Annotated in this window: 56 protein-coding genes (1 of these 56 only partly in view); 25 read left to right on the top strand and 31 right to left on the bottom strand. The window is 68.5% G+C overall.

The window, feature by feature from the left end; all coding sequences use genetic code 11:
- The 5 genes in view from MKK54_RS14935 to MKK54_RS14915 are tightly spaced (at most 13 nt apart) and all read left to right on the top strand, a layout consistent with a single transcriptional unit that may run on beyond the window.
- Positions 1-250, top strand: partial view of a hypothetical protein gene (locus MKK54_RS14935; RefSeq protein WP_055882999.1) — the 3' portion only. 134 nt of this gene lie to the left of the window's left edge; the window shows 250 of its 384 coding nt (coding positions 135-384); the start codon falls outside the window, past its left edge; its stop codon occupies positions 248-250.
- A gap of 13 nt (positions 251-263) precedes the next feature.
- A complete protein-coding gene (locus MKK54_RS14930; protein WP_244011984.1) occupies positions 264-773 on the top strand; it encodes an RNA polymerase sigma factor in 510 nt (169 codons plus the stop codon).
- Positions 770-1,579 (top strand): anti-sigma factor family protein, encoded by an 810-nt coding sequence (locus tag MKK54_RS14925; RefSeq protein ID WP_244011983.1) that lies wholly within the window; start codon positions 770-772, stop codon positions 1,577-1,579. Before MKK54_RS14930 ends, MKK54_RS14925 begins: the two co-directional genes overlap by 4 nt.
- Positions 1,576-2,466: a LysR family transcriptional regulator gene (locus MKK54_RS14920; RefSeq protein ID WP_244011982.1), complete on the top strand. Its 891-nt coding sequence runs from the start codon at positions 1,576-1,578 to the stop codon at positions 2,464-2,466. The genes MKK54_RS14925 and MKK54_RS14920 overlap by 4 nt, the downstream gene beginning before the upstream one ends.
- Positions 2,463-2,834 carry a YidH family protein gene (locus MKK54_RS14915; protein WP_055882989.1) on the top strand — a complete coding sequence of 124 codons (372 nt, stop codon included), beginning with the start codon at positions 2,463-2,465 and terminating at the stop codon, positions 2,832-2,834. The genes MKK54_RS14920 and MKK54_RS14915 overlap by 4 nt, the downstream gene beginning before the upstream one ends.
- A gap of 3 nt (positions 2,835-2,837) precedes the next feature.
- Here the strand turns inward: MKK54_RS14915 and MKK54_RS14910 are convergent, their stop codons facing one another.
- The 5 genes from MKK54_RS14910 to MKK54_RS14890 form a co-directional block, all read right to left on the bottom strand.
- On the bottom strand, positions 2,838-3,923 hold the full coding sequence (locus tag MKK54_RS14910; RefSeq protein WP_244011981.1) for a sulfite oxidase: 1,086 nt from the start codon (positions 3,921-3,923) through the stop codon (positions 2,838-2,840).
- Between the two features lie 78 nt (positions 3,924-4,001).
- A complete protein-coding gene (locus MKK54_RS14905; RefSeq protein WP_244011980.1) occupies positions 4,002-4,985 on the bottom strand; it encodes a beta-propeller fold lactonase family protein in 984 nt (327 codons plus the stop codon).
- Positions 4,986-5,170: 185 nt separating this feature from the next.
- The gene (locus MKK54_RS14900) at positions 5,171-5,509 is read right to left on the bottom strand and encodes a c-type cytochrome (RefSeq protein WP_244011979.1); all 339 of its coding nucleotides are present in this window, start codon (positions 5,507-5,509) and stop codon (positions 5,171-5,173) included.
- 11 nt (positions 5,510-5,520) lie between these two features.
- The gene (locus tag MKK54_RS14895) at positions 5,521-6,744 is read right to left on the bottom strand and encodes a molybdopterin-dependent oxidoreductase (protein ID WP_244011978.1); all 1,224 of its coding nucleotides are present in this window, start codon (positions 6,742-6,744) and stop codon (positions 5,521-5,523) included.
- A gap of 244 nt (positions 6,745-6,988) precedes the next feature.
- Positions 6,989-8,050 (bottom strand): YeiH family protein, encoded by a 1,062-nt coding sequence (locus tag MKK54_RS14890; protein WP_244011977.1) that lies wholly within the window; start codon positions 8,048-8,050, stop codon positions 6,989-6,991.
- A gap of 546 nt (positions 8,051-8,596) precedes the next feature.
- Between MKK54_RS14890 and MKK54_RS14885 the strand changes: the two genes are divergently transcribed.
- Positions 8,597-8,773 carry a phage antirepressor KilAC domain-containing protein gene (locus MKK54_RS14885; RefSeq protein WP_244011976.1) on the top strand — a complete coding sequence of 59 codons (177 nt, stop codon included), beginning with the start codon at positions 8,597-8,599 and terminating at the stop codon, positions 8,771-8,773.
- A gap of 419 nt (positions 8,774-9,192) precedes the next feature.
- Here the strand turns inward: MKK54_RS14885 and MKK54_RS14880 are convergent, their stop codons facing one another.
- The 5 genes from MKK54_RS14880 to MKK54_RS14860 all read right to left on the bottom strand — a co-directional run bounded on the left by MKK54_RS14880 (position 9,193) and on the right by MKK54_RS14860 (position 12,416).
- Complete coding sequence (locus tag MKK54_RS14880) at positions 9,193-9,615, bottom strand: hypothetical protein (protein WP_244011975.1); 423 nt, start codon at positions 9,613-9,615, stop codon at positions 9,193-9,195.
- Complete coding sequence (locus MKK54_RS14875) at positions 9,608-9,979, bottom strand: hypothetical protein (RefSeq protein WP_244011974.1); 372 nt, start codon at positions 9,977-9,979, stop codon at positions 9,608-9,610. Before MKK54_RS14875 ends, MKK54_RS14880 begins: the two co-directional genes overlap by 8 nt.
- Entirely contained in the window at positions 9,966-10,217 is a 252-nt protein-coding gene (locus MKK54_RS14870; protein WP_244011973.1) for a hypothetical protein, read from the bottom strand. The genes MKK54_RS14875 and MKK54_RS14870 overlap by 14 nt, the downstream gene beginning before the upstream one ends.
- A 14-nt stretch (positions 10,218-10,231) precedes the next feature.
- The gene (locus MKK54_RS14865; protein WP_244011972.1) at positions 10,232-11,806 is read right to left on the bottom strand and encodes an AAA family ATPase; all 1,575 of its coding nucleotides are present in this window, start codon (positions 11,804-11,806) and stop codon (positions 10,232-10,234) included.
- A gap of 88 nt (positions 11,807-11,894) precedes the next feature.
- Positions 11,895-12,416, bottom strand: a complete 522-nt coding sequence (locus tag MKK54_RS14860) for a hypothetical protein (protein WP_244011971.1) — start codon at positions 12,414-12,416, stop codon at positions 11,895-11,897.
- Between the two features lie 392 nt (positions 12,417-12,808).
- Between MKK54_RS14860 and MKK54_RS14855 the strand changes: the two genes are divergently transcribed.
- The 3 genes from MKK54_RS14855 to MKK54_RS14845 are packed head-to-tail and all read left to right on the top strand — an operon-like array spanning position 12,809 to position 13,807.
- Positions 12,809-13,282, top strand: coding sequence for a hypothetical protein (locus tag MKK54_RS14855; protein WP_244011970.1), 474 nt, complete (start codon positions 12,809-12,811; stop codon positions 13,280-13,282).
- 10 nt (positions 13,283-13,292) lie between these two features.
- On the top strand, positions 13,293-13,577 hold the full coding sequence (locus MKK54_RS14850) for a helix-turn-helix domain-containing protein (protein ID WP_244011969.1): 285 nt from the start codon (positions 13,293-13,295) through the stop codon (positions 13,575-13,577).
- Positions 13,574-13,807, top strand: coding sequence for a hypothetical protein (locus MKK54_RS14845; protein ID WP_244011968.1), 234 nt, complete (start codon positions 13,574-13,576; stop codon positions 13,805-13,807). Before MKK54_RS14850 ends, MKK54_RS14845 begins: the two co-directional genes overlap by 4 nt.
- Here the strand turns inward: MKK54_RS14845 and MKK54_RS14840 are convergent.
- Together MKK54_RS14840 and MKK54_RS24665 are read right to left on the bottom strand one after the other, a co-directional pair.
- Positions 13,804-14,919: a hypothetical protein gene (locus MKK54_RS14840; protein WP_244011967.1), complete on the bottom strand. Its 1,116-nt coding sequence runs from the start codon at positions 14,917-14,919 to the stop codon at positions 13,804-13,806. The two genes, MKK54_RS14845 and MKK54_RS14840, sit on opposite strands and share 4 nt — an antisense overlap.
- Positions 14,920-15,389: 470 nt before the next feature.
- Positions 15,390-18,788, bottom strand: coding sequence for a glycosyltransferase (locus MKK54_RS24665; protein WP_244011966.1), 3,399 nt, complete (start codon positions 18,786-18,788; stop codon positions 15,390-15,392).
- Positions 18,789-18,863: 75 nt separating this feature from the next.
- Between MKK54_RS24665 and MKK54_RS14830 the strand changes: the two genes are divergently transcribed.
- Positions 18,864-19,157 carry a hypothetical protein gene (locus MKK54_RS14830; RefSeq protein WP_244011965.1) on the top strand — a complete coding sequence of 98 codons (294 nt, stop codon included), beginning with the start codon at positions 18,864-18,866 and terminating at the stop codon, positions 19,155-19,157.
- Positions 19,158-19,608: 451 nt separating this feature from the next.
- On the opposite strand, the gene MKK54_RS14825 is transcribed toward MKK54_RS14830, so the two are convergent.
- Positions 19,609-19,875, bottom strand: a complete 267-nt coding sequence (locus MKK54_RS14825; RefSeq protein ID WP_244011964.1) for a DUF6894 family protein — start codon at positions 19,873-19,875, stop codon at positions 19,609-19,611.
- Positions 19,876-20,131: 256 nt separating this feature from the next.
- Between MKK54_RS14825 and MKK54_RS14820 the strand changes: the two genes are divergently transcribed.
- Positions 20,132-20,965 carry a YdcF family protein gene (locus MKK54_RS14820; protein WP_244011963.1) on the top strand — a complete coding sequence of 278 codons (834 nt, stop codon included), beginning with the start codon at positions 20,132-20,134 and terminating at the stop codon, positions 20,963-20,965.
- On the opposite strand, the gene MKK54_RS14815 is transcribed toward MKK54_RS14820, so the two are convergent.
- The 7 genes from MKK54_RS14815 to MKK54_RS14785 form a co-directional block, all read right to left on the bottom strand.
- A complete protein-coding gene (locus tag MKK54_RS14815) occupies positions 20,923-21,183 on the bottom strand; it encodes a DUF3253 domain-containing protein (protein ID WP_244012078.1) in 261 nt (86 codons plus the stop codon). The genes MKK54_RS14820 and MKK54_RS14815 overlap by 43 nt on opposite strands.
- Positions 21,184-21,332: 149 nt before the next feature.
- Positions 21,333-22,055: a DUF599 domain-containing protein gene (locus tag MKK54_RS14810; RefSeq protein WP_244011962.1), complete on the bottom strand. Its 723-nt coding sequence runs from the start codon at positions 22,053-22,055 to the stop codon at positions 21,333-21,335.
- Between the two features lie 95 nt (positions 22,056-22,150).
- Positions 22,151-22,432 (bottom strand): acylphosphatase, encoded by a 282-nt coding sequence (locus MKK54_RS14805; RefSeq protein WP_244011961.1) that lies wholly within the window; start codon positions 22,430-22,432, stop codon positions 22,151-22,153.
- 55 nt (positions 22,433-22,487) lie between these two features.
- Entirely contained in the window at positions 22,488-22,928 is a 441-nt protein-coding gene (locus MKK54_RS14800) for a gamma-glutamylcyclotransferase family protein (RefSeq protein WP_244011960.1), read from the bottom strand.
- A 58-nt stretch (positions 22,929-22,986) separates the two neighbouring features.
- A complete protein-coding gene (locus MKK54_RS14795; RefSeq protein WP_244011959.1) occupies positions 22,987-24,990 on the bottom strand; it encodes an acetyl/propionyl/methylcrotonyl-CoA carboxylase subunit alpha in 2,004 nt (667 codons plus the stop codon).
- A 224-nt stretch (positions 24,991-25,214) separates the two neighbouring features.
- Complete coding sequence (locus MKK54_RS14790) at positions 25,215-25,652, bottom strand: hypothetical protein (protein WP_244011958.1); 438 nt, start codon at positions 25,650-25,652, stop codon at positions 25,215-25,217.
- Between the two features lie 346 nt (positions 25,653-25,998).
- Complete coding sequence (locus MKK54_RS14785; RefSeq protein ID WP_244011957.1) at positions 25,999-26,442, bottom strand: Lrp/AsnC family transcriptional regulator; 444 nt, start codon at positions 26,440-26,442, stop codon at positions 25,999-26,001.
- 179 nt (positions 26,443-26,621) lie between these two features.
- Here MKK54_RS14785 and MKK54_RS14780 point away from each other — a divergent pair, with 179 nt between their 5' ends.
- Positions 26,622-27,632, top strand: a complete 1,011-nt coding sequence (locus tag MKK54_RS14780) for a 1-aminocyclopropane-1-carboxylate deaminase (RefSeq protein ID WP_244011956.1) — start codon at positions 26,622-26,624, stop codon at positions 27,630-27,632.
- 20 nt (positions 27,633-27,652) lie between these two features.
- Here the strand turns inward: MKK54_RS14780 and MKK54_RS14775 are convergent, their stop codons facing one another.
- On the bottom strand, positions 27,653-28,561 hold the full coding sequence (locus tag MKK54_RS14775) for a LysR family transcriptional regulator (protein ID WP_244011955.1): 909 nt from the start codon (positions 28,559-28,561) through the stop codon (positions 27,653-27,655).
- Positions 28,562-28,712: 151 nt separating this feature from the next.
- Here MKK54_RS14775 and MKK54_RS14770 point away from each other — a divergent pair, with 151 nt between their 5' ends.
- The 5 genes from MKK54_RS14770 (at position 28,713) to MKK54_RS14750 (ending at position 35,348) form a co-directional block, all read left to right on the top strand.
- Positions 28,713-30,239, top strand: a complete 1,527-nt coding sequence (locus tag MKK54_RS14770) for an ABC transporter substrate-binding protein (RefSeq protein WP_244011954.1) — start codon at positions 28,713-28,715, stop codon at positions 30,237-30,239.
- 69 nt (positions 30,240-30,308) lie between these two features.
- Positions 30,309-31,223 (top strand): ABC transporter permease, encoded by a 915-nt coding sequence (locus MKK54_RS14765; protein WP_244011953.1) that lies wholly within the window; start codon positions 30,309-30,311, stop codon positions 31,221-31,223.
- Positions 31,224-31,288: 65 nt separating this feature from the next.
- Positions 31,289-32,260 (top strand): ABC transporter permease, encoded by a 972-nt coding sequence (locus MKK54_RS14760; protein WP_244011952.1) that lies wholly within the window; start codon positions 31,289-31,291, stop codon positions 32,258-32,260.
- 53 nt (positions 32,261-32,313) lie between these two features.
- Positions 32,314-33,735, top strand: a complete 1,422-nt coding sequence (locus tag MKK54_RS14755; protein WP_244011951.1) for a M20 family metallopeptidase — start codon at positions 32,314-32,316, stop codon at positions 33,733-33,735.
- 2 nt (positions 33,736-33,737) lie between these two features.
- The gene (locus MKK54_RS14750) at positions 33,738-35,348 is read left to right on the top strand and encodes an ABC transporter ATP-binding protein (protein WP_244011950.1); all 1,611 of its coding nucleotides are present in this window, start codon (positions 33,738-33,740) and stop codon (positions 35,346-35,348) included.
- A 127-nt stretch (positions 35,349-35,475) separates the two neighbouring features.
- Here MKK54_RS14750 and MKK54_RS14745 read toward each other — a convergent pair whose 3' ends face one another.
- Positions 35,476-36,114, bottom strand: a complete 639-nt coding sequence (locus MKK54_RS14745; RefSeq protein WP_244011949.1) for a L,D-transpeptidase — start codon at positions 36,112-36,114, stop codon at positions 35,476-35,478.
- A gap of 215 nt (positions 36,115-36,329) precedes the next feature.
- Here MKK54_RS14745 and MKK54_RS14740 point away from each other — a divergent pair, with 215 nt between their 5' ends.
- From MKK54_RS14740 to MKK54_RS14730, 3 genes are all read left to right on the top strand, one after another.
- The gene (locus MKK54_RS14740; RefSeq protein WP_244011947.1) at positions 36,330-37,259 is read left to right on the top strand and encodes a histone deacetylase family protein; all 930 of its coding nucleotides are present in this window, start codon (positions 36,330-36,332) and stop codon (positions 37,257-37,259) included.
- Positions 37,260-37,340: 81 nt separating this feature from the next.
- Positions 37,341-38,093 carry a type I methionyl aminopeptidase gene (gene map / locus MKK54_RS14735; protein WP_244011944.1) on the top strand — a complete coding sequence of 251 codons (753 nt, stop codon included), beginning with the start codon at positions 37,341-37,343 and terminating at the stop codon, positions 38,091-38,093.
- Positions 38,094-38,391: 298 nt separating this feature from the next.
- On the top strand, positions 38,392-38,685 hold the full coding sequence (locus MKK54_RS14730; protein ID WP_244011943.1) for a DUF1330 domain-containing protein: 294 nt from the start codon (positions 38,392-38,394) through the stop codon (positions 38,683-38,685).
- Between the two features lie 250 nt (positions 38,686-38,935).
- Here the strand turns inward: MKK54_RS14730 and rpsD are convergent, their stop codons facing one another.
- Together rpsD and murI are read right to left on the bottom strand one after the other, a co-directional pair.
- A complete protein-coding gene (rpsD, locus tag MKK54_RS14725) occupies positions 38,936-39,553 on the bottom strand; it encodes a 30S ribosomal protein S4 (protein ID WP_056189104.1) in 618 nt (205 codons plus the stop codon).
- Between the two features lie 482 nt (positions 39,554-40,035).
- The gene (gene murI / locus MKK54_RS14720) at positions 40,036-40,911 is read right to left on the bottom strand and encodes a glutamate racemase (RefSeq protein ID WP_244011941.1); all 876 of its coding nucleotides are present in this window, start codon (positions 40,909-40,911) and stop codon (positions 40,036-40,038) included.
- Between the two features lie 196 nt (positions 40,912-41,107).
- Between murI and egtB the strand changes: the two genes are divergently transcribed.
- Positions 41,108-42,379 (top strand): ergothioneine biosynthesis protein EgtB, encoded by a 1,272-nt coding sequence (egtB, locus tag MKK54_RS14715; protein WP_244011939.1) that lies wholly within the window; start codon positions 41,108-41,110, stop codon positions 42,377-42,379.
- Positions 42,380-42,416: 37 nt separating this feature from the next.
- Positions 42,417-43,388, top strand: coding sequence for an L-histidine N(alpha)-methyltransferase (egtD, locus tag MKK54_RS14710; RefSeq protein WP_244011936.1), 972 nt, complete (start codon positions 42,417-42,419; stop codon positions 43,386-43,388).
- Positions 43,389-43,588: 200 nt separating this feature from the next.
- On the opposite strand, the gene MKK54_RS14705 is transcribed toward egtD, so the two are convergent.
- From MKK54_RS14705 to MKK54_RS14690, 4 genes are all read right to left on the bottom strand, one after another.
- Complete coding sequence (locus tag MKK54_RS14705; protein WP_244011934.1) at positions 43,589-43,852, bottom strand: hypothetical protein; 264 nt, start codon at positions 43,850-43,852, stop codon at positions 43,589-43,591.
- A gap of 203 nt (positions 43,853-44,055) precedes the next feature.
- Positions 44,056-46,530 carry an ATP-dependent Clp protease ATP-binding subunit ClpA gene (gene clpA, locus MKK54_RS14700; RefSeq protein WP_244011932.1) on the bottom strand — a complete coding sequence of 825 codons (2,475 nt, stop codon included), beginning with the start codon at positions 46,528-46,530 and terminating at the stop codon, positions 44,056-44,058.
- Between the two features lie 23 nt (positions 46,531-46,553).
- Positions 46,554-46,982 (bottom strand): ATP-dependent Clp protease adapter ClpS, encoded by a 429-nt coding sequence (gene clpS / locus MKK54_RS14695; protein WP_244011931.1) that lies wholly within the window; start codon positions 46,980-46,982, stop codon positions 46,554-46,556.
- Positions 46,983-47,280: 298 nt separating this feature from the next.
- The gene (locus MKK54_RS14690; protein ID WP_244011929.1) at positions 47,281-47,721 is read right to left on the bottom strand and encodes a phasin family protein; all 441 of its coding nucleotides are present in this window, start codon (positions 47,719-47,721) and stop codon (positions 47,281-47,283) included.
- 309 nt (positions 47,722-48,030) lie between these two features.
- Between MKK54_RS14690 and MKK54_RS14685 the strand changes: the two genes are divergently transcribed.
- On the top strand, positions 48,031-49,515 hold the full coding sequence (locus MKK54_RS14685; protein ID WP_244011927.1) for a serine hydrolase: 1,485 nt from the start codon (positions 48,031-48,033) through the stop codon (positions 49,513-49,515).
- A gap of 100 nt (positions 49,516-49,615) precedes the next feature.
- Here the strand turns inward: MKK54_RS14685 and MKK54_RS14680 are convergent, their stop codons facing one another.
- The 3 genes from MKK54_RS14680 to MKK54_RS24765 form a co-directional block, all read right to left on the bottom strand.
- Positions 49,616-50,293, bottom strand: a complete 678-nt coding sequence (locus tag MKK54_RS14680; protein ID WP_244011925.1) for a J domain-containing protein — start codon at positions 50,291-50,293, stop codon at positions 49,616-49,618.
- A complete protein-coding gene (locus MKK54_RS14675) occupies positions 50,290-50,544 on the bottom strand; it encodes a hypothetical protein (protein WP_244011923.1) in 255 nt (84 codons plus the stop codon). The genes MKK54_RS14680 and MKK54_RS14675 overlap by 4 nt, the downstream gene beginning before the upstream one ends.
- A gap of 664 nt (positions 50,545-51,208) precedes the next feature.
- Positions 51,209-51,556: a PilZ domain-containing protein gene (locus tag MKK54_RS24765; RefSeq protein WP_409564190.1), complete on the bottom strand. Its 348-nt coding sequence runs from the start codon at positions 51,554-51,556 to the stop codon at positions 51,209-51,211.
- A 246-nt stretch (positions 51,557-51,802) separates the two neighbouring features.
- Between MKK54_RS24765 and MKK54_RS14665 the strand changes: the two genes are divergently transcribed.
- Positions 51,803-54,220, top strand: coding sequence for an ATP-binding protein (locus tag MKK54_RS14665; RefSeq protein WP_244011921.1), 2,418 nt, complete (start codon positions 51,803-51,805; stop codon positions 54,218-54,220).
- Positions 54,221-54,236: 16 nt separating this feature from the next.
- The gene (locus tag MKK54_RS14660; protein ID WP_244011919.1) at positions 54,237-54,914 is read left to right on the top strand and encodes a LuxR C-terminal-related transcriptional regulator; all 678 of its coding nucleotides are present in this window, start codon (positions 54,237-54,239) and stop codon (positions 54,912-54,914) included.
- Positions 54,915-55,164 lie beyond the last annotated feature (250 nt).

Below are 55,164 nucleotides of genomic sequence, written 5' to 3'. Positions count from 1 at the left end.
CTACACCTTCGACAAGGACATGGGCGGCAAGTCGATGTGCAACGGCCCCTGCGCCGCCAACTGGCCGGCCCTGATGGCCGCCTCCGGCTCGGCTGCCAGTGGCGACTGGACGATGGTGACGCGGGACGACGGCACGATGCAGTGGGCCTACAAGGGCAAGCCGCTCTACACCTTCGCCAAGGATACGAAGCCCGGCGACATCACCGGCGACGGCTTCCTCAACGGCGCATGGCACATCGCCAAGCCCTGATCGGTAAAGCCTCGTGGACGAGATCGCCGCCCTCATCGAACCGCAGATCCCAGCGTTGCGGCGCTACGCCGTCGCGCTGTTGCGCGACCGCGAGTCGGCGGACGACCTCGTCCAGGACACCCTGGAGCGGGCGTTGTCCGCCTGGTCCGGACGTCGCCGCGACGGCGACCTGCGAGCCTGGCTGTTCACGATCGAGCGCAACCTGTTCCTCGGCACTGTTCGACGCCGGGGCCGGCGCGGCATCGATGTCGGCGCTGAGGCTTTGGAGCAGGTGCCCGATCCGGGTGCCGACCCCGAGGCCGCTCTGGGGGCACGCGACGTGCTCGCCGGGCTCGACGCCCTGCCCGAGGAGCAGCGCTCGGTGCTGCTGCTCGTCGCGGTCGAGGATCTGTCCTATGCCGAAGCGGCGCAGGTGCTTGGAGTACCGCTCGGCACGGTGATGTCGCGGTTAAGCCGAGCCCGGGAGCGGATGCGAAGTTTTCTGGACACGGGCCGAACCGGCCTCTTGAGGAGGGTGAAATGAGCGGGGATCCGCGCCCGGTCGGCGAGGACGACCTGCACGGCCTGATCGACGGTCGTCTCGAACCGGAGCGGCAGGCGCTGGTCGAGGCATGGCTCAGGGGAAACCCCGCGCGGGCGGCCGAGGTCTCGGCGGATCGCGCCTTGCGCGAGCGCTTGCGTGCCCGCCTCGCGCCGATCGCCGAGGAGGCGATCCCGGCGCGGCTCCGGGTGGCCAACATCCGCTCGCGACATCGCCCGATAACTGGGCGCTGGCTTCCGATCGCGGCTGCGGCCGTGCTCTGCCTCGCGGTCGGCGGTGCCGCCGGCTGGTTCGGCCATGCCGCGCGGCAGGTACCCACGGTCACGCTCGCGCGAACCGAGCCGGCGACCGACGACGCAGTGGCGGCCTTCCGCACCTTCGTGGTCGAGGCGGTGCATCCGGTGGAGGTGCGCGCCGACGAGAAGCCGCACCTCGTGACGTGGCTCTCGAAGCGCCTCGGCCGGGCGGTGACCACCCCCGACCTCACGGCCTACGGCTTCCGCCTGATGGGCGGCCGGCTTCTGCCGGCGGGTTCCGAAGCCGCCGCTATGCTGATGTACGATGACGATCACGGCACCCGGCTGACGCTCTACAGCCGCGTGGGCGATGCGGATGGCCGCACGGTGTTCCGCTTCGCCCGCGAGGGTGACGTCGCCGCCTTCTCCTGGGTCGATGGCGGCATGTCCTACGTCGTCACGGGTCGCACCGACGAGGCGCGGCTGTTGACCGTCGCGCAGGCGGTTGACGCGCAGGTCCGTGGATTGCCAGTTCCGCCGCGGCAACCATGACCCTCGACCAACTCCGCATCTTCGTGGCCGTGGCGGAGCGGCAGCACGTGACCCGGGCCGCCGAGGCGCTGAACCTCGTGCAGTCGGCGGTCAGCGCGGCGATTGCCAATATCGAGGGACGGCACGCGACCAAGCTGTTTCACCGGGTCGGCCGCGGGATCGAGCTGACCGAGGCGGGACGCATGTTCCTCGTCGAGGCCCGCGCCGTGCTCGCCCGGGCCGAGGCCGCCGAACTGGTGCTCGCCGACCTCAGCGGCATGCGGCGCGGGACGCTGGCCCTCTATGCCAGCCAGACCATTGCCAGCGACTGGCTGCCGCGCCACCTCGTCGCCTTCCGCCGGGCCTACCCTGAGATCGCCATCCGGTTGGCGGTGGGCAACACCACCGACGCCGCCGACGCGGTGCGCGCGGGGCAGGCCGAACTCGGCTTTGTCGAGGGGGCGCTGGACGACCCGACGCTCGCGAGCACGACCATCGCGCAGGACCAACTGGTCCTCGTGGTCGCCCCTGGCCATGCCTTCGCCGGGGCGACCGACCTCGAACCCGAAAACCTCGCCGGGGTCGATTGGGTGCTGCGCGAGGCTGGATCGGGAACCCGCTCGGCCTTCGAGGTGGCGCTCACGGAGGCCGGCCTTGCCCCGGCCCAACTCCGGGTCACGCTCGAACTGCCCTCGAACGAGGCGGTTCGGGCCGCCGTCGAGGCCGGGGGCGGGGCCGCCGTACTGTCCGAGACCGTGGTCGCCGCAGCACTTCGGGCCGGAACGCTGGTGCGGGCGGCGTTCGCCCTGCCGAGCCGGCCGTTCCGGGTGCTGCGCCACAAGGAGCGCTACCGCAGCCGGGCCGCTGACGCGCTTCTTGACCTGATCGCGACGGCGAACATCAGATGAGCGAGCCCGCGAAACCCGTGCCCCCCGACGATCCCCGGGTGAGGCTCGCCGAGGACCGGACCGTGCTGGCGGCCGAGCGCACCTTCGTGGCGTGGCTTCGCACCGGGCTCGCATTCCTCGGCGTCGGCCTCGCTGCGCAGCGCTTCCTGCGGGAGGTGCTCGCGGTTTGGCCGCTGAAGGTGCTGTCGCTGACCCTGATCGCCTGCGCACTCGCATCGTTCGCCGGCGCCGTGTGGCGTGACCGGGCGATCCGGGCACGACTCGCCCATGCCGAGATCCCGATGATGCCGCGCCTCCTCACCGTCGGGATTGCGGCCCTGCTGATCGCGATCTCCGGCCTCGCGGCCACCGCCCTGCTCTGGGCGTGAGGGTCAGGCCACCGTCACTCGCACCCGGTGCCAGGCGGCGCTGAGGTAGCCCTTGTAGTTCCAGGTGTCGTCGGGGGCGGCCGGCTGGGTCTGGCCGGCGGAATCCCAGGCCCGCACCGCGAGCTCGTGCTCGCCGGCGGTCAGCTCGCGCTCGATCTCCCAGAACGTCCAGGCGTGGGGCGCGTCGGCATCGCGCTCGATCCGGGCCTGCGCCCAGCTGCGGCCGCCATCCGTCGAAACGTCGACGCGGGCGACCGCGCGGTCGCTGGCGATGGCGTAGCCGCGGATCGCGTGCCGGCCGGCCTTCAACGCCGCGCCGCGGGCGGGCTCGCAGATCGCGCTGTTCAACGGCATCGCCTCGATGGTGATGCCGTGGGCCGGGTCGGCGGTCTCGGCCGTCACGTCGGGCGGAAACAGTTTGTAGTCGTCGGCCTGCATCGGGTTGTCGGAGGGCCGGTCCTGAACCGAGATGCGGGCGAGCCATTTCGGGCTGCGGATGCCGGCAAATCCCGGCACCACCACGCGCAACGGATGGCCGTGCTCGGGGGCGAGAGGCTCGCCGTTCATCGCGAAGGCAAGCAGCGTCTCGGGCGCCAGCGCCTTGGCGAGCGGGATCGAGGCGCCGAAGCGCGTGTCCGTGTCCGCGATCCGGTCGTGGCTCTCGAAGGCGACGTGGCGCGTAGCGCCCGCGTCGACTCCGGCGGCACGCAACACGTCCGCGAGCCGCACCCCGGTCCATTCCGCATTGCCGATGGCGCCGGACGCCCACGGGTCGCCGGAGACCGGGGCCACCGCCAGCATGTCGGCCCGGCGGTTGCCGGCGCATTGCATCACCGCCGTCACGGTGACGGGCGCGAAGCGTTCCTTGAGATCGGCGAGGGAGAGGTCGAGCGGCGCGGCGACCATCCCGTCGACCGTCAGGCGGTAGCTGTCGGCGTCGAGGTCCGGGATGTCGCCGTGGCTGCGGACGTAGAAGTCGGCCTGATCGGTGAGGAACGCCGCGCGCAGGCGATCGAGCGGCGGCTCGGCATTGTAGAGCGCCTCGCCGTGGACGATGAGGCGGTCCTTGCGCTGGAACAGGCCGAGCATGGGGTCTTTGTCCTGCGTTCGTGACGTGTCGACGACGAGAACGCGCCGAAGGCGATAAGGCCCCCGACGCGCGACGCTTCACGGCTTCATCGTCGAAACCACCGCGTTCTTCGCGCGGTCGACCACGGCCACGCTGAGATCGCGGTTGAGGACGTACGCGTGGGCGTTGTCACTGGAGAATGCGATCGCCTGGCGCGGCTCGTTCAGCCCGGTCACCGTGGCGACGACCTTGAGCGTGTCGGTGTCGATCACTGACAAGGAGTTGTCCTTGAGGTTGCCCGAATAGACGAAGCGCCCGTCCGGGGTCAGCGCGGCACCGTAGGGGTCCTTGCCCACCGCAACTTCTGACGTGACCTTGCGGGCGGCGACATCGACCACACTGACGGTGTTGCGGCCGCTGTTGGCGGCAAACAGCGTCTTGCCGTCCTTGGTGATCGAGATGGCGCGCAGCTTGTCGAACCCGGCGATCTCGCTAGTGATCTTGTTGGTGGCGGTGTCGACCAACGTGATCTTGTCGCCGAGGAAGTTCGTCACGAACACGGTCTTGCCGTCCGGCGACAGCTTCACGCCCTGGCGCGGCTGCGCAAAGCCGGGGATCACGGCGACTGCCAGCATGGTCTTGGTGTCGAACACGGTCAGCGTGCTCGCGGCCTCGTTGTTGACGTAGAGCTTTGTCCCGTCGGCCGAGAGCACCGTGCCGAACGCACCGGGGCCCGCGGCAAGAACGCCGGCTTCCTTACCGGTGCCGGTCTCGTAGACCGTGATCCGGCCCGTGCCGCTGTCGGAGACGTAGAAGCGGGCGCCGTCCGGCGCGAACACGATGTTGCGCGGCGTGACGAAGCCGTCGAGGCGGCGCAGCACCGTGCCCTTGGCGACGTCGTAGACGATGACGGCGCTCTCCTCGCTGTTCGACACCGCGGCGACCGTGCCGGCAGCGTTCAAGGCGAGCGCGTTGTTCTTGATTGCGCCGTCGAAGCCGGCGGCGAATCCAGGTTGGTTCTGGGTGAGAAGCAAGGCAGCTCCGGCGAGGAGGGCGCGGAGGCTGGCGCGGACGTCAGTCATGAAGCGTGTCTTTCGGGCATGCGCCCTCGTTCGGCGGCTAGAGGCCGGCCGTGAGTGCGGGGTTGAAATCAGATGACGTGATGCGAGACCGATCCGGCCAGGCATATCCCAGGGGAGATGCCAGAAGGCGCGGTCTATTCCCCGAGGCCGACGGAAAAAGCGCGGCGGCTTCGGGATCCGAGGGGTCAGGGCGTCGGCTTCAACGCCGTGAGGTAGTCGACGATGGTCTGCACATCGGGTTGATCGACCGGCGCTTTGTAGACGTGGACCATCTTGTTCACGGTCTCGGTCCACTGCGCCTTCGTGAGCTTGGGCTGGGTCAGCACCATCCCGGCCGAGTGGCAGGCGAGGCAATTGTTATTGACCGCTTCGGCTCCCGGCCCGTCCGGAAAGATCCGGTCGGACGTCGGAAATTCGATCGATTGCGAGCTGAAGCGCATCGGCTCGGGAGCAGGCGCCGCGAGCGCCACCAGGGGAGACAGGATGAGCGCGGTGATGAGGGCCGCAGGGCGGATCGTGTTCATGGCTGTTCTCCTCAAGCGGCCTGGAAGGACACGGTCTCGATGCCGTTCTGCATGAAGCCGTTGGCGTTCCAGACCCGGTCCATGCCTTGCGCGACGCCCTTGGTGTTTGTGCAGCGGACCTTGACCGTATGGGTCCCGGCGGCCAGCGCCGGCAGGCTGCCGTCGAAGCGGCGGAAGCTGTAGGGGCCCTCGTCCGCCCCGAGTTGCGCCGGGACCCACGTCGCTCCGCCGTCTCCAGAGACCTCGACCGTCTTCACCCCACAATCGCCGCCGAAGGCGATGCCGCGGATGGCCACCGGCGTTCCGGCCGCCACCCTGGCGCCGTCCTGCAGATTGGTGACGAACGAGCGCGGCACCATCCTGTTGATCGGCACTGTCTTGAAGCCGGTCTGCCCGGGCTTGATGTTGGCGCCCGGCACATCGGGGATGCGATAGGCGGTCTTCATCCAATATTGTTCGTCGGGCTTGTCCAGGACCTCGATGTCGGACAGCATCTTGACCCAATAAGTCGAGTACCAGCCCGGCACCACGAGCCGGAGCGGGAAGCCGTTAAGCAGCGGCAATTGCTCGCCATTCATCGCGTAGGCGATCATCACCTCGCCATTGCTTGCGTGATCGAGATCGAGCGATTTCTTGAAGTCGGGCGCGTCGTCGACCACCGGCGCGTCGAGGCCGTCGAAGCGCACCTGCACGGCACCGGCCTTCACCCCGGCCCGTTCGAGCACATCGTTGAGGCGTACGCCGGTCCATTTGGCGTTGCCCATCGAGCCGTTGGCCCATTGCGCGCCGGGCACCCGCGGCTCGAACAGGCCGCGCGAATTGCCCGAGCACTGGTTGACCGCGGCGATCTCGAAGCGCGGCAGGCCGGCGATGGCGTCGAGGGAGAGCGAGAGTTCCTTCTCCACATGGCCGTGGACCTTGAGCCGGAAGGTGCCGGCATCCACCTCGGTCGGGATCGAGGCCCAGTGCCAGCGCACGTAGAAGCGGTCGTTGGGGGTGAACACGCCCTCGTCGAACACCGAAAACGGCGTCTCCAGCAGCGGAGGATGAGTACGCTGCAGGATCATCTCGCCCTTGCCCGGAAAGGCGGTGGTCAGCGCCCGCTCGTCCGGGCCGCCCGGCAGAGGCAGCTTCACCGAGCCCGCGGCCCAGGCCGGCAGTGCGGCGCCGAGGCTGCCGAGCCCGAGTCCACCCAGGACGAGGCGGCGGTTCGTCGGTCTGTCCAATCCGTGCATGGTCTCTCCCCTTGAAGAATGTCGGCATCGATGCGTTCGAGGGCATCGAGCCCCGTGGCGATTCCTCGCGACAAGGGAGATGCTACGGAAAGCGATTTATTCCCTCCAACGGTCTTTCGCGATGCAAACGATCTCCCGGTGCGATGATTCGAGAATTTTCAATCTCCCGCTTGGTCCGGATTTCCTCGGGGCATCGCGCCGGATGAAAACCTGGATCGGTTGTGGAGCCGGATCCTCACCCGGATCAGACGAGGCCCAGCACGTGGATCAGGCCGAGGCTGACGGCGCCGAGCGCGAGGAGCGAGGCGACCACCGCCAGCGTCACCCGCGCCCCGGCCTTGGCGACGCTGCGCACGTCGACCCCGAGGCCGAGCGCCGCCATTGAGACCACGGTCAGCACATTGGCGGTCTCCGACATCGGCGCGAGCGCGACCTGCGGGATCAGCCCGGCCGAGCGAAGTCCGGCGAGCGCGAGGAATGCGAAGATGAACCACGGCACCAGGCGGTGGATCGCGAGGCCGCCGCGGGCCGGGCGGTCGCCGGCGGTGACGCCGGGGGCGGCCTCGTCGGTCTCCTCGCCCAGCCGGCTCGCGCCGAGCGAGAGCACCAGGACGACCGGGCCGAGCATCAGCACCCGGACGAGCTTCACCAGAGTTCCGACCTGGACGCTGAGTGCCGCGATCGGCGCGGTGGCGGCGAGAACCTGCGGCACGGCGTAGACGGTGAGGCCGGCGAGCACCCCGTACTGCATCGGCGACAGGTCGAGCAGCGGCACCAGCAGCGGCAGGCCGAGCACCACCAGCACGCCGAGCACCGCGGTAAAGGCGATGGAGGCAGCGACGTCCTCGCCGTCGGCACCGATCACCGGGGCCGTGGCGGCGATGGCGGAGTTCCCGCAGATCGAGTTGCCGCAGGCGACGAGGATCGCCATGCGCGGGTGCAGCCCGAGCGCCCGGCCGATGCCGTAGCTCGACAGGATCGCCACCGCGACGACGCCCGCGATGCCGAAGAGCAGACCCGGACCGGCGGCGAGGATCGTCGTGAGGCTGAGCGAGGCCCCGAGCAGAACGACCGCGATCTCCAGCACGGTCTTGGCCCCGAAGGCGATGCCCGGAAAGAACCGCTGCGACGGGGTCCAGGTGGTGCGGATCACACTCCCGAGCAGGATCGCCAGCACCAGGGCTTCGAGCCAGGCGCGACCGAACAGATGCGCCTCGACGGCCTCGAAGCCGACCGCTGCGGCGGTGACCGCCACGCAGAGGCCCAGTCCCGGAAGGATGGCTCTCGTGCCGGCCAAGGCACGCATCGACCGAGGGTGGGAGAAAAGTCTAGGCGTGGACATGGGCGGCTCCGATCTGATGCCGGAGAATCCCATGTCCCTTTCATTCGCTCCAACGGAATGATCAGATGCTTCCCATCAACGGAGCAGATGAAACGAGCGCGCCTTCGCAACTCGCGGAGCCCCATCGTGCGAGGCCGAAAGGTGGGTTCACGCGTCGATCCAGAGGGCCTTGATCGTCGTGTCCGCGGCGAGCTCATAGATCCTGACGGAGCCCGTCGCGAACTCAAGGTCCTCGACCTCCGCCGGGCTGAGTCTTGACCTCCGGTCAATGCGGTCGCGACGGGCCGTCTGAAACGGGGTCCTCGGTGCTTTCAATCCAGGCTTTCAGGCAGCCTAAGCTGTTTGAATTAGGAGGTGTTCCTCGACGGCATGTGACAGAAGCTCGGGTACAAAGAGGCGTCCGCCCCTACGTAAGAGTACTACACGGCTGTCCTGGAAGGTTTCCTCGGGCGCTACGCCGTCGTGATGGAACAGGAGCGCGAGGGGCAACTCGTCGCCGAGTCCGCGTTCGTGGCCGTCGCCCCCGCGGTCGCCTTCATCGATGCCTTGGCGGATTCGGACGGGCTCTGGGGCCTGTACGCGGCCGCCAAGGCCCTGCACCAGGAACCGGTCACGTTATCCGGTGGCTGCGCGCTCGTGGCGACCTCTACGACCTGGGCGGCGGACCGGTACCCAAGGAGCCCCTGATCAAAACGGGGCTCTTCAAGGTCTCCTCCGAGATGTACGGCGGCGAACCGCGTCCGACGACGAAGCTGACGGGCAAGGGCCTCGTTCACTTCGCCCGCGAGCTCGGCGTAAAGCCTCCGTCCCTGTCCCCCTAGGGCCTGCTGCCAGGTTTCTGAGGGGTGGAAACGTCGCGTAACTAATACGTAGTCAAGCTGCCGTTGCTATACTCGGGGCCTGTTTCCGCAACGGAGACAGGCCCTTAGCTTTTCAGGGACACCCGGTCGCCGGCATGGCCACCCCCGCCCGGGCCGCCTGGATGCCCCTCCGAGCGACCCCGAAAATAGTTTGGGGGAAACCGCGTTTTCCCGCGTTTTTGGGTTTGCGCCTTGCCCGTTGCGCACACCGTGGCACGCCGCATGCCGACGTCATGCCACCCCGGATCAGTCGCCCGAGGATAGCTGCCCGGTCCCGCTGCGGGGGCACTCGGGACCGGTCCACTCGGAATGCAAGTCGAGGGCATCGGGCCGCGACCTGTCCTGCAGGATGATGTAGGCGCCCTTCCGCCCGTCGCTGGTCTCGTACGATCCGCCGAACCATGGGGAGGCCCCCCGCGATCCCGTCCCGTGCCCGACGACCTCGACGAGGACGCGCCCGGTTGCCTTCAGGTGGACGCCGCACCGGACGGTGACCCGCCATGTAGCCGCCGTGCCAGGGACGGCATCGACGTAGCCGTACCGCTCGCGCCCCGGGCCCGCCGGCACCGTCAGGGCGAACGAGAACCCCTCGCTCTCCAGGGGATGCAGCACCTCGGCGGCCGCGGCGCCGGCGAGCAGGACGAGGACGATGGCGAGGACGCTACGCATGGGATGGCTCCTTGTTGTCGAGGACGGCCCAGCACGAGCCGTCGGGCTCGAAGCCGACGACGACCGCGCTGGTGACGATTTCGTTTGTGTCCCGGCGCCGGAATCCGGCCTCCGTCGGGCGGTAGCCGACCCGGATCGCGTTGGGCGGCCGCGGCGCGTCGACGAGGGTCCCCTCCACCCAGCTATGGACGTCTCTGATCTTCGTCCTCAAAACTCTCAAGCGCGCGGATTCGCCGGCGTGAAACCAGCAGCCCTCCATGACGAGGAAGGGCTGCCGGTCGACGACGAGACCTCTCTGGCGCAGACTCCACACGAGCTTCGAGCGGTTCCAGTAGCACTGGTGGACCTGATCAGAGGGAGACACCGCACCTCTCCATCCGTGGGAGGGGCGTGAACGTCGTGGCGACGGCCTCGGCCTGCAAAGCGAGGCTGAGGGCCTCCTCGTCACCGAGGCGGCCCTTGGCGTGAAGGGCGGCGATCCGGTCGATCCGGAAGCAGCAGGCGATGGCGATCAGGCCGCACACCGTCCTGGAGGCCCAGAGACCGCGGACGCAGGCCCGGATCGCCGGGATAGAGGTCTCGCGTTGAGCGAAGGAGTTCATGATCCCCTCCAACATCAATGCCGGGCCATGGCGGCCGGGCCGGCATCGCGGCTCCGGAGCACCATCTCGACCAGCTTGGTGAGTTGGCGGATCGAGCCGCCGCGCCATGCCGACAGGGCAGACATCTCCTCGGCCATGAGGACGCCCCATCTCTCGTCGAGGCTCTGCCGGCGGCAGATCTCACGGGCGATCTGCGGGGCCAGGGTCGCGAGGTGCTCCGGACCCGGCGCGGAAAACAGCGTCACGCTGTCCATGCGGTCCAGCAGGGGGGCCGGGATGCGCCCGAGCTCGTTGGCCGTCACCAGGTAGACGACGTTGGAGACGTCCACGGGCGCATTGACGAACACTTCGTGCCACGCGGAATTCGTTTCGACGCCCCACAGGCCATGGCAGACGTCCCAGGCGGTTCCCCCGTTCGACTCCCGCGTCCCGGAGGCCTTGTCGAACTCGTCGAGGGCGAGGACGCCGTTCGCCTTCCGGTACCGGTTCAGCAGCGCGAGCGGCGACGTCATCCCCGCCGACGTCCAGCGCGAGGGCGTTCCGCCCAGGGCCGACGAGTCCGCGGAGTTATCGAGGTTGACCCGCTCGAACGGCAGGCCGGAGACCTCGGCGACACGCCGCGAGTACCTGGTCTTCCCGACGCCTGCGGGCCCATGGAGCATGTGAACGCCGCCGCCCCAGAACTTGCGTCCGGACTGCTTCTCGCGGATCGCCCGGGTCGCCCCGCCCTCGGTCGGGAACTCCGCGAGAAGCTTCGCCTCCCAGACGTCCCAATTGGCCGGGACCGGGACGAGCGGGAGCGCCACGCCGAGGACGTCCTTGACGGCGGTCTTCATCTCCCGGACGTGGGCGGCGGACGTGTTGCCGCCGAGCGACCGCAGCACGTAGACGTGCCCGGGAGGGGCCTCATCCGCCCGGGCCGCCTCGATCCGCTCGGCGGCCGACGGCGCCGCAACGGGCAGCCGGGCGATGCCGGCGCGGTCGTCGTCCATCGCCTCGGCATGGGTCTCCCTCATACCGAGGGCGACCCTGGCCTGATCCACGGCGCGCTGGCGGGCGTAGGCCGGCTCGCCGCGACGGCGCAGGGCGAGATACGCCGGGTCCAGCAGCGTGAGGCCGTAGGCGAGCAGGTGCTCCGGAGCGCCGGGATTGGCGTCCCGGGCATACGTCTGGGCCACCTCCCGGGCCGGCTCCAGGTACTCGTGCCGCCCGAATTCGATGAGATACGCGAGCGTGCGATGAGCCGCCTCGTCCCACCAGGCGTCGATTGCATTCTGAGGATCGCCCGCAAGGCGAGCCGCGTCGAGATAGGCGGCCTGGATCTGCGTGCAGAGGACCTGCTCGCCGGCCGCCCCGGCGATCTTGCCGGTGTGGGCCCAGTAGGCCGACACGTTGAGGCCGCGCACCCATTGGATGCAGTCCTCGTCGGTGAAATATTCCCTCATCGCCGGCAGGAACGGGGTGCCGTGGACGAGGCCGCGCGACCAGACCAACAGGTCGTCTACGATGCTGTCGTTCAGAAGGGGGGCGTTGGCGTAGAGCGCGCGCGTAGAGGGCGCGAACGCCCCGCGGAGGGGGGTTCTGGGCATCGGACGGATCTCCAAGACGTTGACGGCCATCCGCCAGCGCACAGTGATGCCGAAAGTTTACGCTCGGAGATCCTAAGGAGAAGTAAAGCTAACCTTCGTCCACAGGGCGAATGGGCTTTCCCCGGCGGGCCTCCCTCAGGGCGACCGTCACGTTCGCGGCGGCCTGGACGGCGGTCTCGACGCGGTCGGGCCACGACGAGCCCTCGCCATAGGCGTCGGCGTACCAGGCCATGGCCGACATGATCCGCCCGAGGCCGTCCGCGTCGGGGCTGTCCGAGATCGAGCCGAGCACGCGCATCACCGCCGGGGGCAGCGCGACGGAGGAGAGGCGGTCCCGGGCAAGGGACCGCCGGTTGACCTTGAAGACATCGGCCACGGCATGCGTCCAGCCGTCGGGCCAGACCCGCAGCGCGGCCGCCTCGACCGCCTCCGCCAGCGCCGGGTTCACGTCAGCCGGTTCGAGGGGCGCGGGCACGCCGTCGACGACCGCGTGGGGCCATCTCGCCTCGTCATACGCCAGCACCACCGCGCCGCCGAGGAAGCCCACGGCGGTCCAGCCTGATGGGACGGGAAAGGTGTCTGGGTCGACGTACGCGAGGCGGATCGGCATGTATCCGGGGATAGCATGGCCCAGGTTTTCGGGAAGCCCGCCCCGGCAGGTCAAGCGGCCCCTTCCCCCGAATCGGCGCGATCACGCTACGATCTGGGGATGCGCATCGAGCGCCGGGGCCTGCGCGCGCGAGCCGAGATGAAGGGGGTCCCGGCCAGGTGCGGGGCCCCCTTCGGATTCCTGGAGGGGGGACCATGAGGGCGACCTACAAGCCCCTGCTCGGAGGGGTATACCTTCAGCCTGCCGGCGGGGGTGAGCCGATCAAGCTGAACCGAGGTGACATCAAGCTTCCCTCACGCAGGGAGCGCCCCCGCATCACCGTCTAGGACCTCAGCGGGACCTTCGAGGTGAAATGCACGATGGTCTCCGGGAACTGGGATGCCCTCATACGGATGGGCTTCGAGGCCCATCTCAAGCGCCTCGCCGAGATCGACGGGTTGCTCGTCGGTGACCTGAGCGGTCGCGTCGAGCAGGCGCGCGTGACCCTGCTGCTGGCTCAGTTCGCTGACTACGGGCTAGGAGACACGCTCCACATCCTTCCGGTGAGCCTCCCCGCTGCGCAGGCATTCGCCCGGCGTGTCATGCCCGGATGCCAGCTCGGCATGTGCAAGGGACCGCATTCCGTCCTGCTCGATCCCCCGCGGGACGAAACCAGGTTGCCCCTCCACGAGCGCGAGGCCCGATGGGTGGAGCCGGTCACCCCGGCCGAGGGAGCCGACCCGGAGGCGGTCGCCTTGCTCAAGGTAACCGCGCGGGTGCTCGCCGCCAGCGTGCGGGGTGAGCTTGCCAGCCTGCCGTCCAAGCCCCCGGCGCCGCGTCGCGCCCCGGACGCGTCACTCCCTGCCGTGGGGTCCTTCCATGGCTGAGGCGATGGCGATGGCCGAGAGGCCGCCCGGCAAGCCGTACCCGCGGGCGATCCGTGATCGGGCTGCCGCCATGCGGGCGGAGGGGGCCACCGCAGAGGTCGTCGGCGTCGCCATCGGCGTCCACATCGACACCATCCATCGTTGGAACGGCGCGACGCTCCGGGGCGACCTGGCGCGGAAGCGCGCGGAGGCCCTAGCCCATCTCGCGGAAGGCGTGTCGGTCCGGGAAACGGCACGGAAGGTCGGCTGCACGCCCCGAAGCGTCATGCGCTGGCGGGACGAGGGAGAGGCATGACCACGCCCTGGAAGGATCGCACCTTCACCAACGCGCCGCCCCTGTCCCTGAACGAGGACGCCGCGGCCCTGACCGCCGAGTGGCAGGCCGTCCAGGCGACGACGCTGACGCCCGATCAGGTGCGCGCCGTCAATCGATTGGCGCACATCGAGGCCTTCGGGACGGACCCCCCGGCCGGCGAGCCCATCGATTTCAGGAAGGCGCTCCCCGGCCGGGTGATCACGCTCTAGGGCAGCAAGGACGTCTGGGCGCCCGGGTCCGTGTCCTTGGCCGGGGCCGGGTACCAGCGCTCCGAGGCAACGTGCGCCCGGGGCACGTCCCAGCCTTCCCGGATCAGGGCGTCCCGGCGCCGGTTCATCGCCTCGATGACGGCGCGGGCCTCGTCATGGGCCTGCGCGGATTCCTTCAGGCCCCACAGCGTCTCATCCGAAATGCCGGTGACCTCGCCGTATAGATCCGCGAGCCGTTCCCGGCTGCAGGGAAGTCCCTCGGTGACGCTGCCCCACTCTCCCGCGCTGCATAGCCGGTCGGTGCGGAAGACCCCGAGGTCCTCCAGCAGCGCCCTCATTTGATCAGCGGTTGGCTTGCCCGTCGGTCCGGCGCTGGCGCTCATCCCGTGGTTGCCGAGGCTGTCGTGCCAGCCGGAAAGCTCCTTCCTCCGGCCATCCGCAAGGACCATCTGCCGGGCGAGATGTGCGCGCTCCTCCGTCGTCAGCGCCGCGAAGACGGAATCGCCGACCGGCCGGAGCGACGAGCGGTCGTCCAGCGAACGGCTGCCCTTCTTGTGGGGAGGCTTGCCCTTCGGCGGGAGCGTCATGCGGTCGAGGGCCGCCTTTAGCCGCTGCATCTCGGCGCCGCGGCGCTGGAGGTCCTCGGGGGTAGAGACCTCGACGCGGGCCGCCACGAGCAGCGCCTCCTTCTCGTCGTCGATGGGATGCCTCTCGTGACGGGACAGGGGATGGTACTGCAGGTCCTCCTCCAGGAGCGGCCGCGACAGGCGCTCCAGTGTCATCGGGGGCCTGCTCGGGCGATCCGAGGCGGGGGCCTGGGGGGCGGACTCCTCCCTGTCGTCACCGTATTTCCGGCACGCTTCGCAAGCGTCCTCGAAATCATCGAGCATCAGCGTGAAGGTCTTGGCCCGGAAATCCCCGCCACGGTGCACGTCGTACTGCGCATCGAGCCAGGGGATGCCCTTGATGACGGACAGGGCGTGGCCGAGGATGCTACGCTCCGCCGGGTCGCTCTCCGGCCAGACTCCATAGACCACGTCGGCATCAGCGAAAGCCTGCAGGATCACGCTCAGGAAATTCTGGCCTCCGAAGAGGGTATCAGTGGTCCTCACGCCCTTTTCGATGTGCTCCCGCATCTCGTCTTCGGACACCGTTTCCAGGTCGTATCTGATCATGCCTGCCCCCGTGATTGGGGGCACCATGCCGGAGACAGCTTCGGATTTGGCTAAAGCCGATCGCTCAAATGCGACCTTCCGATTCAGCAGGTGATAAGGGATGCCGGTTTGCTACGAGTGCGCTACGCGCCGGCTGGAAGCTGCTCTAGTGAAGGGCTTTTCCATAGACGGATCGGCGGTGCCCGGGGACGGCTGCCTGCCGCTTAGAAGGCGGCTGCTCTATCCAGCTGAGCTACGGAGTCTGAGGGTGCCGGCGCCCAGAAGCCACGGGGGCCGGCTGGGGTCAAGTCTGTGGGCGGGGCAAGCTTCCATGACGGCAAAGTCGGTCCGGATGCCATGGTCCGGGTCCCCTCGCAAACCCGCCGCCCGCCCGTCGAACGCCCGTCGCCGGGAAGACCGCAACGCGCTCAATGCGGCAGCGCCGGAGCCGCGATGTCCGCCTGGGCGACCGCGATCAAGGCATCGTACAAGCCGACGAGCTCTCGCGCCTGATCGGCGGCGGTACGAATTGCGCGCGACGACGCGGGCGGAGGCGTCAGGAATCGGGAGCTGTCCTCGTTCATCTCCTGGAGGACCCGCCTGAGGGCATCGGCCGTGGAGACGTCGATGCGATATCCGGTCACGCCGTGCTCGATGTCTTCGCCGATCGCGCCGTGGTCGCTCGCGACGACCCACAGACCGGCCGCGCTGGCTTCCCGCGTCACGAGACCGAAGCTTTCCGGCCAGAGGGAGGGGGCGAGAAGGACGTCGAGCCGCGCATAGAGCGATGCGATCTCCTCCTGCCTGACCGGGCCGATCAGTTCGACGGTGGTCGCCCCCCAGGTTTCGAAGGTCCGGTGGCCGGACGGGTAGGCGTAATCGATCATCGTGAGGGTGAGGTGCCCGAAGCGACTCGTTCTGAGAACATGCTCGATCAGCGTCGCGCCCTTGTGCGAGGCCCGGTTTCCCACATGGCCCAGCCGGACGCGCCCGAACTCATTTGGCGGGCGCGGCAGCGTCCGGATCTGTGAGAGCCCGTTGGGGATCGCGGCGACCTTGGAGATGCCGGCCCTTCGATGAATCGCCTTGAAGCTGTCGGAGACGGTCAGCACCGCGTTCGCCGAGGCGAGGAGGCGCGCCAGCATTCGCCGGCGGCCGATGGCCGTGATGGGCGATCGTCCCCGCCTCGCAGGAACTTCCAGTTCGTCGGCCGATGGAAGCTCCGAGAGCCCGTCCTCGTCCGCGAGGAACTGGTGGTCCGAGATCCACCAGGCATCGTGAAGGGTCACCGCGTAGGGAATGCGGCGTGCGAGGGCCACCTCCACGACGCTGCCGGTCAGGCGCTGGATGCAGTGGAAGTGAATCAGGTCCGGCTTCATGCGATCGACGATCTCGGCGAAGATCCTGGCCGTCTCCGGATTGTGGGGGCGCCAATCCATGTCCACTTCCTGCGGCGTCGACATCCGGAACACGGGAATGCCCCGGTAGCTGTCGACGCGCAGGTTGTAGGGGTCCGAGACCCCGTCGTCGGCACATACCGCGCAGAGTTCGAGCCGGTCGCCGTGATGGTCGATGAAGTCGTCGACATTGTCGCGCACCACGCGCGTCGCGCCCCCGTGGGTTTGAGGCGGGAAGAAGACGTTGACGATCATCAGGCGCGTCTTGCGTGGGACGGCACGCGACGTCCGCGGACCGGTGTCCTCGATGTCCGGGGCGGCGGGGCCGAGGAGCCTGCGATAGGCCTCTGCGCCCACTTCGAGAGCGTACGCGCCCAGGGCCTTCCGCCGCGCGTTCTCGCCGATCGTCCGACGCATCGCGGCATCGCCGACCAGGGTGTCGAGCTTCTCGTGCCAGGCCTCCTGGTCGTGGACGATCAGCGCATCGACGCCGTCGACGAGGACGTTCTCGTAGGTGGCGGTCGCGCTCACGATGGAGGGAACACCGCTCACGGCCGCTTCCAACCACTTGATCTCGCTCTTGCAATCCGCCGCGAGGCTGCGGTCCAGCACGGCGATGTTGATGTCGACGCCGGACAGCACCTCCCAGTAATTCTGGATGTCGGCCGTGAACCCGATCTGCATGACCTGGTTCGAAACCGATCGAAAGGCGTCGTCCAGTTTGAGGTAGCCCGCGATCAGCAGCCGGGCGTGAGGATGCTTTCGCAGGACGCGCACGATCGCGTCGGAGGCCAGCCTGTTGAAGTCCCGGTTGTGTGCCTTGGTCCCGCTGCCGTAATAGATCGTGATCTTGTCGGGCTCGAACGACGTCGACCGACGGTGCAGGAAGGGCGCGTTGCGCGAGTCCAGCCCATTGCGCACGACGTAACAGATGGTTTCGCGAACGCGCGGCGCGACGAGGTCGGCCAGGGCCTCCGTCGACGCGAGGCCCGCGTCGCACATCCCCATCGCGTGCGCGAACAGCGGAACGCCATATTGAAGCCCGGCATAGTCCTCGCGCGTAATCTGATCTTCGAAGACCGCGTAAGGATCGGGATAATGCCGTTCATCGAAGATGAGGTCGTCGATATCGTAGTACGTCCTCAGGCCGAGGCCGCCCGCATAGACGAGCGCCCTGACGATTTCCGGAAAGGCGGCAACGCGGTAGAAGATCACGGCGGATGCGCGATTCAAGGCATCGTAAACGCCGTCGAGGGCGTGCTGGTTGAAGATCTCGACCTCGTAACCGGCCGCGCGGAGCTGCTCCGCCTTCTGTGTGACGCGATAGTGGTCGCATTGCACGAGATCACGGTTCGCGACGAGGATCACGGGCCCGCTTCGCGAAAGGGGCAGCGCGGCGGGAGGCGGGACGATCAGCCGGATCACCTCCGTCATGCATTCCAGAAAGCGTCGGACGGTGGCGTGGGCCTCCACCCCGTCACCGGCGGCGAACATGCCCTTCGCGGCCTCGGCGTTCTTCGAGAAGCAGACCTTCACGGCCTCGAAGGCCGAGCGCCTCCAATCCGCCGCGTGCCCTTGGGTCTGGGCGGAGCGGATGATCTGGTCCAGGGCGCCCCCGATGTCGTTCCGAACCCGGATCAGGCCGTCGACCGCGTGGATGTGGCTCCAGATGTTGCCGCCCGGATTGTTCGCGGCGAACAGGAAGTCGTCGAGCGCCCCGGCGGCGTCGCCGAGCGACAGCCGGGCATCGCCCCGCTTGTGGTGGACGGACGAGACCCCCGGCCTGATGGCGAGGGAGAGATCGCACGCCGTCCGGGCGAGCGCCGGATTGTTGCGAACGAGATGGAAATTGGCGACCTGCTCCAGCAGGCGGTCGCTCCCCTCCCCCTGGATCAGGTCGAGCCGGTCCTCGCTCCCCTCCTGAAGGAAATGCTCCAGCAGGAGGCAGCGGGCGCTCGCGGCGTTCCAGGTTGGCGCCAGGGCGGCGGGAATCCGGGTCAGGTAGGCCGCGGCATCGAAGCACGCGGGGAAGGTATCCGCCCCGATCAGACCCTTGAGGAAACCGCCCTCGTTCGGCGCCTCTCCGCGCCGGTGGCCGGCCGTCAGCCATTCGACGTAGAGGTCCGCATCCGACACCTCCCGCCGCTCCGGCGGCACGATGTGTCTGTAGAACGCCGGATCGAAGCGACCGTCCATCGATAAGGGAGCGAGCCGTTCGACGCCTCGGTCGAGGAAGGCAGCCAGAGCCGCATCGCGCGTGCGGATCGCGGGATCGAGCCAGTCCGCATTGATCAACCGGAACTCATGGAGGACGAGCCGATCCTTCCAGGCGGCATCGTCGGCCAGGCGGGCCAGCCGAGCGGACCTCGCGTCGAACGGACCGGTGGTCTTCGAAACCGGAGCGGGGCCCCGATCCATCGGTTTGGACACGCGCGCATCGGACTCCGCGTGCGATGATGGATCATCGCGGTACGCGCGCCCCTCATGCTGCCCGTAGCGGAGGTAATGGCTCTGCAACTCCCAGTCCTGCGTCAGGGACGCGAGATCCGGATGGCGTCGACGATAGAGTGTCGCGTCGAAATCGACCGGAAGCTCGCCCTGCTCGAGCCGGACCTGTCTCAGCAATTCGCCGCTGCTGCCCGGTCGACCTTCGCGGGCTCCGTAATCGACGTAATGCCGATGGAGGTCCTGTGGATTCGTGAGATGCTTCAGATCGTGATGATGATGCCGATAGAATGCCGCGTCGAATGCCGTTTCGACAGCAGAAGTTTCACGCCTATCAGCTTCGGCAAGCACTGACCGCGCGGGTTCAGGTTTGACGCGATTGGCTATCTTTCCGATCTTCTCAAAGAAGCGCTGCGCCATCGCAATACAATGCCCTCGCGCGGTCGAAGGCCCGCAGCACTGTCTCGTTCCTATCAGTGTCAGTTTCGGATTTCAAATTGATGAAAAACGAAGACTGTATTTTCAGCGCATACAGGAATGGCGATGATGTCTTGATGCTCTGAAATCATGAATTATTTTGCAATAAACATTGCGCATGGGCAGTCGTTGCTTCTGCCGGCTATCAATCCGACGTAACTTCGGAAATGCCATTCCGGCTTACGGCACGAAAGATTCTCGCAACGGAACGCGCCAAGAACGGAGACCATCTCACCGATCCGGCGAACGATGCGGCCGGCACGGCATGCCCGCCTGGTGATATCGGCGCTCGCAGGTCCCATGCCGTGTCGGCGAGGGACCGTGGGACTCAGGACTCCTCGCGCGGATTCTCGATCGATGCATCGACCCGCTGCACGTCCAGGGACAGGTGGGCACGATAGAGCACCACCGCCGCCTCGTCGCGCACGATCGCGAGATAATCCTGGCGCTCGGTCTCGGCGCTGAATTCCTGCGCGATCTTGGCCATGATCCGCACGAGTTTCCCGCGCACGGCGGATTCGTCGGTGAGTTCGAAGCCGACCTCGTCCTTGACGAAGTGCGATCCGTCATGGAGATCGATGTAGTAGCGAGACATGAAACCAGATATCCGTGGGAATTTATCCCACCATTGTGGTTAACCTAAGCTGTTCGTTTCCGCAGCGCAATAACGCTTCGCCGTCCCGTCCGATCGCGAAACATTCTACCACCACGTGCATGGCGGTAGCGTTTCGCCTGAATCGGCTCGACGGCGCGCGCCAAGGCATAACCTCATATGGATCGCCGGTCATGCGGGACAGACCGTCGGCGCATGCGGTATCACGCCCTACCTTCCGCCAGCCCCGGCCGCCGCGATGTTCTTTCCGCTCTCGAAGCTGCTTTTCTTCCTGGTCACGCCGTCCAACGCTCTCGCGCTTTTGATCGTCGCTGGGCTCGGTCTCGCGGCGGCCGGGTGGCTGCGGCTCGGCCTCGGCCTCGGCCTGATCGGGGCCGTCCTGATGCTCGTGGCGGGCTTCTCACCGCTCGCCGGTCTCGTCGCCCTGCCGCTGGAGCAGCGCTTTCCCGAATATGCGGGAGGTGACGAGCCGGTGACCGGGATCATCGTGCTCGGGGGTGCCATCGAGACGCGTATCTCGGCGGCGCGGCGCCAGCTCGTCGTCAACGACGCCGCGGAGCGCCAGATCGCCATGGCGGACCTCGCCCGGCGCTACCCGCAGAGCCGCCTCGTCTTCAGCGGCGGCAGCGGCAGCCTCGGTGGCGGCGGCGTCTCGGAATCCGAGATCGTCGGCCGCTACGCCGACACGATGGGTCTGCCGCGCACGCGCCTGATCCTGGAGGACCGCTCCCGCAACACCCACGAGAACGCGGCCTTCACGGCGGAGATGGTCAGGCCACGGCCGGGCGAGCGCTGGCTCCTCGTCACCTCGGCCTGGCACATGCCCCGAGCCATCGGCTGCTTCCGCCGGGCGGGGTTCGACGTCACCGCCTATCCGGTCGATTACCGCACGGGCGGCGTCGACGACGGCGTGCGCTTCAACGGCTTCGCCTCGGAAGGATTGTCGCTCCTCGACCTGATGGCGAAGGAGTGGCTCGGCCTCGTCGCCTATCGGCTCGCCGGCTACACCGACGCCCTCCTGCCGGCGCCTCAGGCCTCGTCGATGGCGGCCGAGACGGCGCCGAGCCGGTAGATCCCGCGGAAATCGTCGGGATCCTCCACGGGCTTGCCCTTGCGCAGGATCGCGACCTCGCCCGCCTTGGTCATGCGCACGGCGACGCGGCGCACCGGCTGCATCAGCGGGCTCCAGGCCTCGGGCTGCGGCCCGCCGAGTTCCCGCGCCACCTCCGAGGGGCAGACGGTCTTGCCGGGATCGCGCGCCGCGACGAGGCGCAGGATCGTCTCGGCGATGGCCTCCTCGGAGGCGCCCTTGCGCTCGGGCTTGCCCGCCGCCCGCGCGGCCGGCTTCGGCGCGGCTTGCGGCGCGGGTTTCGCCGCCGGGCCGGGGGGCGGCTTCTTCGGGGAGGAGGTGCGCTGGCGCGTCGGCTTCTTGGGAATCGTCATGGTGTCCACCCCTGCCCTGTCCCGTCGTCTTCCGCCAGCAGGGCCGCGCGGATTTTCGAGGCGAATTGCCGGCGCCACATCACCAGAACCACCGCCGTGGTGGTCAGCATGAGCAGCCACGGGCTCACGAACCAGCCGAGATACGCGAGCGCGAAGAAGAAAGCCCGCTGTCCGCGCGCGAAGTGGCTACCGGCGGCGATGTTCATCGCCGCCGCCCGGCGTGCCGCCCGCTCCGCCTGCGCGGCCGTCGCGCCCGAACCCTTCGGCGGCACCGCGCCGAGCAGGATCGCCCCGTAATTGAACAGTCGGTAGGCCCAGGAGAACTTGAAGAAGGCGTAGACGAACACGACCGCGAGGCCCGCGACCTTGATCTCCCAGGTGACCCGCGTGGCGATGGCGCCGAAGGGCAGAGACCCGAACAGGGTGAGCACGTCGTCGCCCGAGCGCGACAGGGTGAGCACGCCGCCGAGCGCGATCAGCGAGGTGGAGGCGAAGAAGGCCGTGCCGTTCTGCAGCGAGGCGTTGATGGTGGTGTCGACCACGCGGTTGTCGCGTCCGATGAGCTGGCGGGTCCACTCGATGCGCTGCGCGTTCATGATCTGGCTGAGGCTCGTCCGCCGGCCGCGCATGCGCGCCACGGCGACGCCGTACCCGGCCCAGGCCGCGATGAAGTAGCAGAGCGCCGCGAGGTCGAGGGTGGAGAAGTCTGCGGTCAACATCGCGTCCGGTCTCGCCGCGGCCTGGCCGCCGCCCGTCCCGGGGGCGCTAGCGCGGATGCCGGCGCGCTGTCCAGCCACGCCGCCGGCGGGGCGGCTCAGCGGATCGCGAAACCGGCCGCCGGAACCGTGTCGCCGGGCCCGGTGATGGCGACGTCCGTTACCCGGGCGCCGGGTGGTCCGTGCCGGCAGGCCTCCAGCATCCGCGCCACGGCGTCGGGTGTGCCTGAGAACACCGCCTCCACCGTGCCGTCCGGCCGGTTGCGCACGTGCCCCGACAGACCGAGGCGACCGGCCTCGCCCTGCGCCCACATTCGATAGCCGACGCCCTGGACCCGGCCGGACACGACGACCGCGACGGTTCGAAGCTCGGATGACATGCAGCCGTCTCCTCTCGGCGCCCCGTTGCGACCATGGCCCGCTCCGGGCACCGCTTCAACGCGTCCGCCGAACCTGACCGGACTGCCAGGTTCGCAGCTCGGCGCGGTAGGCGGGCGGCAGCTGCGCGGCGTCCGCCGCCGCGAGCACCGCTTCGAGGTAGCCCGGCCGGGGCGCGCCCGTGGTGCTCGTGCCTCCGAGATAGATCAGCGCGCGCTTCGAGCCACCCGGCACCGAGACCGGCTGCGACGCCTTGATGTAGAGGCCGGACGCGACGCCCTCGTAGCGGTCGAGCGCCGGCACGTCGCCGAGGGACAGGTCCCAGAGCACGCCCCAGACAGTGGCGCGGGGATCGCGCACCACCGAGGCGTAGCCCTCGCGCATGATGATGAAGCGGTGCCGGTTCAGCCGCCCCTGCCCGATCAGCGTCGAGCGCGGGCAGCGCGCCGCCATCGCGGCGGCGTCCATGTTCGCGCCGTAGGCGAAATAGAGGGGCATGCCTGCTCCGTGGTCGCCCGCCGCGACCGAAACCAGTCTGTCGCGGCGGGCCGAATCCTCAGGCGAATTCGAGGATCACCGCATCGACCGCGAGGCTGTCGCCCTCCTTCGCGGCGATCTTGGCGATCGTGGCGTCGCGCTCGGCGCGCAGCACGTTCTCCATCTTCATCGCCTCGACGATGGCGAGCGGCTCGCCGTTCTTCACCTCCTGGCCTTCCTTCACCAGGATCGCCTTGACGAGGCCCGGCATCGGGCAGAGCACCTGCTTGCCGGAGCCCGCATCCTCCTTGACCGGCATCAGGGCGGCGAGCGCGGCCTCGCGCTGCGTGTAGACGCGGGCCTGCGCCGCCGCGCCCGCATGCTGGAGCGCCACGCCGTTGAGGAGGCCGCGCACCTGCATGGCGACGCGGGTGCCGGCGATCTCGCCCTGCCAGACCGGCTCGCCCGGGCGCCAGTCGCTCGACACCGTCCAGCTCCGGCCGTCCTCGGCCTTGACGATGAGGCTGGCGCCGACCGCCTCGACGGTGACCGGGTAGGATTCGCCCGCCAGCACCACGACGCGCTCGCGCTCGAAATGCAGCAGGGCCGGATCGCGCATCTGGCCGGAGATGCCGCGCTTGCGCTGGTTCATCTTGTGGTCGATCGCGGCGGCGGCGGCGGCCATGCGCAGGGCGACCTCGCCCTTCGGCTCGGGCGCCGTGAAGCCCTCCGGGAACTCCTCGGCGATGAAGCCGGTGGAGAGGTTGCCCGAGCGCCAGCGCGGATGCGCCATCAGGGCGGACAGGAACGGGATGTTGTGGCGGATGCCGTCGATGGCGAAGGCGTCCAGCGCCTCGCCCTGCGATTCGATGGCCTCGGCGCGGGTCGGCGCCCAGGTCACGAGCTTGGCGATCATCGGATCGTAGTGGATCGCGATCTCGCCGCCCTCCTCCACGCCGGTGTCGTTGCGCACCGTGGCGCCGCCGAACTTCCCCTCTTCCGGCGGCCGGTAGGTGGTCAGGCGCCCGATGGAGGGCAGGAAGTTGCGGGTCGGGTCCTCGGCATAGACGCGGCTCTCGACGGCCCAGCCGTTCAGCGTCACGTCGGCCTGTCCCAGCGGCAGCGCCTCGCCGGCCGCGACCCGGATCATCAGCTCCACGAGGTCGAGCCCGGTGATCATCTCGGTGACCGGGTGCTCCACCTGGAGCCGGGTGTTCATCTCGAGGAAGTAGAACGACTTGTCCTGGCCCGCGACGAACTCGACCGTGCCGGCGGAATCGTAGTTCACGGCTTTTGCCAGTGCCACGGCCTGCTCGCCCATCTTGGCGCGGGTGGCCTCGTCGAGGAGCGGCGACGGGGCCTCCTCGATCACCTTCTGGTTCCGGCGCTGGATCGAGCACTCGCGCTCGCCGAGATAGATCACGTTGCCGTGCTTGTCGCCGATCACCTGGATCTCGATGTGGCGCGGGTCGGTGATGAACTTCTCCACGAAGACGCGGTCGTCGCCGAAGGACGAGGCGGCCTCGGACTTGGCGCGGGCGAAGCCCTCGGCCACCTCCCCCGACGAGTGCGCGATGCGCATGCCCTTGCCGCCGCCGCCGGCCGAGGCCTTGATCATGACCGGGTAACCGATCTCGTCCGCGATGGTGACCGCGTGCTCGGGGCTCTCGATCACGCCGAGGAAGCCCGGCACGGTGGAGACGTTGGCGGCGGAAGCCGCCTTCTTCGACTCGATCTTGTCGCCCATCGCGGCGATCGCGCCGGGATTGGGGCCGATGAAGACGATGCCGGCCGCCTCCAGGGCGCGGGGAAAGGATTCGCGCTCGGACAGGAAGCCGTAGCCGGGATGGACCGCCTGCGCGCCGGTCTTCTTGCAGGCCTCGATGATCTTCTCGGCCAGAAGGTAGGACTGCGCCGCCGGGGCGGGGCCGATATGCACGGCCTCGTCGGCCATGGCGACGTGGAGGGCATCGCGGTCGGCGTCCGAGTAGACCGCGACCGTCTTGATGCCCATGCGCCGGGCGGTCTTGATGATGCGACAGGCGATCTCGCCACGGTTCGCGATCAGAATCTTCTCGAACATCTTTCCGCGCACTCTGGTCGGTTGGATAAGGTGTGGCGCCTCGAAACGCCCAAGCTCGTCCCCGTTAAAGCAGTTATGCGGCTTCGGGAAGCTGATGGATCCGGGACCTCCAGAGTTTTAGAGCGTGCGGTGCCGAGACGATCGGCGTGCGGCGCACCATTGGATTTTGTATGCGTTCGCCGTGAGCCTGTACCGCCCGAAAAACGGGTGGGTCTTCGCCCGGTTCAGGCGGCGAGGCGGATCGGCGCGGGCATCGTCGTATCGTCGCGGCGGCGGTTCGCGGCCAGCGCGAAGGCGATCAGCGCCTCGTCGCTGGCCTGGGCCTCGCGAACTACCTCGCGGGCGATCCGGGCGGCGAGCGGGGTCGGGCCGCTGCCGTTGCGCAGGGAGCCGACCAGCCAGCGCGCCACGTCGCCGTCGATGTAGCCGGTGGGCCGCTCGCCCCAGACCGCGAAGTCCACGACCGAGGCCACGAGGTAGTCGCCGAAGGCGGCATCGCTCGCCGTCACGACGCGGTCGAGGGCGATCAGCATGTCGGCCTCGTCGCGGCTGGTGAAGCCGTCGGGGAGCACGTGGCGGGTGAGCGCCTGCACGTCCTCGGCGGTGATGCGGCCGGCGGCGACGATACGGTTACAGAAAACCTGAAGCGAAAGGTTGATCATGTCTTGATGCTCCCCCGGCTTTGTCTTGGCCGGTCTGTGTGTCTGTCGATGGTTCGACTATGCAGGACGGCATCGTTCAAGCAGTTAACGGCCAAATCTGAATCGACGTTCAGGTTAAAGCCCGCTCACGAATGAGCGTTTCGAAAAGATGACCTCGCGCGCCGCAACGCTCGAGGCCGGTGGCCCATCTGCGCTCGGGATGGGCTCTCGGGATGGGTGCCGTTCGGCCCGTCCGCCGGGAGGTTTGTCGATCCTGGTGCCGGGGGCGCGCCGTGCGGAGTCTGGGGCCCTCGGCCAACCCGCCCCGTCCTAGCCATGCACGCCTGGGCGGGTCACGGGACCTCGCTCAGAGATCGAGCGGCGCGTTGTCGACGACTTCCTTCATCACGAAGAAGGTCCGCGTCTGGCGCACGCCCGGCAGCGCGATCAGGGTGTTGCTGTGGAGCCGGTTGAAACCCGCCATGTCGCGAACGCGGATCTTGAGAAAATAATCGAAGTCGCCGGCGACGAGATGGCAGTCCAGCACCATGGGCATCGCCGAGGCGGCGGCCTCGAAGGCGGCGAAGCTCTCCGGTGTCGAGCGGTCCAGCACCACGCCGACGATCACGAGGGAGCCCCGGCCGATCTTCTCCGGCGCGATCTGTGCGCGCACGCCGCGGATGTAGCCCTCGTCGAACAGCCGCTGCGTGCGCCGGTGGCAGGTGGCCGCGCTCGTATTCACCCGCTTGGCGATCTCGGAATTGCCCATGCGGCCGTCGGCCTGGAGCAGGCGGAGGATCTTCAGGTCCATCCTGTCGAGCGCAGGGCCGATGGAAGAGTCTTTCGTCATCATCGAAAAAAATGAAACGTGTGCAGGGCGTGGCGACCTGTGGAGCCGAAACCTACGGTATTCCCGCCCGAAATTCGAGAGCACCTTTCGCGGGTCCTTTGCTAACTTTTCGCCAGCCCACCCGTGAGGACACCGTCACCATGCTTTCGAAATTCGAGCGCTACCCCCTGACCTTCGGCCCGAGCCCGATCGAGAAGCTTTCGCGGCTCACCGACCATCTCGGCGGCGAGGTGGAGATCTACGCCAAGCGCGAGGATTGCAATTCGGGTCTCGCCTATGGCGGCAACAAGCTGCGCAAGCTCGAATACATCGTGCCCGACGCCATCGCGAGCGGAGCCGACACCCTGGTCTCCATCGGCGGCGTGCAGTCGAACCACACCCGCATGGTCGCGGCGGTGGCCGCCAAGATCGGCATGAAGTGCCGGCTGATCCAGGAAGCCTGGGTGCCGCACGAGGACGCGGTCTACGACCGGGTCGGCAACATCCTCCTGTCGCGCATCATGGGCGCGGAGACGCAGCTCGTGGACGATGGCTTCGACATCGGCATCCGCGAGAGCTGGAAGGCGGCCCTGGAGGACGTGAAGGCCAAGGGCGGCAAGCCCTACGCGATCCCGGCCGGCGCCTCGGTGCACAAGTTCGGCGGTCTCGGTTACGTGGGCTTCGCCGAGGAGGTGCGCGCGCAGGAGGCCGAGATGGGCCTGCACTTCGACTACATCGTGGTCTGCACCGTCACGGGCTCGACCCATGCGGGCATGGTGGTGGGCTTTGCCGCCGACGGGCGCGCCCGCAACGTCATCGGCATCGACGCGTCCTTCACCCCCGCCCAGACCAAGGCCCAGGTCCTGGACATCGCCCAGAAGACGGCCGCCCTGATCGGTGCGCCCGAGATCGTGGCCGACGACGTGGTGCTGAACGAGGACTACGCCTATCCGGTCTACGGCGTCCCGTCGCGGGAGACCATCGAGGCGATCCGCCTCTCGGCGCGCCTCGAGGCCATGATCACGGACCCGGTCTACGAGGGGAAGTCCATGCAGGGGATGATCGACCTCGTCCGGAAGGGCTTCTTCCCCAAGGGCTCGAAGGTGCTCTACGCCCATCTCGGCGGTGCGCCCGCCCTGAACGGCTACAGCTACACGTTCCGGAACGGATGACGGATCCAGCCACCGGATCGTCAGACGCCGCCGGGCGCCACCGGCGGCAGGGCGGCGACGAGCTGGCGTAGGAAGGCCTGGGCCGCGTGCGGCAGCTTCCGGTCGCGCATGACCTGGACCTGGATGCCCCGGACCAGGCTCGCCCGCGACCGCACCGGGATGCAGACGAGTTCGCCGAGGCGCACCGGCGTCTGCACGGACAGCGCCGACATCAGCGCCAAGCCCTTCGTCCGCCGCACGAAGGGCAGCAGGGCGGAGAGGATGTTGGCCGTCAGCGTCGGCTCGATGGCGATGCCTTCCGCGAGGCAGGCCGCGTCGAAGACCCGCCTCGCGGTGGTGTCGAGGGTCGGCACCGCGATCGGATAGGCCTTCAGGTCGGAGAGCTGGATCGAGGGCCGGCACGCCAGGGGATGATCGGGCGCGCTCAGCGCCACCATCTCGACGGCGTTGTCGTACGCGACCGTGACGAGGCTCGACGGGGCCATGGCGAAGGTGATGCCGATATCGGCGTCCCCCGCCGCCACCACGTGCGTGACCTGGGCGGGGGGCAGCATCTGCACCTCGAAGCGGATGCCCGGATAGGCGGAATGGAATTCCGCGATGGCGTTCGGCAGCAGGTCCAGGGCGAAGCCCTCTGAGGTGGCGACGCGGATGAAGCCGCGCGCCAAACCCTGCAGTTCCTGGATCTCGGCGGCCACCTGTTCGGCGCGGATCAGGGTCTGGTGGGCGTGCGCGGCCAGCAACTCGCCGGCCGGGCTCGGCACCATGCCCCGGGGCCGCCGCTCGAACAGAACGCAGTCGAGCTCGGCTTCGAGATTGGCGATCTGCCGGCTGATCGCCGAGGCCGCGACGTTCAACTGAGACGAGGCGGCCGCGATCGACCCGGTTCGGGCGACAGCCAGGAAATAGCGCAGGCTCGAAATCTGCATCGATCCTCTCCGTTGCCGGATCGGCACGGCACCCATCGCGAAATTCTACTTGTTGCGATGCAAAATGCACAACACCATGGCACGACGAAAAAAGCGGCACAGCACATCGTCCGGCACTCCGCCGGGCTCGAGGGCGAGAGGAACCGGGATCATGGCGCGACACATCTCGACGGCGAGCGCCGCACTCACCCTGCTGATGCTCGCGAGCAGCGTTCCGGCCCTGGCCGGCAAGGCGGACGACACCCTGGTCTATGCCTCCGATACCGAGCCGGAGAACGTCAGCCCGTACCACAACAGCGCCCGCGAGGGCGTCATCCTGGCCCGCAACGTCTGGGACACCCTGATCTACCGCGACCCGAAGACCGGGGCGTACCAGCCGATGCTGGCCACGGCCTGGACGTGGGTCGATCCCACCACCCTGGAATTGACGCTGCGCGAGGGCGTGACCTTCCACAACGGCGACGCGTTCGGCCCCGAGGACGTGGCCTTCACCTTCAACTACGTGCTCACGCCGGAAGCCCGTACGGTGACGAAGCAGAACGTCGATTGGATGAAATCGACGGAGGTGGTGGATGCCCGCACCGTTCGCATACACCTCAAGACCGCTTTCCCGGCGGCCCTCGAATACCTTGCCGGTCCGACCCCGATCTTTCCGGCGGCCTACTTCAAGAAGGTGGGCCTCGACGGCTTCGCCAAGGCGCCCGTCGGCACCGGCCCCTATCGCATCACGGCCGTCGAGAACGGTCGCGGCGTGAAGATGGAGCGCTTTACCAAGTACTGGCCCGGCAGCCCCATCGGAACGCCGAAGATCGGCAAGCTCGAATTCCGCGTCATCCCCGACGCCGACAGCCGCATGGCGGAACTCGTCACCGGCGGCATCGACTGGATCTGGCGGGTGCCGAGCGACCAGGCCGATCAGCTGAAAAGCGCTCCGAACATCGCGGTGCTCAGCGCCGAGACCATGCGCGTCGGCTTCCTGCAGTTCGATACCCTGGGCCGGGCCAAGGAGAACTCGCCGCTCAAGGATCCGCGCGTCCGCCAAGCGATCTCCTACGCCATCGACCGCAAGGCGATGGTCGACAACCTCGTGCGGGGCGGCAGCCGCGTGATGAACGCGGCCTGCTTCATCGATCAGTTCGGCTGCACCGACGAGGGCGTGACGCGCTACGGCTACGATCCGGCCAAGGCCAGGGCGCTGCTGAAGGAGGCCGGCTATCCCAACGGCTTCGAGATCGATCTCGGCGCCTATCGCGAGCGCGACTATGCCGAAGCGGTGATCGGATACCTGCGCGCCGTGGGCATCACCGCCCGGCTAAACTACCTGCGCTACGCGGCCCTGCGCGACCTCATCCGCGGCGGAAAGGTGTCCATCGCCTTCCAGACCTGGGGCTCGTTCTCCGTGCTCGACGTCTCCGCCTTCACCGGCGTCTACCTCAAGGGCGGCGACGAGGACCTCACCAAGGACCCCGAGACCATCGCGGCTCTGCAGGCGGGCGACGGCGCCGTCGATCCGGCGGTGCGCAAGGCGAAGTACGCCGAGGCGCTCAAGCGCATCGCGGCCCAGGCCTACATCCTGCCGCTGTTCTCCTACTCGACCAATTACGCCTTCACCCAGGACCTCGCCTTCACGGCGCAGCCCGACGAACTGCCGCGCTTCTACGCGGCCAGCTGGAAGTAGCGTTTCGCGGTCCCACGGCCGCCGTGGGACCTGGACCGCACACCCCTCACCGACCGGAGGAGCCGGCCCATGCTCAGATTCATGCTGCAACGCGTGCTCGTCGCCATCGCGGTGGCCGTGACCGTATCGGTGGCGAGCTTCATGCTGCTCCACCTGTCCGGTGACCTCGCCGCGGCCATCGCCGGCCCCGAGGCGACCGCCGCCCAGGTCGAGGCGATCCGTGTCCAGCACGGGCTGAACCAGCCGATCCTGGCGCAGTTCCTCGCTTGGGCGGCCCGCGCGATCCGGCTCGATTTCGGAAACTCGTTCTACTTCCGCGAGAGCGTGATCGCGCTGCTGGCGTCCCGCATGCCCATCACCCTGCTCCTCGGGGTGGTGGCCCTGGCCGTCGCCCTGTTCGTGGCGATCCCGCTGGGCGTGCTGGCGGCGGTCAAGCGCGGCACCTGGATCGACCGGGCCGCCCTGTCGGTCTCGGTGCTGGGCCAGGCGATGCCGAGCTTCTGGTTCGGCCTGACCCTGATCATGATCTTCTCCGTGAACCTGCGCTGGCTGCCGGTCTCGGGCAACACGACGTGGAAACACTTCGTCCTGCCGGCGGTGGCCCTCGGCTACTACGCCATGCCGGCGGTGATGCGCCTCACCCGCAACGGCATGCTGGAGGTGCTGGCCTCCGACTACGTCCGCACGGCCCGGGCCAAGGGCCTGCCCCCGCGCAAGATCCTGATCCGGCACGCCCTGCGCAACGCCGTGATCCCGGTCATCGCGCTGGCCGCCGTCCAGTTCGGCTTCATGCTCGGCGGCTCCATCGTCATCGAGGCGGTGTTCTCGCTCCAGGGGCTCGGGCAGCTCGCCTGGGAGTCCATCGCCCGCAACGATTTCCCCGTGGTCCAGGCGATCGTGCTGGTCCTGGCCATGATCTACATCGTCCTGACGCTGGCCGCCGACCTGCTCAACGCCTTCCTCGATCCCCGGCTGCGGCAATGACCCGCCCGCCCGCCGCCGCTTCCACCTCTCCCGGCCTACAGGGGACGCCCGTGTCCGATGCGCTGATGACCACGCCGTCGATCGCCACGCCCGATTTCGTGACGCCACAGGTGGTGACACCGCAGATCCTGGCCCCTCGGGGCGATGCGGCGAGCCGGGCCGACGCCCTGCCGGCGGCGCGCTCGCCGACGGCCCTGGCGCTCCGGCGCGGCCTCGGCCACGGCGGCTTCCTGATCGGCGCCGGCATCCTGAGCCTCATCGTGCTGGCGGCGCTGGCAGCCCCGCTCATCGCGCCGCACGATCCCTACGCCCAGGACGTCTCGCGCCGCCTGATCCCGCCGATCTGGAACGCCAAGGGGACCTGGGACCACGTGCTCGGCACCGACAAGCTCGGACGCGACTACCTGAGCCGCCTGATCTACGGCAGTCAGATCTCCCTCCTGATCGGCTTGGCCTCGGCCGTCATCTCGGGGATCATCGGGACGACCCTCGGGGTCTGCGCCGGCTATTTCGGCGGCCGGGTCGATGCCGTGGTGAGCTACGTCGTCACCACGCGGCTCGCCATGCCGGTGGTCCTCGTGGCCCTGGCCATGGCCTCCCTGGTGGGCGGCTCGCTGAAGGTGGTGGTCCTCGTGCTCGGCTTTCTCCTGTGGGACCGCTTCGCCGTCGTCACCCGGGCGGCGACCCGCCAGATCCGCGACCAGGACTTCATCGCGGCGGCCCGCGCCACGGGCTTCTCGAACGCCCGCATCCTGTTCCAGGAGGTGCTGCCCAACATCCTCAATGCCCTGATCGTGGTGGCGACCCTGGAGATGGCCCACGCGATCCTGCTGGAGGCCGCCCTGTCGTTCCTCGGCCTCGGCGTTCAGCCGCCGCTGCCGTCCTGGGGCCTGATGATCGCGGAGGGCAAGCCGTACATGTTCTTCCAGCCCTGGGTCATCACCATTCCGGGCGTGGCCCTCCTGAGCCTCGTGCTGGGCATCAACCTGCTGGGCGACGGCGTGCGCGACATCACGGCCCCCGAGGGCCGGCGCTGAGGCCACCCATTACCCCTCCCGAGACCCGCGAGCCTTCCAGCACCCGAGGATCCATGTCCCGACACGATGCCATCGCGCGTGCCACGCGCCATTACGACGACGGCGGCTTCCTCGCCGCCCTGCAGGATGCCGTCGCCCGCCCCACCGAGAGCCAGGCCAGCGGTCAGGTCCCGGCCCTGCGCGCCTACCTCGCCGACTATCTCGCCCCCGCGATCGCGCCCTTGGGCTTCACGAGCCGCATCCTCGACAATCCGGACGGTGTGCACGGCCCTTTTCTCATCGCCGACCGGCACGAGGGCGACAGGCTGCCCACCGTGCTCATCTACGGCCACGGAGACACCGTGCGCGGATATCCGGAGCAGTGGCGCGACGGCCTCGATCCCTGGCGGATCGTGATCGAGGGCGAGCGCTGGTACGGGCGCGGCACCGCCGACAACAAGGGTCAGCACATCCTCAACCTCGGCGCCCTGCAGGCGGTGATCGCGGCGCGCAACGGGCGGCTCGGCTTCAACACCAAGCTCCTCATCGAGATGGGCGAGGAATCCGGCTCGCCGGGCCTGCGCGACCTCTGCCGCGCGGAAGCCGAGGCCCTGGCCGCCGATGTCCTCATCGCCTCGGACGGTCCGCGCGTGAGCGCCGAGCGCCCGACCGTCTTCCTCGGCTCGCGCGGCGGCTTCACCTTCGAACTCGACCTCGATCTGCGCGAGGGCAGCCATCATTCCGGCAACTGGGGCGGCCTGCTGCGCAATCCCGGCACGGTCCTGGCCAATGCCATCGCCACCCTGGTCGACGGGCGCGGCACGATTCTGCTCGATGCCCTGCGCCCGCCGCCGATCCCCGAGGGCGTGCGCGCGGCCCTGCGCGACATCACCGTCGGCAGCGACCCGAGCGCGCCGAGGATCGACGCGGATTGGGGCGAGCCCGGCCTGTCCGCCGCCGAGCGCGTCTTCGGCTGGAACACCCTCGAAGTCCTGGCCTTCAAGACCGGCGACCCCGACGGCCCCCTCAACGCCGTGCCCTCCAAGGCGAAGGCGACGCTGCAACTGCGCTTCGTCGTCGGGACCGATTGGGAGGGTATCCTGCCGGCGGTGCGCGCGCATCTCGATGCCCACGGCTTGCCCATGGTGGAGGTCCGGGCCGCCCGCACCGAGGTGTTCCGCGCCACCCGGCTTCCCGTCGAAGACCCCTGGGTCGGCTGGGCGCTCGCCTCCATCGCCGAGAGCACGGGCAAGCGCCCGGCGCTGCTGCCCAATCTCGGCGGCTCCCTGCCCAACGACGCCTTCTCGGAAATCCTCGGCCTGCCGACCCTGTGGGTGCCGCATTCCTACCCGGCCTGCCTCCAGCACGGGCCGGACGAGCACCTCCTCGGTCCGATGTCGCGCGAGGCCCTGGCCCTCATGGCCGGATTGTTCTGGGACCTCGGCGAGACCGGACCGGCCATCCTGGCGACACGCAACGCGCAGCGGGAGACCTGACCATGAGCGAGCCCGTCATCCGGATCCGGAACCTCACGCTCGCGCTGCCGAAGGGCGCCGACCGTCCGAACGCCGTCGAGGACCTCTCCCTCGACCTGATGCCGGGCAAGATCCTCTGCGTGGTCGGCGAATCGGGCTCGGGCAAGTCCATGAGCGCCTACGCGCTCACCGGTCTGCTGCCCCGGGCCCTGACGCCGACCGGCGGCCAGATCCTGTTCGAGGGCCAGGATCTCCTGACCCTGGACGAGCGCGGCTGGCGGGCTCTGCGCGGCCGGCGCATCGCCATGGTGTTCCAGGAGCCGATGACGGCCCTCAACCCAGTGATGCGCATCGGCGACCAGATCGCCGAGATGTTCGAGGCGCACGGCCTCTTCACCCCGGCCGAGCGCCGCGCCCGCGCCGTCGCGCTGGCCACCGAGGTCGGGCTGCCCGATCCGGCCCAGATCGTGAGGGCCTATCCCCACCAGCTCTCCGGCGGGCAGCGCCAGCGCGCGATGATCGCCATGGCGCTCGCCCTCGAACCCTCGATCCTCGTCGCCGATGAGCCCACCACGGCTTTGGACGTCACCACCCAGGCGCAGATCCTCGAACTGATCCGGGACCTTCAGCGCCGCCGCGGCATGAGCGTCCTGTTCATCACCCACGATTTCGGGGTGGTCGCGGACATCGCGGACCATGTGGCCGTGATCCAGCGCGGCAGGCTCGTGGAACAGGGCTCGGCGCAGGCCGTCCTCGGGCGCCCGCAGCACCCCTACACCCAGGCGCTCCTCGCGGCGGTACCGAGCCTCGTGCCCCCGCCCCGGGTCTCGCGGGCGACGGAGCCGCTCGCTTTGTCCGCCATCGGCATGACCAAGACCTACACGACGCGTGGCGGGCTGTTCGGCAAGCCCAGGGTGGTGAACGCCGTCCAGGAGGTCAGCTTCGACGTGAGGCGTGGCGAAACCCTCGGATTGGTCGGCGAGTCCGGCTCCGGCAAGTCGACGACGGCCCGTCTCGCCATCCGCCTCATCGAACCGGACCGAGGCACGGTGCGCCTCGGGTCCCTCGACTACACGGCGCTGGGAACACGCGCCCTGCGCGCGGAGCGCCACCGCATCCAGATGATCTTCCAGGACCCGTTCTCGTCCCTGAACCCGCGCCGGACCGTCGAGCAGATCATCACCGCCGGGCCGATCGCGCACGGCACGCCGGCCCGCGTGGCGCGGGCGCGGGCCCACGAACTCCTCGACCTCGTCGGTCTCTCGGCCAGCGCCGCCGCGCGTTATCCCAACGCCTTCTCGGGCGGCCAGCGCCAGCGCATCGGCATCGCCCGGGCCCTCGCCATGGAGCCGGACGTGATCGTGGCCGACGAGGCCGTCTCCGCCCTCGACGTGTCCGTCCAGGCACAGGTGCTCGACCTTCTCGAAGACCTGAAGCAGCGCCTGAACCTCGCGATGCTGTTCATCACGCACGATCTGCGCGTCGCCGCGAAGATCTGCGACCGGATCGCGGTGATGCATCGCGGGGCCATCGTGGAGATGCAGCCGGCCGCCGAGCTGTTTCGGAAACCGGAACATGCCTACACGCGCACGCTGCTGTCGGCGGTGCCGGGGATGCAGGCCGTGCAAACATGAGACTGAATCGGCGCGGCGCATTTACCGCGATGCGGTCATGCGGGGAGCTTGAAGGCACCTGCTGAAGTCACTTGGCTTGCCTTCAACGGCTACCTCGCGGCCGACGAACCGTCCGGTCTCGCAGGCCTCAGCGCACCACCACCTTCGCGCCGATCGGCACGCGGTCGTAGAGGTCCATCACGTCGGCGTTGAGCATGCGGATGCAGCCGGACGAGACCGCCTGCCCGATCTTCTCGGGCTCGTTGGTGCCGTGGATGCGGAACAGCGTGTCCTTCTTGCCCTCGGCAAGGTAGAGCGCCCGCGCGCCGATCGGGCTCGTGGGGCCGCCCTCCAGGCGCTTGGGCAGGTCGGGCCGGCGGGCCAGCATCTCCGGCGGCGGGTTCCAGTCCGGCCACTCGCCCTTGCGGTCCACCTCCGCGGTGCCGGCCCAGGCCATGCCCGCATGGCCGACCGCCACGGGGTAGCGCACGGCCTTGCCGTCCGGCAGCACGTAGTAGAGCCGGCGCTCCTTGGTCACCACGATGACGGTGCCGGGCGCTTCCCGGGTCGGGTAGTCGATGATGGTGCGGGCGATCTTCGGATCGACCGGCGCGTCCGGCGCGAGCTTCATCCAGGCCTTGTCGCGGGCTTCGCCGGTCAGCGGCGCGGGCGTCGCGGCCGCCACCTGGACCGGTGCCGGCGCGTTCGCCAGACCCGTCGTCCGGGTGTTGCAGGCACCGAGCGGCAACAGGGCGCCGAGCAGCAGGAGGGTGGCGGGAGCGCGCATGGGTCGGGCCTGTCGCGATGCGCGGCACATCGCGGGAACGGGGTTGGTCGGTGTCGCGGCGATAGCGGCTTGGTGAATCGGGTCTTGACGGGCAAGGCCTTGCGCAACCTAAGCCGAGCGCGCATCCCAGCGTAGTGCCGCGCGCCAAGACGTGGCACATTTGCATCGCCTGTGGCCGATGAGCGACAGGAGGGATTGCGACCGGAGGGACGTTCGTGACGACGCTGTACGTGAGCCATCCCTCGGCCCTGGATCACGCCATGCCCGAGGGGCACCCCGAGCGGGCGGACCGGATTCGCGCCGTGGAGCGGGCCCTGGAGGACGAGCGCTTCGCCGGCCTCGTGCGCGGCCTCGCCCCGAAGGCCGGGCCGGAGGTGCCGACCCTGGTCCACCCGGTGCCCTACGTGCAGGCGATGATCGAGGCGGCGCCCGCGGACGGCTACGTGCAGATCGACGGCGACACGCTGCTCTCGCCGGGCACGATGGAGGCGGCCCTGCGCGGGGTCGGCGGCGCCGTGCACGCCGTCGACGCGGTGATGGGCGGCGAGTGCGCCAACGCCTTCGTGGCCATGCGCCCGCCGGGCCACCACGCCGAGCGCATGACCGCGATGGGGTTCTGCGTCTTCAACAACGCCGCGATCGCGGCCCGCCACGCCCGCGAGCGTCACGGCGCCGAGCGCGTGGCGATCGTCGACTGGGACGTCCACCACGGCAACGGCACGCAGGACATCTTCTGGGACGACCGATCCGTGATGTACGCCTCGACCCACGAGATGCCGCTGTTTCCCGGCACCGGGGCCGCCGGCGAGCGCGGCAACCACGACACCATCGTCAACGTGCCGCTGCGGGCGGGCGACGACGGCGCGATCTTTCGCGAGGCGTTCGAGGCCGGCATCCTGCGCCGCCTCGAGGCCTTCGCGCCCGACCTCGTCATCATCTCGGCCGGCTTCGACGCGCACCACCTCGACCCCCTGGGCAATGTCCGGCTCACCGAGGCGGATTTCGGCTGGGCGACGCGCCGGCTGATGGCGGTCGCCGACCGCCACGCGGGTGGCCGCGTCGTCTCGGTGCTGGAGGGCGGCTACAGCCTGAAGGGCCTGGGGCTCTCCGTCTCCGCCCACGTGGACGCCCTGATGGGGCGGTGAGCGCCCACACCTCGGACGAATGTCCCGAACGGGGCGGAGCCGCCTGGGAGCCTCAGCGCCCCTCGTGCGAAAGGAGAACCCATGACGGTGTCGAGCGACGACGAACTGGCGGCGCTCAGGCGGATCGGGCGCATCGTCGCCGACACGCTGGAGGCGATGGGCCGGACGATCGAGCCCGGCATAACCACGCGGGAGCTCGACCGGGTCGGACGGTCTTTCCTGGAGGCGGCCGGCGCGCGCCCGGCGCCCGAGATGGTCTACGGTTTTCCCGGCGCGACCTGCATCAGCGTCAACGAGGAGATCGCGCACGGCATCCCGGGCGACCGCCGGATCGCGCCGGGCGACCTCGTCAACATCGACGTCTCCGCGGAGAAGGACGGCTATTTTTCCGACACCGGGGCCTCGTTCGCGGTGCCGCCCGTGACCCGCGCAGTCGAGCGGCTCTGCCGGGACGGGCGCCGGGCGATGTGGGCGGGCCTGCGCCAGATCGGCACCGACAAGCCGCTGGCCGAGATCGGACGGGCCGTCGGCGCCTTCGCGCGGAAGAACGGCTACACGCTGGTGCGCAACCTCGCCAGCCACGGCGTCGGCCTGTCGCTGCACGAGGAGCCGACCGAGATCGCGACCTGGCCCGACGCCTCCGAGCGCCGGATCATGACGGAAGGCCTGGTCTTCACCGTCGAGCCCTTCCTGTCCCTGGGGGCCGAATTCGCCGAGGACGGCGACGATCCCTGGACCCTCTACAGCCGGCCGAAGGCCCTCACGGTCCAGTACGAGCACACCGTCGTCGCCACCCGCAGCGGGCCGCTCGTCCTCACCATGCCGAGCCAGTAGGGCGTGGGCGCTCGGCGATCGTTGATGTTCGTCATCGAGCGCGAAGCGGCCCATGCCGACCCAAGCGGGCAAGCCCCGGGCCTGAACGGTCGGGCGCCGGTCACCGGGTCGATGACGCGCCGCATGGAAGGCCGTCGTTCATGGCGGCGACAGGCCCGCGCGTGAGGTCCCGACCCATGGCGGGCATCCCGCATGTCCGCTTGCCGACGAACGGGCTTGGCCGCAAAGGATCCGGAACCGGCCGACAGCGGATCGGCCGTTTCACGAACGACGCTTCACCACCGATGAGGAGGAACGGATGCCGAGCGGCTATTGGATCGCGCGCATCACCGTGACGGACCCGGAGCGGTACGGCGCCTATGCGCGCGCGCTTCCCGAGGTGATCGCGCGTTTCGGCGGGCGGATTCTCGTGGCCGGTGGCCGTCTGGAGGCCGTCGAAGGCGATGTGAAACCGCGCAACGTGGTGATCGCCTTCGAGGACTACGAAACGGCCCGCGCCTGTTGGCACGCGCCGGAATACGCCGACGTGGCGCGATTGCGTCTGGGCGCGGCGGAGGTCGATGTCGTGATCGTCGAAGGTGTCGGCCCATGACGGATGGTCTCCGATGATCGCCGTTCGAACGGCGTGGTCGGAGGCTGAACGCCGGGTTCCGCCCAGAGCTCAATCGCCCGCATGCCACCCATCCCGAACGCTCGGATCGGAGGTCGGGCGTCGGGTTTCCTGCGTGAATCAGGAATCACCTGCCCTCGCCTGAGGGCTCGCATCCACCGCGACGCCGGCAACGAGAAAGGGCCACCCTCGCGGGCGGCCCTTGCCTGTCTTCGGCGATGATCCGGAAGGATCAGCGCGAGTAGAACTCGATGACCAGGTTCGGTTCCATCTGGACCGGGTAGGGAACCTCGCCGAGGTTCGGCACGCGGGTGACGCGGGCCGTCATCTTGGAGTGATCCACCTCGATGTAGTCCGGCACGTCGCGCTCGGGGAGCTGCGCGGCCACGACGACGATCTCGAGCTGCTTCGAGGAATCCTTGACCTCGATCAGGTCGCCCGGCTTCACGAGGTAGCTGGCGATGTTGACGCGCTGACCGTTGACCTTGACGTGGCCGTGGTTGACGAACTGACGCGCCGCGAACGGGGTCGGCACGAACTTGGCGCGGTACACCACGGCGTCGAGGCGACGCTCGAGCAGGCCGATCAGGTTCTCGCCGGAATCGCCGCGCAGGCGGATCGCCTCGGCGTAGTAGCGGCGGAACTGCTTCTCGGTGATGTTGGCGTAGTAGCCCTTGAGCTTCTGCTTGGCGCGCAGCTGCGTGCCGAAGTCGGACATCTTGCCCTTGCGGCGCTGGCCGTGCTGGCCGGGGCCGTACTCGCGGCGATTGACGGGGCTCTTCGGGCGGCCCCAGATGTTCTGGCCCATGCGGCGATCGAGCTTGTGCTTCGCCTGAATGCGTTTTGACATCGCGGTTCCTCTCGCAATGGAGATCTATCGAGGAACGCGCCCTCCTCTCTACGCGCCCGGGCCGAAGCCGGGAGCGAAGCGACAGGACGGACATGGCCGCCCACGGGTGCGCTTGAAAATGCAGCGGGGCCCCTCATCGGAGCCCCGTCGCTGGCGCCTCGTTAGAGCAGCGATGCGCGCCCGTCAATGCCGAGCCGGCTCGGCGCTTCTCGCGGGGCGGATCGGGGCCGGGCCTGGGCGCCCGGTACGTCAGGGTCGGGTGCAGGGCACGCGGGTGACGCAGCTTGGAGGAGCGGCCCTCGTCGCGCATGCGCCGGTCCGCTTCTCCCGAGGACGGCAGCCCCGCCTCTGCCCGCGTCCGGTGCACCACCGAGGCCGCGTCGCACCACCGGGCGAGGCGCGGCATGGCGATGCGGTGATGACAGGCATCGATCCCATCCTCGGCGCGCCGATGGGCCGGCGCGGAACCGGCCTCCTGCCGCCTATTGCAGGCCGAGCGGCATCGCCTCCACCGCGACGCCGGTGATGCCGCGCGCGGCCAGGGAGCGGCGCAGCGGATGCGTCAGCCCCGACCCGCCGGTGAAGGCGCCGCGCACCGGAGACAGGTCGCGGGCGTCGCGGTCCACGGGCCCGAGCAGCTGGGTCACCCGCCGGGCGATGGCCGGCGCCGGGTCGATCCAGGTCACCGGCCAGGGGGCGAGTGCCCGGAAGCGGGCGAGCAGCAGGGGGTAGTGCGTGCAGGCGAGGCAGACCACGTCGGTGCGCCGGCCGTCCTCCAGGGTCACGAAGCAGGGAGCGATCTCGGCGGCGAGGGCCGCGTCGTCGACGGGGCTGCCGGCCAGTTCGGCCTCCGCGAAGCCCGCGAGGTTCGGAGCGCCCACCAGGGTCACCGCGCAGGCGCCCGCATAGGTTTCGATGAGGTCGTGCGTGTAGGCGCGCGCCACGGTGCCGGGCGTCGCCAGCAGGCTGATCACCCGCGAGCGCGTGGCCTCCGCCGCCGGCTTGATCGGCGGCACGACGCCGACGAAGGGCGTGGCGAAGCGCTGGCGCAGGGCCGGCAGTACGAGGGTGGAGGCGGTGTTGCAGGCCACCACCACGAGGTCGGGTGCGTGCAGGCCGATGAGGCGCTCCATCACGCAGAGTACCCGCGCCACCAGCACCGGCTCCGAGAGGAGTCCGTAGGGGAACGCCGCATCGTCGGCGGCGTAGACGTAGGCCGCGTCCGGCCGCGCCCGGCGGACCTGCTCCAGCACCGTGAGCCCGCCGAGGCCGGAATCGAAGACCAGGATCGTGGGGTTCGGCGCCACGCCCCGTGCCACGGCGCCCGTGGTCGCTCCTGCCATGAGATCGATCCGCATCCCGAGTCTCGGTCCGACTGTCTCGCGTCAAAGGGCGAGTGTCGGCCGGCGACGGTTAAGGGGATGTCACCGTGGCCGGAAAAAGGCGACGGATCGGGGATGGGCGCCGGCGCGACGATGGGACCGGACGATCCTCCGTTGCCGAATGCGCGCGCGGCCATATCTCGGGATGTGGATGGATCAGGGAGTGGCCGCCATGGCAGCGACGGCAGCGTTTCGCGAGACCCGTGACGAGGTGACGGACCGGGCCGCCTTCCCGCCGCCGACCCTTTCGGCCCGCCCGGTGGACCGAGCGGCCTGGATCGCCGCCTTCCGTCACGTCCGCGACGAGACCGAGCGGCGGGCCGCTCCTCTTTCGCCCGAGGACCAGCAGGTCCAGTCGATGGCGGATGCCAGCCCGACGAAGTGGCACCGCGCGCACACGACGTGGTTCTTCGAGCAGTTCCTGCTGCGCGAGCATCTGCCGGGCTTTCGCGTCTACGACGAGCGGCTGCACTATCTCTTCAACTCGTACTACGTCGCCGCCGGCCCGCGTCAGCCGCGCATCATGCGCGGGCTCATCACCCGGCCCACGGCCGACGAGGTGGCCGGCTACCGCGCCCACGTGGACCGCGCCGTCGTCGCGCTCCTGAGCGAGACCTCGGCCGGAGCGCTCGACGCCGTGCTGCCGGTGCTGGAGATCGGCCTCTACCACGAGCAGCAGCACCAGGAGTTGCTGATCACCGACATCCTGCACGCCTTCGCGCAGAACCCCCTCGGGCCGGCCTACGACGCCGCATGGCGCTTCCCTCAGCCCCAGGGCATGGCGGGGTCGGCCGAACTCCCGCGCGGCATCGCGCAGATCGGTCACGCGGGCGAGGGCTTCTCGTTCGATAACGAATCGCCGCGCCACGACGTGCTGATCCAGGCCGGCCGCATCGATCGCGCGCTGGTGACGAACGCCCAATGGCTCGCCTTCATGGCCGATGGCGGCTACGCGCGGCCCGAACTCTGGCTCTCGGACGGCTGGATCGCCGCCCAGGCCGAGGGCTGGGACGCGCCCGGCTACTGGCGCCGCGAGGGCGACGGTTGGGCGACCATGACGCTCGCGGGATTCCGCCCCGTCGATCCGGCGCTTCCCGTCACGCATATCAGCTACTACGAGGCCGACGCCTATGCGCGTTGGGCCGGGCGCGACCTGCCCACCGAGTTCGAGTGGGAGGTGGCCGCCCGCGCGGACGCGCTTTCCGACGCGTTCGGCCTCGTCTGGCAATGGACCCGCAGCGCCTACACGGCCTATCCGGGCTACCGCCCGGTGGACGGGGCCCTGGGCGAGTACAACGGCAAGTTCATGTCGAACCAGTTCGTGCTGCGCGGCTCCTCCGTGGCGACGCCGCAGGGCCATGCGCGGGTGGGCTACCGCAACTTCTTCTATCCGCATCAGCGCTGGCAGTTCACGGGCCTGCGCCTGTCCGACACCCACGTCTGATCCTGTTCCAGACCCGTCGCGTATCCGGAGACGTCCCTTGACCATCAATCCCGTCTTCACGGACGCAACGCCCATCGCCGCACCCGATGCCGGGCGGCAATTCCTGGACGATGCCCTCGCGGGCCTGACCGCGCCGCGAAAATTCCTCTCGGCGAAGTACTTCTACGACAAGGCGGGCTCCGACCTCTTCGAGGCCATCACCCGCCAGCCCGAATACTATCCGACCCGGACGGAACTCGGCATCCTCGACGTCCAGGGCGCCTCCATCGCGGCCGCCCTGCCGGCGCGGGCCAACCTCGTCGAATTCGGCAGCGGCTCGACTGCCAAGGTGCGGCGCCTCATGGCGCATCGGCCGGATCTCGCCGGCTACGTGCCGGTGGACGTCTCGGCGGATTTCCTGCGCAGCGAGGCCGAGGCGCTGGGGCGGGACTTCCCCCACCTCTCCATCACCCCGGTGGCCGCCGACTTCACCCGCGCCTTCACCCTCCCCGAGGGGCTCGCCGGCCCGGTGGCGGGCTTCTTCCCGGGCTCGACCATCGGCAATTTCGAGCCGCCGCAGGCCGCCCGCCTGCTCGCGCATTTCGGCCGGGTGCTGGGGCCGGAGGCCACCCTGATCATCGGTGTCGATCTGGTGAAGGACCGGGCCGTGCTCGATGCCGCCTACGACGATGCCGCGGGCGTGACGGCGGCCTTCAACCGCAACCTGCTCGTGCGCCTGTCCCACGAACTCGGAGCCGAGATCGACATCGACGCCTTCGCGCATCGGGCCTTCTTCGACGTGGAGGCCTCGCGCATCGAGATGCATCTCGTCAGCCTGAAGGCTCAGACACTCCGCCTCGCCAACCGCCGGATCGCCTTCGCGGAAGGCGAGACGATCCACACCGAGAACAGCTACAAATACACGGTCGAGGGGTTTCGCGATCTGGCGCGAGAGGCCGGCTGGATCGCGGGCGAGGTCTGGACCGACCCCGACCTTCTGTTCTCGATCCACGCGCTCACGCGGAATTGATCGCTCTCCCGCTCGATCGCCTCGGTGTCATACACATCGCCGTCATCCCGGGGCCGCGCAGCGGAGCCTGGGATGCGGAAACGCCAGGGATGCGAGGTTCGTCGCTGCCGGCGGGTTTGGATTCCGGGCTTGCCCGAGGCGACCCGGAACGATGACTCGGGGCGGAGATCGAACGCATCGACCGGACGCCGTCTGCGTTTTCAGTTCCGCTTCTCCATCATGGCCTTGACCTGCATCAACTGGTCCCAGAGCTGGCCCGGGGACGTGCCGAGGAAGTCGAGGCCGGCTGTGACGCCCCAGTAGATCCCGACCACGATCACCGGAACCACGATCCAGCCCAGGATCTCCTCGCCCCGGCGGCGACGCCTGCGGCGCAGCTGACGCTCTTCCCGCCGCGTCAGCTTCGGCGGCATCGGTTGCGCGGTGGAAACGGGCGTGAGGGGGCCCTCGTGCAAGTCGTTCATCGGGACGCCCCTCCTCGGTCGATCGCTGCGCTGGGGAGGCGTTCCCGGTCGGTCTGTCTCAGTGCCCGCTCTCCGTCGTCGCGCTTGCTAACCATCCGGTCGCCCCGTGTCGACCGCCGGACACGGATTTCGGGAGCCGTCGAGGTGCGGCGAGTGGCGACCGGCCTCCCCGATGCGTTCGGGAAGGCCGGTTCGCCCGCGCCTCAGGCCTTGACCAGCGGCACCTTCGGGACGGTGCGGACACCGCCGGAGCCGCCGCTCGGGCCGCCCTTGTCGTCACGCTTATCGCTCGGCTTGCGCGTGGCGACCTTGGCCCGGGTGCGCTTGTGCTTCTTGGCCGCGTTGGTGACATCCTTCTCGGGCTTCGGCGTGACGGGGCCCGCCGGGAACTCGAAGGCCAGACCGTCCTTCTCGCCGGCCTCGGGCTTGCGCAGCACCACCCGGACGGCACCGCCGTCCTTGAGCCGGCCGAACAGAACCTCGTCGGCCAGCGGCGTCTTGATCGTCGACTGGATCAGGCGGGCCATCGGGCGCGCACCCATGGCGTCGTCGTAGCCATTCTCGGTCAGCCAGTCGCGCGCCTCGTCGGCGAGCTCGATGGTGACGTTGCGGTCGGCGAGTTGCGCCTCGAGCTGGAGCACGAACTTGTCCACCACCTTCGCCACCACGTCCTTCGGCAGGTGGCCGAACGAGATGATCGCGTCGAGACGGTTGCGGAATTCCGGCGCGAACAGCTTGTTGATCGCCTCCACGTCGTCGCCCGTGCGCTTCGACTGGGTGAAGCCGTAGGCCGACTTCGCCAGGTCGGAGGCGCCCGCATTCGTGGTCATGATGATGATCACGTTGCGGAAATCGACCTGCTTGCCGTTGTGGTCGGTCAGCTTGCCGTGGTCCATGACCTGCAACAGGATGTTGAACAGATCCGGATGCGCCTTCTCGATCTCGTCGAGCAGCAGCACGCAGTGCGGGTGCTGGTCGATGCCGTCGGTGAGCAGGCCGCCCTGATCGAAGCCCACATAGCCGGGGGGCGCGCCGATGAGGCGGCTGACCGTGTGCCGCTCCATGTACTCGGACATGTCGAAGCGCAGCATCTCGACGCCGAGGGACGCGGCGAGCTGCTTGGCGGCCTCGGTCTTGCCGACGCCGGTCGGACCCGCGAACAGGTAGGAACCGATCGGCTTGTCCGGATCGCGCAAGCCCGCGCGCGCCAGCTTGATGGCCGAGGTCAGCGCCTCGATGGCGTTCGGCTGGCCATAGACCACGCGCTTCAGGTTCTCGGTCAGGTTCTTGAGCACGACCGCGTCGTCCTTCGACACGGTCTTGGGCGGGATGCGCGCCATCGTGGCGATGGTGGCCTCGATCTCCTTGACGCCGATGGTGCGCTTGCGGCGCGCCTCGGGCACCAGCATCTGCGAGGCGCCGGTCTCGTCGATGACGTCGATGGCCTTGTCGGGCAGCTTGCGGTCGTTGATGTAGCGCGCCGAGAGCTCGACCGCCGCCTTCACCGCGTCGGTGGTGTATTTGAGCTTGTGGAACTCCTCGAAATACGGCTTCAGGCCCTTCACGATCTCGATCGCGTCGGGGATCGACGGCTCGTTGACGTCGATCTTCTGGAACCGGCGCACCAGGGCGCGGTCCTTCTCGAAGTACTGGCGGTACTCCTTGTAGGTGGTCGAGCCGATGCAGCGTAGGCTACCGTTGGCCAGCGCCGGCTTCAGAAGGTTCGAGGCGTCCATGGCGCCGCCGGAGGTGGCGCCGGCGCCGATCACCGTGTGGATCTCGTCGATGAAGAGCACCGCGTTCGGGTGCGCCTCGATCTCCTTCATCACCTGCTTCAGGCGCTCCTCGAAGTCGCCGCGATAGCGGGTTCCGGCGAGCAGCGTTCCCATGTCGAGGGAGAACACGGTCGCGTCGATGAGGACCTCGGGGACCTCCTTGTTAATGATCTTGCGCGCGAGTCCTTCCGCGATCGCGGTCTTGCCGACGCCGGGCTCGCCGACGAGGAGCGGGTTGTTCTTCTGCCGGCGGCAGAGGATCTGGATCGTGCGCTGGACCTCGGCCTCGCGCCCGATCAGCGGGTCGATCCGGCCGTCGCGGGCCTTCTTGTTGAGGTTGACGCAATAGGCCTCGAGGGCATCGCCCTTCTTCTTGGCGCGGCCCTCGCCCTCTTCGCCGCTCGGCCGCTCGGCCGCCGGCTCGTCCTCGGCGCCGCGCACGGGCTTGGCCTCGGAGGCCCCGGGCCGCTTGGCGATGCCGTGGCTGATGTAGTTGACCGCGTCGTAGCGGGTCATGTCCTGCTCCTGCAGGAAGTAGGCGGCGTGGCTTTCGCGCTCGGCGAAGATCGCCACCAGCACGTTGGCACCCGTCACCTCCTCGCGGCCGGAGGATTGCACGTGGATCACCGCGCGCTGGATCACCCGTTGGAAGCCCGCCGTGGGCTTGGCGTCCTGGCGCCCGTCTCCGATGAGGTTCGACAATTCGGTGTCGACGTACTCCACGAGGCTGCGCTTGAGGGTGTCCACCTCGACGTTGCAGGCGCGCATGACCGCGGCCGCGTCCTGGTCGTCGACGAGGGCGAGCAGGAGATGCTCCAGCGTCGCGTATTCGTGCCGGCGCTCGCCGGCGAGCGCCAGGGCGCGGTGGAGAGCTTGTTCTAGGCTGCGAGAGAAGCTGGGCAAAGCGTGGCCTCTGTGTGGGATGCCTATTTCTTTTCCATAACGCACTGGAGAGGATGTTGGTGTTTGCGGGCGAAGTCCATGACCTGCGTCACCTTGGTCTCCGCGACCTCGTAGGTGAACACCCCGCACTCGCCGACACCGTTGTGGTGCACGTGCATCATGATCTGGTACGCGTCTTCCTGCGACTTGTTGAAGAACTTCTCGACCACGTGCACGACGAACTCCATCGGCGTGTAGTCGTCGTTCAGCAACAGAACCCGGTAGAGGCTCGGTCGCTTGGTCTTCGGCTTGGTCCGCGTGATGATCGCCGTGCCCGAGCGGCCGTCGTCGTTGCCTCCCGGCTCGCGGGGGTCGTCGGCCGCGCGTACGGGCGTGGCGCGGCGGGTTCCAGAAATCGTCTCGGGGCCGTTCGCGCACGGCGATTCGCTGCCCCGTGGCAGGACGTCGGTCATCTGAATCGCATCGACCCCTTGGTGCGGCATGCTGCTCGTGAAGCTGCGGGTCCGCGGGTCGCGCCGGCGAGGCGCGCTCGCATCGAGAGCAATCTATAGAGCGATCGGCCGGTTCGCCAGTCGGCTGCGCGCACTTGTCCGAGGCGGCGCCGGCCGGCCGTCGCTCCACCCGTCGCTCCACCCTTGGCGAAGCTGGGCTTTCGGGCGAAAAAAAGCCCCGCGCGAGGTCTCGCGCGGGGCCGGATCGGAATCGTTCGGCGTGGGCGGCGGAGGGTTGGTCCTCGCCGCAGCCCGGTGTTCAGGCGGCCTGCTTCGAGCCCGAAACGGCCGGGAAGCCGGGGACCTTGGGGAAGTTGGCGGGGTCGAAGAAGGCCTTCACGTCGAAGAAAGCCTTGGGGTCGAAGAAAGCCTTGGGGTCGAACGAGGCGCCGCCGGCCACCGGGGCGCCGATGTCCTGGGCGAGGCCCTGGTAGAGCTCGGTCATCACCTTGGCGTGGCCCTGCAGGCGCTCGTAGGAGGCCTTGAGGTAGGCGCCCTGGATTTCCATGGCGGCCTGGGGGCTACGCGCGGTGGCCAGCTTCTTCATCGTCTCGGCGCCAGCGGCGTAGGATTCCTTGGCGAAATCGGCGATCTCGATCCCGGCGGTCTGGTTGGCCTTCGAGAGCGAGGAGACGCCCTTCATCACCTTGGACAGGCCGGTCTTGTTGAGCTCGGCGGCCTTCTCGAACATCTGGGTCATCTGGCGATCCTTATCGAAGCCCATGCGGGCCGTCCCTGACTTGTCGGGCGCATGCCCGCAGGGCCCCCTCAGGACCCGTGGCTCAGATGTGTGCAATGCAGCATCAAACGTCAAGCGTTATATTGCAACGCAATATGAGGCATCCGATCGGAAAATTGGCGCGCTGCCATTAACCGGGCCGTAACTGCGTCGACCTAGCCTGATTGACAGATGTTGCGGGGTCACGGCGGCACGTTCCGCGATCCGCGCCCAGTTGTTGCAGTGCAAGCCGGCTCCCCGGAGCCGTGCATGTCGAGGCAGTGAGTCGTGATGCGTAGCCCTTCTCCCCGCGCCGGTCGGGTGCCTGCGTTGTCGGCCGCCATCGCGGCGGCGGCCGTTCTCACGGCGCTCGCCTCCCCTGCGGAGGCGCGACGCGGCCACCATCATCGCGGCGGTGGCGGCGGGGGATACAACCCGCCCTACGCCGCCATGGTGGTGGACGTGAAGACGGGCAAGACGCTGCACGCGATCAACGAGGATTCGCTGCGCCACCCGGCCTCCATCACCAAGGTGATGACCCTCTACATGCTGTTCGAGCAGCTGGAGCGCGGCCGCTTCACCCTGGAATCGCCGCTCAGCATCTCGGCCCATGCCGCCGCCCAGGCGCCCTCGAAGCTCGGCCTGCGCCCGGGCTCGACCATCGAGGTCGAGGACGCGATCAAGGCCATCGTGACGAAGTCCGCCAACGACGTCGCCTGTGCCATCGGTGAGAACATCGCCGGCTCGGAGCCGCGCTTCGCCGAGATGATGACCCAGAAGGCCAAGGCCCTGGGCATGACGCGGACCAACTACGCCAACGCCTCCGGTCTGCCGGATGCCGACCAGATCACCACGGCACGCGACCTCACGGTGCTCGCCCGCGCGATCCAGGACCGCTTCCCGCGCTACTACAAGTACTTCCAGACCCGCTCCTTCGCCTTCCGGGGCCGGGTGATCGGTAACCACAACCGGCTCCTCGGCAACGTCCAGGGCGTCGACGGCATCAAGACCGGCTACACCCGCGACTCCGGCTTCAACCTGATGACGGCGGCCCGGCTCGACGACCGCCAGATCGTCGCGATCGTGCTCGGCGGCAAGTCGGGCGCCAGCCGCGACCGCATCATGGCCGACCTCGTGCGCCAGTCCCTGCCGCGCGCCTATGCGGGTGCGCGCCAGGCCCCCCCGGCGGTCGAGGTCGCCGAGCGCGCCCGGCCGGCCGTGGTGGCCGACGGCGCCTCGCGCACCCGCACGCAGGTCGCCTCGGCGGACGACGACGACATCGAGACCACCGCCTCGACCGTCCGGGGCGGTCAGCCCCTCGACATCAGCCCGAACCGCACCACCACGACGCCCGGTAGCGCCGGCATGAAGTGGCGTACGAGCGCCCTGCCGGCCTCCGCTCAGGCCTATGCGCCCTCCGGCGGTCAGACGGCCTTCCCGGCCGGGGGGAAGAGCGACGCCCGCCTCGCCTCCGTCGACGGCCCCCGCACCGAGGCGCCGAAGCCCGTGGCCGGTGCCCGGATCACCCCGACGGCTTGGGTGATTCAGCTCGGCGCCATGGACGACGAGGACAAGGCGAAGTCGATGCTCGCCGATGCCCGCAGCCGCGCCGGCGGTGCGCTCTCCAAGGCCGCGCCCTACACGGTCAAGGTCGAGCATGGCGGCGCGACCCTGTTCCGGGCCCGCTTCTCGGGCTTCGCCCAGCAGGACACGGCGCAGGACGCCTGCAACGCTCTGAAGCGCAGCGGCTTCAGCTGCTTCGCCACCCGCAGCTGACCGCCTTCGTCCAGCGCTTCTGATTTTATGCTTCGCCCGACGTGTTTCGCCGGGCGGGCGACGACGACTGCCCATCCCGTCTGGCAACGCGCGTGGAGTATCAGCGATGTCGGTTGTAAAGCCTGTCCCGGGCCGCGTTGACGCGGGCCGCCTGCTCGGCCGTGCCCCCCTGGTCGGGGTGCAGCCGCTTCATCAGCGTCCGATGAGCCGCGCGGACCTGCTCCAGGGACGCCCCGCGCTCAAGCCCCAGGATCTCATAGGCCTGCTGCTCCGTCATCGCCCCTGGATACGCCGGGCGGCGCGCCCGCGCGTCGGCATCAGCCTCAGCGTCTACACGCCAGCCGGGATGCCGGCCGTCCAGATACGCCTCTAGGCGCCGGTTCGTCTCCGCCTCCCGCCCGAACAGGGCGAGGAGGCCGGAAAGTGGGATCGTCGCGAGCGACCGACCCGCATGGGGGCCGACGAGGGCGACCCCCTCCCCCTCCGCGTCGAAGCGGATGGTCGCGCCGATGAGCCGGCGCGGATCGTAGCGCGCGGCGAGCCCCCGCGCCCGCCGCGTCAGCCCGTGCTTCCCTTCCAGCAGCCAGACGGCTCCGGCCCCGAGCAGGAGCGCGATCTCGATGCGGCCCCGCACGAGAAGCAGGCCCGCCGCCGCCAGGGCGACATAGCCCCCGACCTGCCGGACGAGGCGCGCGGAGAGCGCGGGATAGCGTCGCAGGGCGTCCCGCCCGAACCACCACATCAGGAGAAGCGCCAGCGCTCCGGCGAGAAACGTCATCGGCGGAGGCCGGATTCGACGCTCACCCGGCCGCCGACCCGGATCTGCACGCCGTCGATCTCACGGACCCCGCGCGCGTCCCGCGCGGCGCGCGGCGGCCCGCCGTTCCCGCACCCGGCCCGCGCCGGCAGCCGCACGCCCTCGGGCGCGGTGTCGGGGCAGAGGCTCGGTGCCACCACCCGCTCGGCGGCATCCGCATGAAAGGTGCCGAGGCAGAGAAGGACGGCCATGACGAGACGGTGCGGAACCATGCGCTGCTTTCGCGGATCGATCCCCCGGCTTTAGCGGTGCGCGCGTCGCCTGACGAGGGCGCCGCGCGCGAAGCCATCGCGAGCGCTCGTGCGGGGCCGGCTCGATCAACCCTACCAGGCTGCTGAAGAAGTCGCTGTCAGGCCTGACCCGGAGACGATCCTGTCGGGCGACCCCTTCTCCCTCGACGGCACGTCGATCGAGGCCTGGGCGCGCATGACGCGCTTCCGGCTGAAAGACGGCCCGGGCGAACCGCCGGGGCGGGCCGCAAAGGCGAGCGCGATTTGCGCAACGAGACACGCTCGAACGCGGCCGATGCCTCGACCATCGATCCGGATGCCCGGTTCTTTCGTGGCCGTCGCCTACAACCTCGTGCGCCTGCCCAGGCTTCTGGCCGAGGCGCGTCCCGCGGACCCGCCAAAGCCGCCGGGTCGAGCCGCTTCAGGATGGGCAATCTCCCACACGGCAGCGACAGTCATCCAAACCGAACGGGACGCCAGACTTTCTCGGCGGCCTGCTAAAGGTACGTCGAGATATGACTGGTTATAAATCGATCAAATTTTTTATTTGTTTCAAAACCGAAATTTCTAATCAAAATTGCGCGCAGGATGTTTTTCGCGATCTAATCTATAAGATTAGAATGTAGATATATGGCAATAATTTGTATTATTCTTTAGTCCAGATGCGAGTTATGTTGATGAGTCGCTCGACAGCGTGTCTGTAAGTCGATGCCGACAGTTCTACTTTAACATGAATTCCGATTTTGCTTACGCAGACCACTCTAGCTTCGATCTTACCAAGGGCTGCGGATTCTATGTGAATGATCTGCTGCTCTGCATCGCACAATGCATCGATCGGAGCCAGCAGCATCCCGCCATCGCTCAAATCCAAAACTTCGGTCCGATACAGCCTGTCAGCGTGAAGAACCCGTGCGGAGACGGTTACGGGCAGCCGTCTATGTTGGCGTCGATCTTCCGACTGCGAGTGCGCAAAAAAGTGGGAGGCGGAATCCATGGCAGCGATGAGGTTCCGGGGCTGTCATTAAGCGCCTGGAAGGGGTCCCATCTCGTAGTTAATAAAACCTTAAGAGTTTTATGTTCTTAAAAGAATAGACGTTTATAGGATTTTTAAATATACATTGGCAGTCCAGGCTTTGGCTCGATTTATTGATGCAAATGTATTCGGTCAGTAGATCGATTAAATTCCGATGATTTATGTAAAAGTGCGCCACGGATAAATTTCTGGAAAAGGGCTTCTCAAGTGTCGACGTTTTCCAAATCTCTCGAAGAGACGCGTCGACGTGGGGAAAATCCGAACGGCATCGGCATACAAGAAACCCGTGAGCTCTGCCGCCTGATCACCGATTCGCTTCCAGAACTCGTCTGGGTAGAAAGCGCCAATACAGAAAAGGTGATCTACGCCAATGAGGCATTCTACGTATATTTTGGAGACGACATCGCTGGTCGCGGCGGTTCGTTGGCTCGGTGTCATCGGGACGACGAGGAACTGGTTCAGGATGCCCTCCGCGTGGGACGCGCAGGAGGTAACACCTGTGAGGCGCGGCTGCGAAGCGGCGACGGGCGGGACCTCTGGCATCAATTGACGTTCAAGCCACTCGTCACGGACGGCGAACTGGTCGGTCGCCTCGTCTCGGCTCTCGACATCGAAAGCATGATCCGGAACCGTCGCGAGCTCGAAGAGATGAGCGCACTGCTTCGATTGTCTCAAGAAGCTGCCGGCGCGGGCCTATTCGATGTGAGGTTCGAGAGCCAGGAAATGGTTCTCGCTCCCGTCAGTGCGGGCCTGCACGGTCTGGCCGGCGACCGGCCCGCAATCATCGATATAAAAGATTGGATGCGTCGGATCCATCCGGCGGATCGAGCACCGACGTTGCGAACCGTCCGTGCTGCGGTCGAGCGGGCTTCGACGTTCGATGTCGAATTCCGCGTCCGCCTTGCCAATGGTGACCTGCGTTGGCTTCAAGCCATCGGCAGACCTTGCCACGACGAGAGCGGAGCGCCACGCAACATAACCGGATTGAATCTCGACATCTCCGCCCGGAAGGAGGCCGAAACCGCGCTGGTCGAGGCCAAGCGCGAGGCGGAAGCGGCACGCTTATCCGCCGAACGAGCCAATGCCGCCAAGACCGAATTTCTGTCTGCCATGAGCCACGAACTCCGTACGCCGCTCAACGCAGTGATCGGCTTTGCCGGGCTGCTCGCCGGTTCGGAACGACTCGACGGCGACCTCCAGCGCTATGCAAACCTTGTGCGCGCGTCTGGCGCGAACCTGCTGGGCATCGTCAACGACATCCTAGACTTAGCATCGGTCGAGGCCGGCACCATCACCCTCGATCTCAAGCCCTTCGCGCTGCAACCGCTGGTCGACGGTTGTCTGACCATCGTCGGTGCGTCGGCCTCCGACAAGCGCCTCGATGTGGTGACCCTGATCGATTCCAGCATCCCGGTGCACCTCGTCGGCGACGAGTCCAGGCTGCAGCAAGTGCTCCTCAACCTCTTGAACAATGCGGTGAAGTTCACGCCGCGCGGCAGCATCACGCTCAGCTTGCGCCACGAGGGCCGCACACCGTGGGGCGAACGCATCCATGTCAGCGTCGCCGACACCGGCATCGGCATTCCCGACGATCATCAGCAGAGATTGTTCGAGCGCTTCTACCAGGTCGACAACTCGATCCGGCGGGATGTCGGCGGCACCGGCCTCGGCCTCGCGATCAGCAAGCGTCTCGTCGAGCGCATGGGCGGAGAGATCGGGGTGAACTCGGTGGCCGGGCACGGCTCGACCTTCTGGTTCAGGCTCACCCTGCCGCGCGCGGACGCGCCGGCCGAGACGGCCGCACACCCCGCCTGCGTGGCACCCGCCAGGCCCGCCAAAATCCTGCTCGTGGAGGATATCGACATCAACCGCGAACTGGCCGGCGTCATGCTGCGGGCCGCCGGACATACCGTCGACATCGCCGAGAACGGCTTCGCCGCCGTCCGGGCGGTCGAGGCGAGCGCCTACGACATCGTGCTGATGGACATCCAGATGCCGGGCATGGACGGGTTGATGGCGACCCGCCTGATCCGCTGCCTGCCCGGTGCGGGAGCTCGCGTTCCGATCATCGCGATGACCGCGAACGTCCTGCCGGCCCAGGTCACGGCGTTTCGCGAGGCCGGGCTCGACGATCATCTTGGCAAGCCGTTCTCGAGGGCCGATCTCCACGCGATGGTCGCCCGCTGGTTGCCCGATGCGCCGCCGCGGCCCGTGCCGGAGCCGAGCCCCGCCGCGGCACCCGCGCTGACGATCGACCGCGAATCCTACGAGGCCAACCTCGGGTTGCTGCCGCCGCAGAGCGTGGTGCGGCTCCTGACGCATCTCGGCAAGCTCCTGACGCAGAGCTTCCTTGCATCGCCCGAAACACGCCAGATGCGTGAGGACCTGCGGCGCGAGGCTCACGCGCTCGCTGCCGCCGCCGGTCTCATCGGCTTCTCGCGGCTGAGCACGGCCTGTGCCGCGCTCGACGGATACGGCGAGCGGCGGATCGCGGACGAGGGGCGAGCCGGCTTCGACGCGGCCCTGGCTCGCATCAGGACCCTCTGCGCGGCCGCGTCCTTCGAGACGCGGCGCCTCATCGCCGACCTGGAGGCGCCGAGCGCGGGGTTGGGAGCGGGCCGATGAGGGGCCATGCGCTGCGATGACGAACAGGTCCCCGATCCCCGAAACATGTGGCCATGGGCCGATCGCGGTCGTCGCCGATGACGACGAGTTCTTCCGCATGGCCGTCGCCGCGCTGCTCACGCGCCATCTCGGCTTCGAACGGGTCGTCGAGACGGGCTCGCTCGACGAAGCGCTCGCCGCGCTGGCCGAGTTGCCCGATGCGGCGCTCGCGCTGTTCGATCTGCGCATGCCCGGCATGGCCGGCGCCGCCTCGCTCAGCGCCGTGCGCGAGTGCTTTCCCTCCGTCAAGACCGCCATCGTCTCGAGCTCAACCGACCGCAACGACATCCTCACCGCGCTGGCGGCGGGCGGCCACGGTTACGTCCCCAAGACGTTCGGCGCGGCCGAACTCGTGAGGGCGTTGGGCTCCATCCTGGCCGGCAGCATCTTCGTGCCGGCCTTCCTGGCCGACGGGCCGCTACCCGCGAGGGCGCCGGCGCCAGGGGGCGAGGGCTCCGGAATCTCGCTGACGCGGCGCCAGCGCGAGGTGCTGGAACTCATCGTCGAGGGGCGCTCCAACAAGGAGATCGCCCGCAGCCTGGAACTCGGCGAGGGCACCGTGAAAGTGCACGTCGCGGCCCTGCTGCGCGCCCTCGGCGTCGCCAACCGCGCCATGGCCGCCGCCGCCGGCGCGCGCGTCCTGCAAAGGGACTAAGAGTGCCTCACAAAACTCCCGACCACCGTCGGTCCTCACTCTGGGCACGGCGGCGCAGCGGGAGTTTTGTGAGAGACACTTAGATCGCCCGGCCTAGGCCGTTTTAACTCCTTGATACGGCCTCCGGTAGATTAGGTCGGACAGCTGACGAGACGGAGCGCGGGTCCCCTCTCCTGGAAGGAGAGGGACAGGGTGAGGTGCGTGACCTCTCCGGAGATGGACTACACCTCACCCCAACCCTCTCCTTCCA

The organism is Methylobacterium sp. J-068 (assembly GCF_022829445.1).
GTDB lineage: Bacteria > Pseudomonadota > Alphaproteobacteria > Rhizobiales > Beijerinckiaceae > Methylobacterium.
This window is presented reverse-complemented; position numbering and strand designations above follow the sequence as displayed.

Bases quoted from the DNA above. Each gene is read 5' to 3' on its own strand.
- MKK54_RS14925 (WP_244011983.1), top strand. From the start codon at position 770: ATGAGCGGGGATCCGCGCCCGGTCGGCGAGGACGACCTGCACGGCCTG.
- MKK54_RS14920 (WP_244011982.1), top strand. From the start codon at position 1,576: ATGACCCTCGACCAACTCCGCATCTTCGTGGCCGTGGCGGAGCGGCAG.
- MKK54_RS14915 (WP_055882989.1), top strand. From the start codon at position 2,463: ATGAGCGAGCCCGCGAAACCCGTGCCCCCCGACGATCCCCGGGTGAGG.
- MKK54_RS14910 (WP_244011981.1), bottom strand. From the start codon at position 3,923: ATGCTCGGCCTGTTCCAGCGCAAGGACCGCCTCATCGTCCACGGCGAG.
- MKK54_RS14905 (WP_244011980.1), bottom strand. From the start codon at position 4,985: ATGACTGACGTCCGCGCCAGCCTCCGCGCCCTCCTCGCCGGAGCTGCC.
- MKK54_RS14900 (WP_244011979.1), bottom strand. From the start codon at position 5,509: ATGAACACGATCCGCCCTGCGGCCCTCATCACCGCGCTCATCCTGTCT.
- MKK54_RS14895 (WP_244011978.1), bottom strand. From the start codon at position 6,744: ATGCACGGATTGGACAGACCGACGAACCGCCGCCTCGTCCTGGGTGGA.
- MKK54_RS14890 (WP_244011977.1), bottom strand. From the start codon at position 8,050: ATGCGTGCCTTGGCCGGCACGAGAGCCATCCTTCCGGGACTGGGCCTC.
- MKK54_RS14880 (WP_244011975.1), bottom strand. From the start codon at position 9,615: ATGCGTAGCGTCCTCGCCATCGTCCTCGTCCTGCTCGCCGGCGCCGCG.
- MKK54_RS14870 (WP_244011973.1), bottom strand. From the start codon at position 10,217: ATGAACTCCTTCGCTCAACGCGAGACCTCTATCCCGGCGATCCGGGCC.
- MKK54_RS14865 (WP_244011972.1), bottom strand. From the start codon at position 11,806: ATGCCCAGAACCCCCCTCCGCGGGGCGTTCGCGCCCTCTACGCGCGCG.
- MKK54_RS14860 (WP_244011971.1), bottom strand. From the start codon at position 12,416: ATGCCGATCCGCCTCGCGTACGTCGACCCAGACACCTTTCCCGTCCCA.
- MKK54_RS14855 (WP_244011970.1), top strand. From the start codon at position 12,809: ATGGGCTTCGAGGCCCATCTCAAGCGCCTCGCCGAGATCGACGGGTTG.
- MKK54_RS14850 (WP_244011969.1), top strand. From the start codon at position 13,293: ATGGCCGAGAGGCCGCCCGGCAAGCCGTACCCGCGGGCGATCCGTGAT.
- MKK54_RS14845 (WP_244011968.1), top strand. From the start codon at position 13,574: ATGACCACGCCCTGGAAGGATCGCACCTTCACCAACGCGCCGCCCCTG.
- MKK54_RS14830 (WP_244011965.1), top strand. From the start codon at position 18,864: ATGGCTCTGCAACTCCCAGTCCTGCGTCAGGGACGCGAGATCCGGATG.
- MKK54_RS14825 (WP_244011964.1), bottom strand. From the start codon at position 19,875: ATGTCTCGCTACTACATCGATCTCCATGACGGATCGCACTTCGTCAAG.
- MKK54_RS14820 (WP_244011963.1), top strand. From the start codon at position 20,132: ATGTTCTTTCCGCTCTCGAAGCTGCTTTTCTTCCTGGTCACGCCGTCC.
- MKK54_RS14810 (WP_244011962.1), bottom strand. From the start codon at position 22,055: ATGTTGACCGCAGACTTCTCCACCCTCGACCTCGCGGCGCTCTGCTAC.
- MKK54_RS14805 (WP_244011961.1), bottom strand. From the start codon at position 22,432: ATGTCATCCGAGCTTCGAACCGTCGCGGTCGTCGTGTCCGGCCGGGTC.
- MKK54_RS14800 (WP_244011960.1), bottom strand. From the start codon at position 22,928: ATGCCCCTCTATTTCGCCTACGGCGCGAACATGGACGCCGCCGCGATG.
- MKK54_RS14795 (WP_244011959.1), bottom strand. From the start codon at position 24,990: ATGTTCGAGAAGATTCTGATCGCGAACCGTGGCGAGATCGCCTGTCGC.
- MKK54_RS14790 (WP_244011958.1), bottom strand. From the start codon at position 25,652: ATGATCAACCTTTCGCTTCAGGTTTTCTGTAACCGTATCGTCGCCGCC.
- MKK54_RS14785 (WP_244011957.1), bottom strand. From the start codon at position 26,442: ATGGACCTGAAGATCCTCCGCCTGCTCCAGGCCGACGGCCGCATGGGC.
- MKK54_RS14780 (WP_244011956.1), top strand. From the start codon at position 26,622: ATGCTTTCGAAATTCGAGCGCTACCCCCTGACCTTCGGCCCGAGCCCG.
- MKK54_RS14775 (WP_244011955.1), bottom strand. From the start codon at position 28,561: ATGCAGATTTCGAGCCTGCGCTATTTCCTGGCTGTCGCCCGAACCGGG.
- MKK54_RS14770 (WP_244011954.1), top strand. From the start codon at position 28,713: ATGGCGCGACACATCTCGACGGCGAGCGCCGCACTCACCCTGCTGATG.
- MKK54_RS14765 (WP_244011953.1), top strand. From the start codon at position 30,309: ATGCTCAGATTCATGCTGCAACGCGTGCTCGTCGCCATCGCGGTGGCC.
- MKK54_RS14760 (WP_244011952.1), top strand. From the start codon at position 31,289: ATGACCACGCCGTCGATCGCCACGCCCGATTTCGTGACGCCACAGGTG.
- MKK54_RS14755 (WP_244011951.1), top strand. From the start codon at position 32,314: ATGTCCCGACACGATGCCATCGCGCGTGCCACGCGCCATTACGACGAC.
- MKK54_RS14750 (WP_244011950.1), top strand. From the start codon at position 33,738: ATGAGCGAGCCCGTCATCCGGATCCGGAACCTCACGCTCGCGCTGCCG.
- MKK54_RS14745 (WP_244011949.1), bottom strand. From the start codon at position 36,114: ATGCGCGCTCCCGCCACCCTCCTGCTGCTCGGCGCCCTGTTGCCGCTC.
- map (WP_244011944.1), top strand. From the start codon at position 37,341: ATGACGGTGTCGAGCGACGACGAACTGGCGGCGCTCAGGCGGATCGGG.
- MKK54_RS14730 (WP_244011943.1), top strand. From the start codon at position 38,392: ATGCCGAGCGGCTATTGGATCGCGCGCATCACCGTGACGGACCCGGAG.
- rpsD (WP_056189104.1), bottom strand. From the start codon at position 39,553: ATGTCAAAACGCATTCAGGCGAAGCACAAGCTCGATCGCCGCATGGGC.
- murI (WP_244011941.1), bottom strand. From the start codon at position 40,911: ATGCGGATCGATCTCATGGCAGGAGCGACCACGGGCGCCGTGGCACGG.
- egtB (WP_244011939.1), top strand. From the start codon at position 41,108: ATGGCAGCGACGGCAGCGTTTCGCGAGACCCGTGACGAGGTGACGGAC.
- MKK54_RS14705 (WP_244011934.1), bottom strand. From the start codon at position 43,852: ATGAACGACTTGCACGAGGGCCCCCTCACGCCCGTTTCCACCGCGCAA.
- clpS (WP_244011931.1), bottom strand. From the start codon at position 46,982: ATGACCGACGTCCTGCCACGGGGCAGCGAATCGCCGTGCGCGAACGGC.
- MKK54_RS14690 (WP_244011929.1), bottom strand. From the start codon at position 47,721: ATGACCCAGATGTTCGAGAAGGCCGCCGAGCTCAACAAGACCGGCCTG.
- MKK54_RS14685 (WP_244011927.1), top strand. From the start codon at position 48,031: ATGCGTAGCCCTTCTCCCCGCGCCGGTCGGGTGCCTGCGTTGTCGGCC.
- MKK54_RS14680 (WP_244011925.1), bottom strand. From the start codon at position 50,293: ATGACGTTTCTCGCCGGAGCGCTGGCGCTTCTCCTGATGTGGTGGTTC.
- MKK54_RS14675 (WP_244011923.1), bottom strand. From the start codon at position 50,544: ATGGTTCCGCACCGTCTCGTCATGGCCGTCCTTCTCTGCCTCGGCACC.
- MKK54_RS24765 (WP_409564190.1), bottom strand. From the start codon at position 51,556: ATGGATTCCGCCTCCCACTTTTTTGCGCACTCGCAGTCGGAAGATCGA.
- MKK54_RS14660 (WP_244011919.1), top strand. From the start codon at position 54,237: ATGACGAACAGGTCCCCGATCCCCGAAACATGTGGCCATGGGCCGATC.